The 54,744-nt window shown below is 73.9% G+C and carries 53 protein-coding genes (2 of these 53 cut by a window edge); 22 read left to right on the forward strand and 31 right to left on the reverse strand.

Annotated features, from left to right (window positions below):
* From ACIQVZ_RS11010 to ACIQVZ_RS11020, 3 genes are all read left to right on the forward strand, one after another.
* Window positions 1-369 carry the end of an SPFH domain-containing protein gene (locus ACIQVZ_RS11010; protein ID WP_402448825.1) on the forward strand. The gene continues 603 nt to the left of window position 1, outside the view, so the window shows 369 of its 972 coding nt (coding positions 604-972); its start codon lies beyond the left edge, outside the window; it ends in the stop codon at window positions 367-369.
* Between the two features lie 77 nt (window positions 370-446).
* Window positions 447-905: a CBS domain-containing protein gene (locus ACIQVZ_RS11015; RefSeq protein ID WP_350883599.1), complete on the forward strand. Its 459-nt coding sequence runs from the start codon at window positions 447-449 to the stop codon at window positions 903-905.
* Window positions 906-1,056: 151 nt separating this feature from the next.
* On the forward strand, window positions 1,057-1,563 hold the full coding sequence (locus ACIQVZ_RS11020; protein WP_402448828.1) for a hypothetical protein: 507 nt from the start codon (window positions 1,057-1,059) through the stop codon (window positions 1,561-1,563).
* Here ACIQVZ_RS11020 and ACIQVZ_RS11025 read toward each other — a convergent pair.
* The 4 genes from ACIQVZ_RS11025 to ACIQVZ_RS11040 all read right to left on the reverse strand — a co-directional run bounded on the left by ACIQVZ_RS11025 (window position 1,560) and on the right by ACIQVZ_RS11040 (window position 7,970).
* Window positions 1,560-4,481 (reverse strand): FAD-binding and (Fe-S)-binding domain-containing protein, encoded by a 2,922-nt coding sequence (locus ACIQVZ_RS11025; RefSeq protein ID WP_402448830.1) that lies wholly within the window; start codon window positions 4,479-4,481, stop codon window positions 1,560-1,562. The genes ACIQVZ_RS11020 and ACIQVZ_RS11025 overlap by 4 nt on opposite strands.
* A gap of 167 nt (window positions 4,482-4,648) precedes the next feature.
* Window positions 4,649-5,653 carry a glycosyltransferase family 2 protein gene (locus ACIQVZ_RS11030; protein WP_350883605.1) on the reverse strand — a complete coding sequence of 335 codons (1,005 nt, stop codon included), beginning with the start codon at window positions 5,651-5,653 and terminating at the stop codon, window positions 4,649-4,651.
* A gap of 203 nt (window positions 5,654-5,856) precedes the next feature.
* The gene (locus ACIQVZ_RS11035) at window positions 5,857-6,519 is read right to left on the reverse strand and encodes a lytic transglycosylase domain-containing protein (RefSeq protein ID WP_402448833.1); all 663 of its coding nucleotides are present in this window, start codon (window positions 6,517-6,519) and stop codon (window positions 5,857-5,859) included.
* Window positions 6,520-7,058: 539 nt separating this feature from the next.
* Window positions 7,059-7,970 (reverse strand): EI24 domain-containing protein, encoded by a 912-nt coding sequence (locus ACIQVZ_RS11040; protein WP_402448835.1) that lies wholly within the window; start codon window positions 7,968-7,970, stop codon window positions 7,059-7,061.
* A gap of 143 nt (window positions 7,971-8,113) precedes the next feature.
* Here ACIQVZ_RS11040 and ACIQVZ_RS11045 point away from each other — a divergent pair, with 143 nt between their 5' ends.
* Window positions 8,114-8,911, forward strand: coding sequence for a S1 family peptidase (locus ACIQVZ_RS11045; RefSeq protein WP_402448837.1), 798 nt, complete (start codon window positions 8,114-8,116; stop codon window positions 8,909-8,911).
* A gap of 143 nt (window positions 8,912-9,054) precedes the next feature.
* Here the strand turns inward: ACIQVZ_RS11045 and ACIQVZ_RS11050 are convergent, their stop codons facing one another.
* The 3 genes from ACIQVZ_RS11050 to ACIQVZ_RS11060 all read right to left on the reverse strand — a co-directional run bounded on the left by ACIQVZ_RS11050 (window position 9,055) and on the right by ACIQVZ_RS11060 (window position 12,328).
* Entirely contained in the window at window positions 9,055-10,245 is a 1,191-nt protein-coding gene (locus ACIQVZ_RS11050; RefSeq protein WP_402448839.1) for a helix-turn-helix domain-containing protein, read from the reverse strand.
* Window positions 10,246-10,410: 165 nt separating this feature from the next.
* The gene (locus tag ACIQVZ_RS11055; protein ID WP_350883615.1) at window positions 10,411-11,850 is read right to left on the reverse strand and encodes an amino acid permease; all 1,440 of its coding nucleotides are present in this window, start codon (window positions 11,848-11,850) and stop codon (window positions 10,411-10,413) included.
* A gap of 256 nt (window positions 11,851-12,106) precedes the next feature.
* Window positions 12,107-12,328: a hypothetical protein gene (locus ACIQVZ_RS11060; RefSeq protein ID WP_402448841.1), complete on the reverse strand. Its 222-nt coding sequence runs from the start codon at window positions 12,326-12,328 to the stop codon at window positions 12,107-12,109.
* A gap of 173 nt (window positions 12,329-12,501) precedes the next feature.
* On the opposite strand from ACIQVZ_RS11060, the gene ACIQVZ_RS11065 reads away from it, so the two are divergent.
* Window positions 12,502-13,497, forward strand: coding sequence for a Ku protein (locus tag ACIQVZ_RS11065; RefSeq protein WP_402448844.1), 996 nt, complete (start codon window positions 12,502-12,504; stop codon window positions 13,495-13,497).
* Window positions 13,498-13,541: 44 nt separating this feature from the next.
* Window positions 13,542-13,832 (forward strand): hypothetical protein, encoded by a 291-nt coding sequence (locus ACIQVZ_RS11070; RefSeq protein ID WP_350883621.1) that lies wholly within the window; start codon window positions 13,542-13,544, stop codon window positions 13,830-13,832.
* A 45-nt stretch (window positions 13,833-13,877) separates the two neighbouring features.
* Here the strand turns inward: ACIQVZ_RS11070 and ACIQVZ_RS11075 are convergent, their stop codons facing one another.
* Complete coding sequence (locus ACIQVZ_RS11075; RefSeq protein ID WP_402448846.1) at window positions 13,878-15,266, reverse strand: NADP-dependent succinic semialdehyde dehydrogenase; 1,389 nt, start codon at window positions 15,264-15,266, stop codon at window positions 13,878-13,880.
* Window positions 15,267-15,389: 123 nt separating this feature from the next.
* Window positions 15,390-15,671 (reverse strand): DUF6158 family protein, encoded by a 282-nt coding sequence (locus ACIQVZ_RS11080; protein ID WP_350883625.1) that lies wholly within the window; start codon window positions 15,669-15,671, stop codon window positions 15,390-15,392.
* A gap of 173 nt (window positions 15,672-15,844) precedes the next feature.
* Between ACIQVZ_RS11080 and ACIQVZ_RS11085 the strand changes: the two genes are divergently transcribed.
* Window positions 15,845-16,828, forward strand: coding sequence for an adenosine deaminase (locus ACIQVZ_RS11085; protein ID WP_402448848.1), 984 nt, complete (start codon window positions 15,845-15,847; stop codon window positions 16,826-16,828).
* Between the two features lie 63 nt (window positions 16,829-16,891).
* Here the strand turns inward: ACIQVZ_RS11085 and ACIQVZ_RS11090 are convergent, their stop codons facing one another.
* From ACIQVZ_RS11090 to ACIQVZ_RS11105, 4 genes are all read right to left on the reverse strand, one after another.
* A complete protein-coding gene (locus tag ACIQVZ_RS11090; RefSeq protein WP_350883629.1) occupies window positions 16,892-17,509 on the reverse strand; it encodes a vitamin K epoxide reductase family protein in 618 nt (205 codons plus the stop codon).
* Window positions 17,506-18,303 carry a thioredoxin domain-containing protein gene (locus ACIQVZ_RS11095; RefSeq protein WP_350883631.1) on the reverse strand — a complete coding sequence of 266 codons (798 nt, stop codon included), beginning with the start codon at window positions 18,301-18,303 and terminating at the stop codon, window positions 17,506-17,508. The genes ACIQVZ_RS11090 and ACIQVZ_RS11095 overlap by 4 nt, the downstream gene beginning before the upstream one ends.
* 98 nt (window positions 18,304-18,401) lie before the next feature.
* Complete coding sequence (locus ACIQVZ_RS11100; RefSeq protein ID WP_402448851.1) at window positions 18,402-19,061, reverse strand: hypothetical protein; 660 nt, start codon at window positions 19,059-19,061, stop codon at window positions 18,402-18,404.
* Window positions 19,062-19,205: 144 nt separating this feature from the next.
* Window positions 19,206-19,658: an SRPBCC family protein gene (locus ACIQVZ_RS11105; RefSeq protein WP_350883635.1), complete on the reverse strand. Its 453-nt coding sequence runs from the start codon at window positions 19,656-19,658 to the stop codon at window positions 19,206-19,208.
* Window positions 19,659-19,791: 133 nt separating this feature from the next.
* Between ACIQVZ_RS11105 and ACIQVZ_RS11110 the strand changes: the two genes are divergently transcribed.
* Window positions 19,792-20,661, forward strand: a complete 870-nt coding sequence (locus ACIQVZ_RS11110) for a DNA-formamidopyrimidine glycosylase family protein (RefSeq protein WP_350883637.1) — start codon at window positions 19,792-19,794, stop codon at window positions 20,659-20,661.
* Between the two features lie 100 nt (window positions 20,662-20,761).
* On the opposite strand, the gene ACIQVZ_RS11115 is transcribed toward ACIQVZ_RS11110, so the two are convergent.
* Window positions 20,762-21,622 carry an SAM-dependent methyltransferase gene (locus ACIQVZ_RS11115; RefSeq protein WP_350883639.1) on the reverse strand — a complete coding sequence of 287 codons (861 nt, stop codon included), beginning with the start codon at window positions 21,620-21,622 and terminating at the stop codon, window positions 20,762-20,764.
* A 198-nt stretch (window positions 21,623-21,820) separates the two neighbouring features.
* Here ACIQVZ_RS11115 and ACIQVZ_RS11120 point away from each other — a divergent pair, with 198 nt between their 5' ends.
* From ACIQVZ_RS11120 to ACIQVZ_RS11135, 4 genes are all read left to right on the forward strand, one after another.
* Complete coding sequence (locus ACIQVZ_RS11120) at window positions 21,821-22,717, forward strand: polysaccharide deacetylase family protein (RefSeq protein WP_402448856.1); 897 nt, start codon at window positions 21,821-21,823, stop codon at window positions 22,715-22,717.
* Between the two features lie 175 nt (window positions 22,718-22,892).
* Window positions 22,893-23,219, forward strand: coding sequence for a hypothetical protein (locus ACIQVZ_RS11125; RefSeq protein ID WP_402448859.1), 327 nt, complete (start codon window positions 22,893-22,895; stop codon window positions 23,217-23,219).
* Between the two features lie 139 nt (window positions 23,220-23,358).
* Complete coding sequence (locus ACIQVZ_RS11130; protein WP_350883645.1) at window positions 23,359-24,231, forward strand: sulfurtransferase; 873 nt, start codon at window positions 23,359-23,361, stop codon at window positions 24,229-24,231.
* 151 nt (window positions 24,232-24,382) lie between these two features.
* On the forward strand, window positions 24,383-25,900 hold the full coding sequence (locus ACIQVZ_RS11135; protein WP_402448861.1) for a M1 family metallopeptidase: 1,518 nt from the start codon (window positions 24,383-24,385) through the stop codon (window positions 25,898-25,900).
* 117 nt (window positions 25,901-26,017) lie between these two features.
* Here the strand turns inward: ACIQVZ_RS11135 and ACIQVZ_RS11140 are convergent, their stop codons facing one another.
* The 3 genes from ACIQVZ_RS11140 to ACIQVZ_RS11150 all read right to left on the reverse strand — a co-directional run bounded on the left by ACIQVZ_RS11140 (window position 26,018) and on the right by ACIQVZ_RS11150 (window position 29,462).
* On the reverse strand, window positions 26,018-26,890 hold the full coding sequence (locus ACIQVZ_RS11140) for an aminoglycoside N(3)-acetyltransferase (RefSeq protein WP_402448864.1): 873 nt from the start codon (window positions 26,888-26,890) through the stop codon (window positions 26,018-26,020).
* A gap of 142 nt (window positions 26,891-27,032) precedes the next feature.
* Window positions 27,033-28,007, reverse strand: a complete 975-nt coding sequence (locus tag ACIQVZ_RS11145; RefSeq protein ID WP_402448866.1) for an NAD-dependent epimerase/dehydratase family protein — start codon at window positions 28,005-28,007, stop codon at window positions 27,033-27,035.
* A 102-nt stretch (window positions 28,008-28,109) separates the two neighbouring features.
* Window positions 28,110-29,462 (reverse strand): condensation domain-containing protein, encoded by a 1,353-nt coding sequence (locus ACIQVZ_RS11150; protein WP_402448868.1) that lies wholly within the window; start codon window positions 29,460-29,462, stop codon window positions 28,110-28,112.
* Window positions 29,463-29,708: 246 nt separating this feature from the next.
* Here ACIQVZ_RS11150 and ACIQVZ_RS11155 point away from each other — a divergent pair, with 246 nt between their 5' ends.
* The gene (locus ACIQVZ_RS11155; protein WP_402448870.1) at window positions 29,709-30,983 is read left to right on the forward strand and encodes an MFS transporter; all 1,275 of its coding nucleotides are present in this window, start codon (window positions 29,709-29,711) and stop codon (window positions 30,981-30,983) included.
* A 105-nt stretch (window positions 30,984-31,088) separates the two neighbouring features.
* On the opposite strand, the gene ACIQVZ_RS11160 is transcribed toward ACIQVZ_RS11155, so the two are convergent.
* The 3 genes from ACIQVZ_RS11160 to ACIQVZ_RS11170 all read right to left on the reverse strand — a co-directional run bounded on the left by ACIQVZ_RS11160 (window position 31,089) and on the right by ACIQVZ_RS11170 (window position 34,587).
* Window positions 31,089-31,931, reverse strand: coding sequence for a class I SAM-dependent methyltransferase (locus ACIQVZ_RS11160; RefSeq protein WP_402448873.1), 843 nt, complete (start codon window positions 31,929-31,931; stop codon window positions 31,089-31,091).
* A 373-nt stretch (window positions 31,932-32,304) separates the two neighbouring features.
* Window positions 32,305-32,799: a hypothetical protein gene (locus ACIQVZ_RS11165; protein WP_402448875.1), complete on the reverse strand. Its 495-nt coding sequence runs from the start codon at window positions 32,797-32,799 to the stop codon at window positions 32,305-32,307.
* 183 nt (window positions 32,800-32,982) lie between these two features.
* A complete protein-coding gene (locus ACIQVZ_RS11170) occupies window positions 32,983-34,587 on the reverse strand; it encodes a CehA/McbA family metallohydrolase (protein ID WP_402448877.1) in 1,605 nt (534 codons plus the stop codon).
* Window positions 34,588-34,786: 199 nt separating this feature from the next.
* Here ACIQVZ_RS11170 and ACIQVZ_RS11175 point away from each other — a divergent pair, with 199 nt between their 5' ends.
* On the forward strand, window positions 34,787-35,692 hold the full coding sequence (locus ACIQVZ_RS11175; protein WP_402448880.1) for a polysaccharide deacetylase family protein: 906 nt from the start codon (window positions 34,787-34,789) through the stop codon (window positions 35,690-35,692).
* Window positions 35,693-35,741: 49 nt separating this feature from the next.
* On the opposite strand, the gene ACIQVZ_RS11180 is transcribed toward ACIQVZ_RS11175, so the two are convergent.
* Both ACIQVZ_RS11180 and ACIQVZ_RS11185 read right to left on the reverse strand, forming a co-directional pair.
* Window positions 35,742-36,125: a barstar family protein gene (locus ACIQVZ_RS11180; protein WP_063346419.1), complete on the reverse strand. Its 384-nt coding sequence runs from the start codon at window positions 36,123-36,125 to the stop codon at window positions 35,742-35,744.
* A gap of 41 nt (window positions 36,126-36,166) precedes the next feature.
* Window positions 36,167-36,820, reverse strand: a complete 654-nt coding sequence (locus tag ACIQVZ_RS11185) for a 4'-phosphopantetheinyl transferase (RefSeq protein WP_402448883.1) — start codon at window positions 36,818-36,820, stop codon at window positions 36,167-36,169.
* 339 nt (window positions 36,821-37,159) lie between these two features.
* On the opposite strand from ACIQVZ_RS11185, the gene ACIQVZ_RS11190 reads away from it, so the two are divergent.
* Both ACIQVZ_RS11190 and ACIQVZ_RS11195 read left to right on the forward strand, forming a co-directional pair.
* On the forward strand, window positions 37,160-37,348 hold the full coding sequence (locus ACIQVZ_RS11190) for an SDR family oxidoreductase (protein ID WP_402448885.1): 189 nt from the start codon (window positions 37,160-37,162) through the stop codon (window positions 37,346-37,348).
* 25 nt (window positions 37,349-37,373) lie between these two features.
* On the forward strand, window positions 37,374-38,183 hold the full coding sequence (locus tag ACIQVZ_RS11195) for an SMP-30/gluconolactonase/LRE family protein (protein WP_350880731.1): 810 nt from the start codon (window positions 37,374-37,376) through the stop codon (window positions 38,181-38,183).
* 43 nt (window positions 38,184-38,226) lie between these two features.
* Here ACIQVZ_RS11195 and ACIQVZ_RS11200 read toward each other — a convergent pair whose 3' ends face one another.
* Complete coding sequence (locus ACIQVZ_RS11200) at window positions 38,227-38,421, reverse strand: hypothetical protein (protein ID WP_350880733.1); 195 nt, start codon at window positions 38,419-38,421, stop codon at window positions 38,227-38,229.
* Between the two features lie 261 nt (window positions 38,422-38,682).
* Here ACIQVZ_RS11200 and ACIQVZ_RS11205 point away from each other — a divergent pair, with 261 nt between their 5' ends.
* On the forward strand, window positions 38,683-39,168 hold the full coding sequence (locus ACIQVZ_RS11205) for a cysteine/serine endopeptidase inhibitor (protein ID WP_350880735.1): 486 nt from the start codon (window positions 38,683-38,685) through the stop codon (window positions 39,166-39,168).
* 78 nt (window positions 39,169-39,246) lie between these two features.
* On the opposite strand, the gene ACIQVZ_RS11210 is transcribed toward ACIQVZ_RS11205, so the two are convergent.
* Entirely contained in the window at window positions 39,247-40,404 is a 1,158-nt protein-coding gene (locus tag ACIQVZ_RS11210; protein ID WP_402448888.1) for a serine hydrolase domain-containing protein, read from the reverse strand.
* Window positions 40,405-40,706: 302 nt separating this feature from the next.
* Between ACIQVZ_RS11210 and ACIQVZ_RS11215 the strand changes: the two genes are divergently transcribed.
* From ACIQVZ_RS11215 to ACIQVZ_RS11235, 5 genes are all read left to right on the forward strand, one after another.
* Window positions 40,707-42,098 carry an NAD(P)/FAD-dependent oxidoreductase gene (locus ACIQVZ_RS11215; protein ID WP_402449071.1) on the forward strand — a complete coding sequence of 464 codons (1,392 nt, stop codon included), beginning with the start codon at window positions 40,707-40,709 and terminating at the stop codon, window positions 42,096-42,098.
* A gap of 180 nt (window positions 42,099-42,278) precedes the next feature.
* Window positions 42,279-43,256: a DUF6528 family protein gene (locus ACIQVZ_RS11220; RefSeq protein WP_402448891.1), complete on the forward strand. Its 978-nt coding sequence runs from the start codon at window positions 42,279-42,281 to the stop codon at window positions 43,254-43,256.
* A gap of 253 nt (window positions 43,257-43,509) precedes the next feature.
* Window positions 43,510-43,845: a hypothetical protein gene (locus ACIQVZ_RS11225; RefSeq protein ID WP_363581794.1), complete on the forward strand. Its 336-nt coding sequence runs from the start codon at window positions 43,510-43,512 to the stop codon at window positions 43,843-43,845.
* On the forward strand, window positions 43,842-44,405 hold the full coding sequence (locus ACIQVZ_RS11230) for an acyl-CoA thioesterase (protein ID WP_402448893.1): 564 nt from the start codon (window positions 43,842-43,844) through the stop codon (window positions 44,403-44,405). The genes ACIQVZ_RS11225 and ACIQVZ_RS11230 overlap by 4 nt, the downstream gene beginning before the upstream one ends.
* Before the next feature lie 339 nt (window positions 44,406-44,744).
* On the forward strand, window positions 44,745-45,221 hold the full coding sequence (locus ACIQVZ_RS11235; RefSeq protein WP_350880743.1) for a DUF2267 domain-containing protein: 477 nt from the start codon (window positions 44,745-44,747) through the stop codon (window positions 45,219-45,221).
* Here ACIQVZ_RS11235 and manA read toward each other — a convergent pair.
* The 7 genes from manA to ACIQVZ_RS11270 form a co-directional block, all read right to left on the reverse strand.
* A complete protein-coding gene (gene manA, locus ACIQVZ_RS11240; protein WP_402448897.1) occupies window positions 45,104-46,363 on the reverse strand; it encodes a mannose-6-phosphate isomerase, class I in 1,260 nt (419 codons plus the stop codon). The genes ACIQVZ_RS11235 and manA overlap by 118 nt on opposite strands.
* Before the next feature lie 23 nt (window positions 46,364-46,386).
* A complete protein-coding gene (locus ACIQVZ_RS11245; RefSeq protein ID WP_350880747.1) occupies window positions 46,387-47,337 on the reverse strand; it encodes an ROK family protein in 951 nt (316 codons plus the stop codon).
* Between the two features lie 148 nt (window positions 47,338-47,485).
* A complete protein-coding gene (locus ACIQVZ_RS11250) occupies window positions 47,486-50,527 on the reverse strand; it encodes an alpha-mannosidase (RefSeq protein ID WP_402448900.1) in 3,042 nt (1,013 codons plus the stop codon).
* Window positions 50,528-50,576: 49 nt separating this feature from the next.
* Window positions 50,577-51,845: a glycosyl hydrolase gene (locus ACIQVZ_RS11255; protein WP_350880752.1), complete on the reverse strand. Its 1,269-nt coding sequence runs from the start codon at window positions 51,843-51,845 to the stop codon at window positions 50,577-50,579.
* A gap of 76 nt (window positions 51,846-51,921) precedes the next feature.
* Window positions 51,922-52,839 (reverse strand): carbohydrate ABC transporter permease, encoded by a 918-nt coding sequence (locus ACIQVZ_RS11260; RefSeq protein ID WP_402449074.1) that lies wholly within the window; start codon window positions 52,837-52,839, stop codon window positions 51,922-51,924.
* On the reverse strand, window positions 52,836-53,708 hold the full coding sequence (locus tag ACIQVZ_RS11265) for a sugar ABC transporter permease (RefSeq protein ID WP_350880756.1): 873 nt from the start codon (window positions 53,706-53,708) through the stop codon (window positions 52,836-52,838). The genes ACIQVZ_RS11260 and ACIQVZ_RS11265 overlap by 4 nt, the downstream gene beginning before the upstream one ends.
* 97 nt (window positions 53,709-53,805) lie before the next feature.
* Window positions 53,806-54,744: the 3' portion of an ABC transporter substrate-binding protein gene (locus tag ACIQVZ_RS11270; RefSeq protein ID WP_402448904.1), read on the reverse strand. It continues 351 nt past the right edge of the window; only the last 939 of its 1,290 coding nucleotides appear in the window; its start codon lies beyond the right edge, outside the window; the stop codon is at window positions 53,806-53,808.

Genomic DNA, 54,744 nt, shown 5'->3' on the forward strand with positions numbered 1-54,744 from the left:
GCCCGGTTGTCGGAGGCGGCGGCGGTGATGAGCGCGACCCCGGCGGCGCTCCAACTGCGGTTGCTGCAGACGGTGGTGGAGGTGGCGGCGGAGAAGAACTCGACGCTGGTGCTGCCCTTCCCGGTGGAGCTGCTGCGCTTCCTGGACAGCGCGACGGACAACCAGCAGCGGGCCGCGGTGAATGCCGCGGCGGCAGCGGCGAAGGCCGCCGAACGGGCCGCCGTGGAGCGGGAGGAGGCGGCGAAGGCGGAGGTCGAGCAGGACCGGTTGCAGCACGAACTCCCGCCGCTGGAGGAGGTGTTGGACCAGTCTCCGCTGTCAGGAGCGGACGCACCGGGCGGGCCCGCGGAGCCGGACCAGGCGGCCTGACCGGTGCCCGGTGGCGGCCTCCGCGGGCCCGGACCAGGATGGAACAGGGGGCGGAAGCCAGGCCAGGAGGCGGGATCATGACCAGAGCCAGCGACATCATGCACCCGGGCGCGGAGTGCATCCGCGAGCACGAGACGCTCGCCGCCGCCGCCCGGATCATGCGGGAACGACACGTCGGCGCGCTGCCCATCTGCGGGGAGGACGACAAGCTGCTGGGCATCGTGACCGACCGCGACATCGTGCTGCGCTGCGTCGCCGAGGGCCGGGACCCGGCCGGGGTGACGGCGGGCGAGCTGGCCCTGGGCCGGCCGATGACGGTGGAGGCGGACGAGGACGCGGAGCAGGTGCTACGGGTGATGGAGCAGTACCGGGTGCGTCGGCTGCCGGTGATCAACCACCCGGATCACAAGCTGGTCGGGATGATCAGCGAGGCGGACATCGCGCGCGGGCTGCCGCAGGCCCGGGTCGCGGAGTTCGTGTCGGCGGTCTGCGCGGAGGAGGCGCCCGCGGAGGAGGCGGCCAAGGCCGGGACCTGACCGCGCCGGAGCGTGACGACGCCGGGGTCTGACGACGGCGGCGGCTCAGGGGCGCGGCGAATGCTCAACGCCCGCGACCTGTTCGCGCCACCGATCGAATCCGGTGGTAACTTTGGTTGTCATGTGATGATTCGTTAACTATGGTTGTCGCATGACGGCGATCGAGATCACCCCCGAGGAACGGTCCGAACTGGCCAGGGCGCTCGGTGACGCCCTGAACCCCCTTGCCAGGGCTGTGCGTTCGCGCGAGACCGGACTGCCCGAGGATCGGATGTGGGGCGCGGACCCAGTCGATGCCACGCTCTCCGTCCTCGCTGCCTGGAAGGTGCTGGACACGGAGGTCAAGCGGCTGACCGCGATCGCGGCGGCGACCGCGGGCTCCTACGGCGCGAGCTACGAGCAACTGGGTGCGGCCTGGGGCATCACCCGGCAGGGCGCCCGGAAGAAGTGGCCGCAAGCCCGCCCGGTGGCGCCGCAGGGCACGCTCGAACTGTTCGGTGGCACCGCTGAGTTGGAGCAGGATGCGGAATCCGGCGGCTGGCGTTGGGCGGGTGTCGGCGCCGACGGCGCGCGCGGTGCGGCTGACCGTGGCTACCCGACGAAGGAGGAGGCCGCGGCCCGCGCCGGGGCCTTCCTCGGAGAGCACGCCGCGCCCTAATCGCGCTTCCGAAGCGCCCCGGCGATCAGTTCCGCCAGGTGCAGGGCCTGGCGGCCCTGGGCGAGTTGGGCGATCTGGGTGCGGCAGCTGAAACCGTCGGCCAGGACCACCGTGCCGGGGGCGGCGGCCCGGACCTCGGGGAGCAGGACGCGCTCGGCGATCGCCTCGGACACTTCGAAGTGGCCGCGCTCGAAGCCGAAGTTGCCGGCCAGGCCGCAGCAGCCGGAGTCCAGCACCCGGTTGTGCAGGCCGAGCCTGGCCTCGACCCGGCGGTCGGCGGCGCTGCCGAGGACGGCGTGCTGGTGGCAGTGGGTCTGGGTGACGGCGTCCAGCGGGACCTGGGGGAGCGGGGCGTCGGAGGCGTACTGGTCGAGGAACTCGGCGAAGGTGCGGGTGCGTTCGGCGAGCGGGCGGCCGTCCGGGCCGAGCAGTCGGGGCAGGTCCTCGCGCAGGGCGGCGGTGCAGCTCGGGTCCATCCCGACCACCGGGGTGTCGGCGGGCAGCCCGGCGTCGGCCAGCGTCCGCAGGCTGCGCCGCAACACCCGGCGGGCGGTGCCGAGTTGGCCGGTGGAGTACCAGGTCAGGCCGCAGCAGACCGGGCCGGCGGGCAGCCGCACGTCGAAGCCCAGGTGTTCCAGCACCTCGACGGCTGAGCGCAGCACGTTCGGCTGGAGGTGGTCGGAGAAGGTGTCCGGCCACAGCAGCACCGGCCGTGCCCCCGCCGGGGCCGGGTGCGCGGCGCGGTGGCGGCGGTACCAGCGGGTGAAGGTCTCGGGCGGGAGGACCGGCAGCACCCGGCGCCGGTCGATCCCGCCGAGCCGCTTGAGCGGCCCGGCGGCCGGGGAGCGGGCGAGGGTGTTGGCGGCGCCGGGGGCGAGGGCGGCGGCCCGCAGCCAGAGCGGGAGCCAGCCCATCGAGTAGTGGGCGAGCGGGCGCGGGCGGTGCCGGTAGTGCTGGTGCAGGAACTCGGCCTTGTAGGTCGCCATGTCGACATGGACCGGGCAGTCGCTCGCGCAGCCCTTGCAGCTGAGGCAGAGGTCCAGGGCCTCCCGGACCTCCGTCGAGCGCCAGCCGTCGGCGATCGCCGCGCCGCCCTGGCGGCCGGGAGGTGCGGCCATGCCGCGCAGCATCTCGGCCAGCAGCCGGGCCCGGCCCCGGGTGGAGTGCCGCTCCTCGCCGGTGGCCATGTAACTGGGGCACATCACCCCGGTGTTCGGGTCCACGCACTTGGCGACGCCGACGCAGCGGTGCACGGCCTTGGCCAGGCTGCCGCCGTCCTGCTCGTACGGGAGGGCGAGCGGCAGCGGGCGGCGCGGGGCGGTGACGAAGCGCAGGTCGGCGTCGAGTGGGCGCGGGTCGACCAGGGCCCCCGGGTTGAGCAGGTGCTCGGGATCCCAGATCCGTTTGAACTCGCCGAACAGGGCGATCACTTCGGGCGGGTACATCCGGGGCAGCAGCTCGCCGCGGGCCTGCCCGTCGCCGTGCTCGCCGGAGAGCGAACCGCCGTAGGAGACCACCAGGTCGGCGGCCTGCTCCAGGAACTCCCGGAAGACCAGCACCCCGGCGGGGTCGTCCAGCGGGAAGTCGATCCGCAGGTGCACGCAGCCGTCGCCGAAGTGCCCGTACGGCACGCCGTGCAGGCTGTGCCGGCGCAGCAGGGCGCGCAGGTCCCGCAGGTAGTCGCCGAGGCGCTCGGGCGGGACGGCGGAGTCCTCCCAGCCGGGCCAGGCCTCGCCGCCGCCGGGCAGCCGGGTGACGATGCCGGCGCCCGCCTCCCGGACGGCCCAGAGCTGGCGCTGCTCGGCCGGGTCGGTGATGAGGGCGACGGAGGCGGAGCGCTCGCGGCGCACCGCGTCGGCGAGCCGGCGGGCGGCCTGGTAGGCCTCGACCGGGGTGGCGCCGCCGGTCTCCAGGAAGAGCCAGCACTCGCCCGCGGGCAGCCGGTCCAGCGCGGGCGGGCGGGGGCCGGCGGCGAGCAGCGCGGCGATCAGGTCGGCGGACATGCCCTCGGCGGTGAGCGGTCCGAGCGGCAGCAGCGCGGGGACGGCGTCGGCGGCGGCGCCCTCGTCGGGGTAGCCGGCCACCACCAGGGCGCGCGCGGGCGGCTCCTCGACCAGCCGGACGGTCGCGCCGAGCAGCACCGCGCAGCTGCCCTCGGTGCCGGTGAGCGCGCGGGCCAGGTCGTGGCCGTGCTCGGGGAGCAGGGCGTCCAGCGGGTAGCCGGAGGTGCGGCGGGGCAGCGCGGGCAGGCCCTGGCGGATGGTGGAGAGGTTGCGGTCGGTGAACTCCTGGAGCTGCCGGTGGAGTTCGCCGGGCCGCCCGGGCAGGGCGCGGAGCGCGGCGCGCTCCTGCGGGGTGAGCCGGCCGCCCACGGTCAGCTCGGTGCCGTCCGCGAGCAGCAGCTCCAGCCGCTCGACGTTGTCCGAGGTGCGCCCCCAGGCGAGCGAGTGCGAGCCGCAGGAGTCGTTGCCGATCATGCCGCCGAGGGTGCAGCGGCTGTGCGTGGACGGGTCGGGGCCGAAGCGCAGCCCGTACGGCCGGGCGGCGCGCTGGAGGTCGTCCAGCACGGTGCCCGGCTGGACCCGGGCGGTGCGGGCCTGCGGGTCGACGTCCAGGACGGCGCCGAGGTGGCGGCGGAAGTCCAGCACCACCGCACCCGGGCCGATCGCCTGCCCGCCGATGCTGGTGCCCGCCCCGCGCGGCACCACCGGCACGCCGTACCGGCGGCAGAGCGCGAGGGTGGTGCGGACGTCGTCGAGGTCGGCGGGTTTGACCACGCCGAGCGGCAGCTGCCGGTAGTTGGACGCGTCGTGGCTGTAGACGGTCCGTTCGGCAGTGCCGAAGCGGACCTCCCCGCGCAGCACGGCGGACAGTTCGCGGGCCAGCTCGGCCCCGGGGGCTGCGGACGGACGGCTCACCAGGGACCTCCGGGCGGGTGCGGCGACGGCTCCGGCCGATCATGGCAGCCGCGCGCCCGCAGGGGTACCGGCCACGGCCGGGGTACCGCCGATGGGGTGTCGGCGGGCGGCCGCCCGGCTGGGCCCCGCCGCCCGCGGAGGCGGGGCCGCGCACGTCCGGAGTCCGGTCACCGCCGCCCGGTGAGCGTGCCGCGGGCGATGTGGGAGAGCTTGGCCATCTCGAACGCCGGGTAGGCGCCGCCGGCCAGCAGCGAGAACTTGATCCCCTCGCGGCCGCCGGGCCGCCGGTGGCCGGGCGGCTGGAAGCGCCGGTGGTGCTCGGCGGCCCGGTGGAAGAACTGCGGCCGCTCGGCGCGGGTGACGCACCCGGCCAGGTCGAAGACGAACAGGTAGTGCCGGATCATCCGGACGAACAGCGCGTCCCGCACCGCGTACAGGTGCGGTTGGTCCTCCAGCAGCGCGAAGCTGCGCTCGTACTGGTCGAAGAGGTCGAAGACGCCGCTGCCCGGGGAACCGGTGGGGTGGACGGTCTCCCGGCGGCGCAGCTGCACGCACTCGCGCGCCAGCACGGCGACCCGGCGGGCGCCGAGCAGCGCGGCGTGCACCACCGGGATCTCCTCGTACCGGCCGTCGGGGAAGGCCAGCCGCAGCTCTTCCCAGTGGCCGCGGCGGATCAGCCGGTCCCAGACCAGCGGCGGCGCGCCGAACAGCGCGGGCTGGTCGAAGGGCTCGAGCACCTCGGGGCCGGCCTCGGCGAGCAGCGACTGCGCCCCGCCCGGCCAGTCCCGGTCGTTGTGCCGGCGGGAGTGGCCGAACAGCAGCAGGTCCACCGGGCCGGTCTGCCCGAGCCGGTCGGCGAGGTTGCGCAGCGCGTCCTGGGGCAGCTGGTGGTCGGCGTCCAGGAACAGCAGGTACTCGCCGGCCGCCCGCGCCGCCCCCGCGTTCCGGCTCACCCCGACCCCGACCGCCGCGTTGAGGTGCAGGACCGACAGCCGCGGGTGCCGGGCCGCGTACGCGTCGGCGAGCTCGCCCGCGGTGTCGGGGGAGCGGTCGGCGACCACGATCACCTCGACGTCCTGGAGGGACTGCGCGAGCAGCGAGTCCAGGCAGTCCGCGAGCTGTTTGTGCTGGTCGTAGGCGGGGAGCACGACGCTGATGAGGGGTGAGGGCATGACGCCGGAGCGTAAGAGGACGCGCTGACGGTGGCAAAGCCCTGACGGTGCGTAATACCGAGCAATCCCCGCCAAATCGTACGACCGTACGCCATATCTTCACGTGGCCTGCCGGACGCGTCCACGACAGCCGGAACGCGCCGGGGCCCGCGACGCGTGGTGCGTCGCGGGCCCGGGGTGCGTCGAGGCTCGGCAGCCTCGGTCTAGTACCAGTGGTGGTTCTGCCAGAACGACCAGGCGGCGCAGGGGCTGCCGTAGCGGGAGTTCATGTAGTCCAGGCCCCACTTGATCTGGGTGGCCGGGTTGGTGCGCCAGTCGGAGCCGGCCGAGGCCATCTTGCTGCCGGGCAGCGCCTGCACCAGGCCGTACGCGCCGGAGGAGGCGTTGACGGCGAGGTGGTTCCAGCTGCTCTCGCGGGACACGATGTTGCTGAAGCACTGGAGCTGGCCGGCCGGGACGAGCTGCGCGGCGATCTGCTGCGGGCTGCCGGTGAGGGCCGGGGCGCTGGTGAGGTTCTGGCGCGCCTGGGAGCGGGAGGCGGCGGCGTCCGCGTCGGCCTTGGCCTTGGCGTCCGCCTGGGCCTTCGCGTCGGACTCGGCCTGCGCCTGGGCGGCGGACTCCGCCTCGGCCTGGGCCTGCGCCTGGGCTTCCTGGGCGGCCTGGTCGGCGGCGGCAGCGGCAGCGGTGTCAGCCTGGGCCTGGTCGGCGGCCGCCTTGTCGTCCACCGTGACGGCGGCCGCGGGGGCGGCGGCCTCGGTGGTGTTCCCGGCCTGCGGGAGGGCGAGGGCGGCGGTGGCGGCGCTCGCGACGACGAGGGTGGCGATGCCGGTGATCAGGGAGTTGCGGCGGGCATGGCTGAGCTGCATGAAGCGGACAATCCTTTTCCGTCGGGGGCCGTGCCGGTGGCACCGGGTGCGGGGCATCGCACGGGCGCCCGGGTGAGCGGGGCCCGCGCGGCCGTCCGGGACGGCCGTGGCGCCCCGGGGGAAGTGGCGGGGCGGGTCGGCTGCGCGGCGGACGGGGCCGGCTGCGCTGCCTGGCGACGGGCCATTCTTGGCAGGGCCGGGGACGGGTGGCAAAGGCGGCTGCCACTACGGCTGGTAGTAGGCGCAGGGTGGGCGTGACGGGCCGCGGCCTTGATTTTGTGATGTTTTGTCCGACTTGCGTGTTTGTAGGTCGGAGGTCGGCGGCGTCAGCCGATCGTGCGGGTGCGAGTCGTGGTGGCCTGCGTTCTTCAGGGTGTTCCCAGCGTCCGGGGGAGGGGCGGCAGCCCTCGCCGAACGGCCGGCCGACGGCCCGGCCGCGGCCATCCACTATCGGGGGCAGTAGACGGCGAACCGCGTGTGGGCGGCCTCACACGTCCGACCGGCCGGGATCGGCGCAGGGTGACCGGCCGGTCACCGCTTCAGGAGGTCGCGTGCGGGTTTCCGGTGGCGGGTCGGGAGTCCGGCTCCGCCGCCGATTCCTGCCCCTGCTCCTGCCCCTGCCCCTGCTCCTGCCCCTGCCCCTGCTCCTGCTCCTGGTCCTGGTCCTGGTCCTGCTCGTCCGCCAGGGCCGCCTCGCGGACCGGATCGAGGGCGAGGCCGCGGGCCAGGTCCCGGGCCAGCAGGGTGGCGCCCGCGACGGCCCCCGGCATGGCGAGCACCGTCACCAGCGGAACCAGGAACGCCAGGATCAGCGGCGTGCCGAAGCCCAGCGCCAGCCCGAGCCGGGCGCGCAGCAGCCGGATCCGCTCGCGCTGCGGCACCCCGCGCCGCTGGAGGGCGACGGCGACGAGCTCGACGGTCAGGAAGAAGCCGGACACCAGGAAGCCCAGCGCCGGCACCACCGTCTGCCCGACCACCGGGATGAAGCCGCAGGCGAACAGCACCACGCCGAACGCGGCCACCCGCACCAGGACATGGGCGCTGTCCCGTACCGCGATCGCCAGTTCGCGCCACAGCGGCGACTCCGGCGGGGCGGGCGCACCGCCCTCGGTCTCGTCGACCTTCGCGGACAGCGCCTCGTAGAAGGGCTGCCCGACCAGCAGGGTGACGGCGGTGAAGGTGAGCAGTGAGAGCAGCAGGCCGCCGCCGAAGGCGATCGCGGCGAGCGCGTCGCGCAGCAGGCCCTGCCAGGGCGAGCTCCAGTGGTCGGCGAACGGGGTGGCCCAGTCGGCGAGGTCCTTCGACCAGCCGCCGAGGAAGACGAGCGCGACGGCGTACCCGGCCAGGGTGAGCAGTGCGGGCAGCATGCCGAAGCCCCACCAGCGGCCGTGCCGGCCCACCCACTTCTGGCCCCCGACCAGGTACTTCATCCCCGCCACAAGATCTCGCATGGGCGATCACCCTAGGGGTTCCCCGTCCGGAACCCCGCATTGCCGTGTTCCTGCCAGTTTCGACCGGCAGGGCCGGGCCCCTCCTGCCGTGACGCGTGCGGGGCCACCCTCGGTGCTCCCCGACCTGTCGATGGAGGAACCTGATGAAGCGTCAATTCGGAAGATTCATCGTTCTGTTGCCCGCACTGGTGCTCGGCGCCGGCGCGCTGGTGCTGCCCGCCGCCGCCTCACCCGCCCCCTCGACGTCGTCGCCGGGCGTGGTCGGCGGCACGCGGGCGGCGCAGGGCGAGTTCCCGTTCGTGGTGCGGCTCTCGATGGGCTGCGGCGGTGCGCTCTACACCCCGCAGATCGTGCTCACCGCCGCCCACTGCGTCAACGGCACCGGCGCCGACACCGGCATCACCGCGACCGCCGGCGCGGTCGACCTGCGCAGCGGCAGCGCGGTCAAGGTCCGCTCGACGTACGTCTACCAGGCGCCCGGCTTCTCCGCCGCGGAGAGCGGCGACGACTGGGCGCTGATCAAGCTGGCCTCGCCGGTCGGCGGCAGCCAGGTGAGCACGCTGCCGACCACCGACTCCACCACCTACGACAACGGCACCTTCACCATCATGGGCTGGGGCGCCGCGACCGAGGGCGGCGCGCAGCAGCGCTACCTGCTCAAGGCCACCGTGCCGTTCGTCGACGACGCCTCCTGCGCCAACGCCTACCCGAGCCTGAACAGCGCGGCCTCGCTCTGCGCGGGCTACGTCGACCAGGGCGGCGTCGACACCTGCCAGGGCGACTCCGGCGGGCCGATGGTCCACCGGGACGCGGCCGGCCGCTGGGTCCAGGTCGGCATCGTGAGCTGGGGCAACGGCTGCGCCCGGCCCGGCTACCCGGGCGTCTACACCAAGGTCAGCACCTACGCGGCCGACATCGCCGCGGCGGCGGCCGGGCTCTGACGCCGACCGCCGGAGAGCCGGAGAGCCGGAGAGCTGGAGGGTCGGAGCGCCCGGGGGATCCCCGCCGGGCGCTCCGGCGCGTCAGTCGTCAGCCGCCCGCCGTCCGTGCCGGCCCCCGGCGGTCAGCGGTCAGCGGTCAGCGGTCAGCCGTCCGCCGGGGGCCGGTGCGCCGTCGAACCGCCCAGCCAGGCCCGGGCCCGGCGCCGCTCGTAGGCGATCCGGCCGGTGGCGTCCGGCGGCAGCCGGGAGAGGACGGCGGCCGCGGCCTCGTGGCGCCCGGCCCGGGCGTACGCCCCGGCGAGGCGGCCGGCGACCAGCGCGTGGTCGTGCGGGTGGGCGGCCTGGTCCAGGCGCCCCAGGGCGGCGCCCAGGTGGGCCACCGCCGCGTGCGCGTGGGCGGTGTGGCCGGTGCGGACTGCGAGGTCCCGGTGGCAGGTGCCGTGGGCGACGCCCAGCACCAGGGCGGCCCGGGAGGCCCCGGGCGCCGGCTCGCCGGCCCGCAGGGCGGCCTCGGTCAGCCGTTCGGCGTCCGCCAGCGCCCGCCACGTCTCGGGCGCCGCGCCGGCCAGCGCGTGGGCGTGCGCCTGGGCGAGGGCGGCCCAGGCGCGCAGGCCGGGCAGGGTGCGGGCGGTGGCGTGGGCGGCCTCGGCCAGGGCGAGCGCGGTGGCCGGGTCGCCGCTCCACCAGTGCAGGGTGCTCTGCCGGGCGAGCAAGGCGGCCGCGGTCGGCTGGTCGTCGGCGGCGCGGGCCCACTCCAGTCCGGCCGCGTACCAGCCGAGCGCGCGGGTGCGGCGGTCCCCCTCGAAGTGGGCCCAGCCCGCGAGTTCGGCGTAGCGGGCGGCGAGCGAGCGGACGGCGGGGGCGGTTTCGCGCGGAGCGGCGTGCTGCCAGGCGGCCAGGGTGCGGGCGTGGTGTTCGAGGACGGTGGCGAGCTGTTCGCCGCCGGTGTGGGTGGCGGCCGCGCGGTAGACGTCGAGCAGGTGGCCGAGCACGGCGAAGGTGGCGGCGTTGGGCCGGCTCGGCGGGGGCCCGGTGCCGCTCCCGCCGAGGGGTGGCAGGGCGGGGGCGGCGAGTTCGCCGAGGTGCTCCCGCTCCTGTCGGACGGGCTGCCAGAGGGCTGCCAACTCGCCGCCGGTGAGCAGGAGTTCGTCGGCCCGGGCGGGGAGGCCCGGGGGTGGCCAGCGGCGGGCGTTCTCCACTCGGCTGATCAGTGAGTTGTGGTAGCCGAGCAGGCGGCCGAGTTCGGCCTGGCTGAGTCCGCGGGCCTCGCGCCAGTGGCGCAGCCGGTGGCCGAAGCGCAGGCGCGCGGACGCGGGGGCGGGGAGGGGTGGCAAGGGGTCTCCCGGGGGGTGGGGGAGCGCTCGTGGGGGAGCGCCATGCCCAGGTATCCCCTTTGACGTGCCATTGTCAAGCCGTGGTTCGCATCCCCCGAACGGCACCGGGCCCGGGAGCCTCCGCAACGGCTCCCGGGCCCGGCACTGTCGCGCGGCGCGGACGGGTCAGGACTCCGCCGCCACCGCGGCCCGCCGCCGTCGGCCCACCACGGCCGAGGCCGCGAGCACGATCGCCGCGGCGACCAGCGACAGGTACATCTGCTTGCGCCCGTCGGCGTCGGTGAACATGTACGCCACCACGAACCCGATCATGCCGATGGCCGTCCAGGTCAGATAGGGGTACAGCCACATGCGGACGGTCAGCCGCTCGGGAGTCTCCCGCTCGATGATCCGGCGCATCCGCAGCTGGGAGAAGCAGATCACCAGCCAGACGAACAGCGCAACCGCGCCGGAGGAGTTGAGCAGGAACGCGAACACCGTGTCCGGCGAGGTGTAGTTGAAGAACACCGCGACGAAGCCGAAGACCACCGACGACAGGATGGCCACCCGCGGCACGCCCCGCTTGGTCACGGTCGCGAAGGCCTTGGGCGCGTCCCCGCGCTGGCCGAGCGAGAAGGCCATCCGGGAGGCCGTGTACATCCCGGAGTTGAGGCAGGACAGCACGGCCGTCAGCACGATCACGTTCATCACCTGGCCGGCGCCCGGGATGCCCACGTGCTCCAGCACCGCCACGTACGGGCTGCCCTTGACGGCGTCCGAGTCCCACGGCAGCAGGGTGACCACGAGCAGGATCGAGCCCAGGTAGAAGATCCCGATGCGCCAGATCACGCTGTTGGTGGCCTTGCTGACCGCGCGCTCCGGGTCCTCCGACTCGCCCGCGGCCAGGGTGACGATCTCGCTGCCCATGAAGGCGAAGACCACCGTGAGCATGCCGGTGAACACCGCGCCCACGCCGTGCGGCAGGAAGCCGCCGTGGCCGGTCAGATTGCTGGTGCCGACCGCGTGGGTGCCGGGCAGCAGGCCGAAGACGGCGAGCGTGGCGATCACCAGGAACGCGGCGATCGCCACCACCTTGATCCCGGCGAACCAGAACTCGAACTCGCCGTAGGAGGCCACCGAGAACAGGTTGGTGGCGGTGAGCACCGCCATCACGAGCAGTGCGAACGCCCACTGCGGCACGCCGGGCATCCAGGCGTTGAGGATCTTCGCGCCGGCGGTCGCCTCCACCGCGAGCACCACGACCCAGAAGAACCAGTACAGCCAGCCGATGGTGAACCCGGCCCAGCGGCCGAGCGCGCGGTCCGCGTACGCCGAGAACGAGCCGCTCTGCGGGTCGGCCGCCGCCATCTCGCCGAGCATCCGCATCACCAGCACGACCAGCACACCGGCCAGCGTGTAGGAGAGCAGGATGCCGGGCCCGGTGGTGGCGATGCCCGCGCCGGAGCCGACGAACAGGCCGGCGCCGATCACTCCGCCGATGGCGATCATGGACAGGTGGCGGTTCTTGAGCCCTGCCTTCAGGTGGCCCTCGCCGCCGTGCCCGGGCGGCCCGGCCTGCTGGGGGACCTGGGCGGCTGCCGCAGGCCTGGTGGTGTCCGCACTCATCAGATGAGCCCTGTGCCTTTCCCGCGCGCGGCGCGACCCTCGGCTCGTTGCGCCGGAGGGTGGGGGACGGACCCGCGCATTGCGGTGCAACCTAACTTCTACGGCCGAGTATCGGAACAGAGCATCCGTAAATGTTCGGTAACCGGACACAAAAAGCCAGGTCAGAGTGGGTGGAATAGTGGTGCGAAAAGCTCAAATCTGACGCACCGCCAATGAGTCAAAGGCCCTCGGGGCCCGGTTCGATCCCCGCCGTGGCTCACGGCCCGCGCAGTTCCAGCACGGTGATCCGGGCCGCGTCCGCGGGCCGACCGGTCAGCCGCGCCGCCAGGATCCGGGGGATGTCGTCCTCCTGCGAGTATCCGGGCACCACCTCGACCTCCGCCCGCCGGACACCGGCCTCGCCCCGGACCGCGTACACCACCCGGTACACGGTCCGCTCCGGCGGCGGTACGCCCTGCCCGCGCTTCCGGACGGTCATCGGTATCGACCTCCTCGGCTCATTGTCGGCCCGGTGTGGCCGATCGGGGCAAACCCGGGCACAGTGGGAGTCTCGGCACGTCCTGGGCACGTCCTGGGCGCGTCCTCGGCGCGAGGACGCCGGGCCGGGCGGGCACCTCCGGCAACGGGAAACTCCGGGAAGGAGCGACCCCCATGCAGACCACCTGGAAGGGGACGATCAGCTTCGGGCTGGTCAGCATCCCCGTCCACCTCTACTCGGCCACCCAGGAGCACGACGTCCCGCTGCACCAGGTGCACGCCAAGGACGGCGGACGGGTGCGGATGAAGCGGTACTGCGAGCGGGAGGAGAAGGAAGTCCCGTACGCGGAGATCGCCAAGGGCTACGAGTCCCCCGACGGCCGGACCGTCACGCTCACCGACGAGGACCTCGCCGACCTGCCGCTGCCCAGCAAGAAGGTCATCGACGTGCTGGCGTTCGTGGACGCCGGCGAGATCGACCCGCTGATGTTCTCCAAGGCCTACTACGTGGGCGTCGCCGACCAGGCCGCCGCCAAGCCGTACGCCCTGCTGCGCGACGCGCTCACCGCGTCCGGGCAGATCGCCGTCACCAAGATCGCGCTGCGCACCCGGGAATCCCCGGCGGTGCTGCGGGTGCACGACGGCACGCTGGTCCTGCAGACCTGCATCTGGCCCGACGAGGTCCGCCCCGCGGCCGGCATCGCGCCCGAGGGGGACGTCACCGTCCGGCCGCAGGAGCTCAGGATGGCGCGATCGCTGATGGACACCCTGTCCGAGGACTTCGACCTCGCCCAGTTGCACGACGACTACCAGCAGGCGCTGCAGCAGGTGATCACGGCCCGGTTGGAGGGCGTCGAGCTCCCGCACGAGGAGGAGCCGGGCGAGGCGCCCGACAACGTGATCGACCTGATGGAGGCGCTGCGCAGCAGCCTCAAGCGGGCCAAGGGCGGGCGGGGGCACACCGCCGGGCCCGACGAGGACGAACCGGAGGAGGAGCAGCCCGCGCCCCGCAAGCGCACCCCGGCGAAGAAGCCCGCCGCCGGGAAGGCCGCCCCGGCGAGGAGCGCTGCCCCGGCGAAGAAGACCTCGACCGCGAAGACCACGACCGCAAAGGCCGCGGCGGGAAAGACCGCGACCGGAAAGTCCACGGCTCCGCGCAAGGCCTCCTGAGCCCCGCGGATCCGGCAGCCCCCCGAGAACCGGAGGCGATCCCGATGGACCTGCTGACGTACAAGGAACTCGACACCGATCCCGACCCCGAGGCCCCGCCGCCGCACCGGAGCCCGGTGCAGCGGGCCTGGCACTGGCTGCTCGGCCTCAACCCGACCGCCGTCGTGTTCATGGTCGCGCTCTCGCTCGGCCTGGCCATGGTCGGCGCCCAGGTGAGCTGGCTGCCGATGCTGGTGCTGATGGCCATCGTCTGGGGAGCGACCGTCCTCGCCCTGGTCGGCGTGGTCGCCCGCTGGATGACGCCCGGCCGGGGCAGGCACCGCGTGGCGTCCTGACCCGGCCGCGTCCGCGCCCGGCTCGTGCCCGGCGGTCCGGGGTGCTCAGCCGATCCACACCGTGGTGATGTTGCAGAACTCCCGGATACCGTGCCCGGACAGCTCCCGGCCGAACCCGGAGCGCTTGACGCCGCCGAACGGCAGCGCCGGGTGCGAGGCGGTCATCCCGTTGAAGAACACCCCGCCGGCCTGGATGTCGCGGACGAAGCGCTCCTGCTCGCCCTCGTCCCGGGTCCAGACGTTGGAACTGAGCCCGAACGGCGTGTCGTTGGCGCGCGCCACCGCCTCGTCCAGGTCGGCGACCCGGTAGACCGTGGCGACCGGGCCGAAGGTCTCCTCCTGGTCGATCCGCATGGCCGGGGTGATGCCGGTCAGCACCGTCGGCTCGTAGAAGTAGCCGGTGTCCCAGCCCTCCGGGCGCCCGCCGCCGCACTCGACCCGGGCGCCGTGGGTGCGGGCGTCCTCGACCAGTTCCTCCAGGTCGTCCCGGCCCTGGCGGCTGGCCAGCGGGCCGACGTCGGTCGCCTCGTCCATCGGGTCGCCGACGCGCAGCGCCCGCATCGCGTCGGTGAAGGCGGCGGTGAAGCGGTCGTACACGTCGGTGTGCACGATGAACCGCTTGGCGGCGATGCAGGACTGCCCGTTGTTCTGCGCCCGGGCCCGGACGGCGGTGCGCACCGCCGCGTCCAGGTCCGCGCTGGGCAGCACCACGAAGGGGTCGCTGCCGCCCAGTTCCAGGACGGCCTTCTTCACCTCGTCGGCGGCGGTGGCGGCGACCGCCCGCCCGGCGGGCTCGCTGCCGGTGAGCGTCACCGCGGCCACCCGGCGGTCCCGGATCACGCCCTCGACCGCGCCCGAGCCGATCAGCAGGGTCTGGAAGCAGCCCTCCGGGAAGCCGGCCCGCCGGAACAGCTCCTCCAGCGCCAGCGCCGTCCGGGGCACGTTGGAGGCGTGCTTGAGCAGGCCGACGTTACCCGCCATCAGGGCCGGCGCGGCGAACCGGACCACCTGCCAGAACGGGAAGTTCCACGGCATCACGGCCAGCACCGCCCCGAGCGGGCGGTAGCGGACGTAGGCGCGGGCGGCGCCGGAGTCGGCGACGTCGGCCGGGGCCGGGTGTTCGTCGGCGAGCAGTTCCTCGGCGCGGTCGGCGTACCAGCGCATCGCCGTGGCGCACTTGGCGGCCTCGGCCCGGGAGGCGGTGAGCGGCTTGCCCATCTCCTCGGTCATCGTGCGGGCGATCGCCTCCCGGTCCTGGTCCAGCAGGTCGGCGGCCCGGCGCAGCAGGTCGGCGCGGGTGGCGAAGGGGGTGGTGCGGTAGCCGTGGAACGCGGCCTCGGCGCGGGCCAGCCGCTGTTCGATGCCGGCCGCGTCGAGCGGTTCGAAGGTCTCCAGGATCTCGCCGGTCGCGGGGTTGACGCTGGCGATGGGCATGCGGGGCTCCCAGGGGGGTCGGGGTCCGGTGCGTCTGCGCCTCTCACCCTCCCCGACGGCCCGCCCGGGGGCACGCCACCACCGCCCGGCGTGTCCCGCCGGGCGGTGGTGGCGCGGGCACGTCTACTCGGGCAGCGACTCCACCCTGGCCGCCGCCTCGCGGGCCCGGGCGCCGGCCCTGGTCCGCCCGGCCGTCACCAGCCGGCTGGGAAAGCGGTGCAGGTACTCGGCCTCCAGCTGCCCGGTGCGCAGGGTGTGCCGCTTGAGGGCCTCCTCCGAGCCGTACAGGAAGGTCTCGTGGCGCGTGCGGTGCAGCTGTTCCAGCTCGTGCAGGAGCGTGTCGTTGCCCAGGGCGTGCGGGGAGACGCCCGCAGGCCGGATGTGCGGATCCTCGACGTGCCGCATCTGGTACCTCCTCGGCGGAAGCCCCCTCCTCAAGGGTGCCCGCTGCCCCCGGCCGGTGCACCAGTTCGGGTGGCGGGGGGCGCGCCCGTCAGGCCGGTCGTGATCGAACGGATCGTAGGATGAATGCTTCTGGACTCTTCGCTCCCGCCCCCTACAGCTCGGACAGATCCCCCATGCCGCTCCCCAAGGCCGAACTCCACCTGCACATCGAAGGCACCCTGGAGCCCGAACTCGCCTTCGCCCTCGCCGACCGCAACGCGGTCACGCTGCCCTACGCCGACACCGAGGCGCTGCGGAAGGCGTACTCCTTCAGCGACCTGCAGTCCTTCCTGGACCTGTACTACGCGCTGATGGCCGTGCTGCGCACCGAGGAGGACTTCGCGGACCTCGCCGACGCCTACCTCACCCGGGCGGCCGAGGCGGGGGTCCGGCACGCGGAGATCTTCTTCGACCCGCAGGCGCACACCGCGCGCGGCGTGCCGCTCGGCGTGGTGGTCGACGGCCTGACCCGGGCGCTGGCGCGCAGCGAGGAGCGGCACGGGATCAGCACCCGGCTGATCATGTGCTTCCTGCGGGACGAGTCCGCCGAATCCGCGCTGGAGACCTTCGAGGCCGCCCGCCCGTACTTCGACCGGATCGCGGGCATCGGCCTCGACTCGGCCGAGGTCGGCCACCCGCCGGCCAAGTTCCGCGAGGTCTACCGGCGGGCCGCCGAGGCCGGGCTGCGCCGCGTCGCGCACGCGGGCGAGGAGGGCCCGGCGTCGTACATCACCGAGGCGCTGGACGTGCTCGGCGTCGAGCGGATCGACCACGGCCTGCGCTGCCTGGAGGACGGCGAGCTGGTCGCGCGGCTGGTCCGCGAGCAGATCCCGCTGACGCTCTGCCCGCTCTCCAACGTCCGCCTGCGGTGCATCGACACCCTCGCCGACCACCCGCTGCGCGAGATGCTGGAGGCCGGCCTGCTGGTCACCGTCAACTCGGACGACCCGGCGTACTTCGGCGGCTACGTCGACGACAACTTCCGGGCCGTGCGGCAGGCCCTCGCGCTCGACGAGGAGACGCTGCGCCGGCTCGCCGCCAACTCCTTCCGGGCCTCCTTCATCGACGACGAGCGCCGGGCCGAACTGCTGGCCGAGGTCGAGGAGTTCCGGTTCTGAGCGGCGTCTGACGGGCTGGTCGCCCGGCCCCGGAGCGGTAGGGCCCGGGGCCGGGCGGCGAGGTCAGAGCAGGGTGCTCCAGTAGTACCAGAACCGGTTGAGGACCAGCAGGGCGATCACCGCGTACCAGAGCGCCGGGACGACCCAGTGGTAGCGCGCCGCCTCGCGGACGACCGGGCGCAGGGCGCGGCCGGTGGGGATGATCCCGGAGCGCAGGTTGTGCAGGGTGGTGTACCAGAACAGCGGGATCATCGAGGCCCAGACCACCATGCAGTACGGGCAGAGCGCGCTGATCCGGTAGAGCGCCTGGTACATCAGCCAGGTCACGAAGCCGATGCCGAAGACCGTCCCGGCCTGGAGGCCGAGCCAGAACCAGCGCCGGTACGTCGCCCCGGCGAGCAGCCCGGCGCCGATCGCGATGACGACCCCGAAGCCGACCAGGCCGAGCAGCGAGTTGGGGAAGCCGAAGGCCTCGGCCTGGTCGCTGCGCATGATCGAGCCGCAGCTGATGATCGGGTTGATGTTGCAGGAGGGGACGTACGACGGGTCCTTCAGCAGCCGGATCTTGTCCAGGGTGAGGACCGAGGAGGCGAACAGGCCGACCGCGCCGCCGATCAGCAGCAGCCAGGCGAACGGGCGGCTGGCGCCGTACGTCCGCGCGGCGGGGGCGGCGGCCGTCATCCGGTCACCTGCTTGACCATCGCGGTGAACTGCTCGGGCGTGGCGGCCTTGCCGCCGGTGAGGACGTCCAGCTTCCTGCCGTCCAGCTTGACGGTCGGGGTGCCGGTGACGTCGCTCTTGTTGAACTCCTCGTTGACCTTGGCCGCCCACGGCGCGTAGGTGCCGTCCTGGACGGCCTTGACGAAGCCGTCGGTCTTCAGCCCGGGCACCTGGCCGGCCAGGTCGAGGAGGTGGTTGACGTCGGCGAAGCCGTCGGTGCGCTCGTCGGGCTGGTTGGCGTAGAGCACGTCGTGGAACTGCTTGAACTTGTCCGCGCCCTCGTTGAGCGCGGCGCCGGCGGCGGCCAGCGCGGTGCGTGAGCCCTTGCCGCCGAGGTTCTTGTCCAGGAACGTCGCCAGGTGGTACTCGATCTTGTACGTGCCGTCGTCGGCGAGCTGCTGGATGGCCTTGCCGGTGGTGGTCTCCAGCTGCTCGCAGAACGGGCAGCGGAAGTCCTCGTAGATCTCCAGGGTGTGCGGGGCGTCGGCCTTGCCGTAGGTGATCACGGTGCCGTCCTGGCCGCCCGTGTTGGCGGGGACGACCAGCGGGCCGCTCGCGGCCGCGTCGGCGGAGCCGGAGCCGGAGGAACCGCCGACGGCGAAGGCCACGCCCGCCACGAGGGCGAGCACGGCGGCGGAGGCGCCGCCGATCACGACCCGGCGGCGGATCCGGTCGGAGCGCTCGGCCTGGGCGCGGGCGGCGCGCATGCGGTCGGTGGCGTTGGTCTTGGCGGCGGCCTTGCGGGTGTTGCTCATGAGGTGTCGTCCTGTGCTCTCGGGCGTGCGGGGGTGCGGGCGCGCGGGGCGCGCGGCGAGAGGACCGGCCGGGAGCGGCGCCGAGCGGCGCGCGCCTGTCAGCAGGCCAGGGCGAGCGCCGGCGGACCGCGCCGGACGGTCGGGCGGACGACGACGTCCTCGGCCGGGACCAGGGTCCGGCTGGCCCGGGGGAACGGCAGCCGCGCCACCGGACGGGCCGGGACGGGCGCGGCGAGCAGCCGCAGCCATCGGGCGGCGGCCGGCAGGTGCCGGTGCAGGAAGTCGCCCAGCATCCGGACGGTGCGGGCGAGACCGGCCAGCGCGGCGTCCGCGCGGCGCAGCCAGAACGCGCCGGCCAGCGCGATCGCGGCGTGCAGCAGCAGGAGCAGCAGGACGCCGATCTGCTGGGAGACGCCGTGGCCGAGCAGGAACCCGCCCAGCGAGCCGCCGCCGCACAGCAGCGGCTGGAAGCCGCGCGCGGAGCCGGGCGGCAGGGACGGGCAGGCGGTCTGGGCGAAGTCGAACAGTGCGCTGACGCCCAGCTCCAGCGGCAGGAACACCGCCGCGACCGCCGGGTAGCCGCGCTCGCGGCCGGCCAGCGCGTACGCCACCGCGAACACGGCGGCGCAGGCCAGGGCCATCGGGCCGGCCGGCAGCGCGCGGCCGGTGACCAGGACCTGACCGAGCCCGGCGAGCAGCACGACCAGCGCGGCGAAGACCGCCGCGCGGAGCGTCCTGGTGACCGGGCCGATGTCCATGGCATCCGAGTCTGCCACAGGTTGAAAGCGAAACGGTCGGGCCGGTGGTCCGCTGTGAAGAGCCTCACCACCGGCGCTGAGCTGGGCTTATGCGGCCCTTACGCGGGCCCGCCCGCCATCCTCACCCGGGCCTGCCGACCGTGCTCAGCCGCGTCTGCCCGCCGCGCCGACCCGTTCCTCGACCAGTTCCCGGAAGTGCTCCAGGTCGTCCCGTACGGTCCGCTCGATCGCCCCGGCCAGGGCGAAACCGCGCGGCCCGCCGAACGCCTCGTGCATCGCCTCCGGGTCGTACTCCACCCGGATCTGCAGCCGGGTGTGCCGGGCGTCCAGCGGCAGCAGCGCGAACGCGCCGTGCAGCCGCGGTTCGTCGAGCGTGCGCCAGGACATCACCCGGCCACGGCCGCGGTCGGTGATCTCGGTGTCCACCGCCCGCTCGGCGCCGTCGACCTCCACCCCCAGGTGCGCCAGGTTCCGTCCGTGCGGGTGGGCGCTGCGGACGCCGTCGACGAACTGCGGGTACTCGTGCACCCGGTGCAGTTGCTCCCAGGCGGCGAGGACGGGGACGGCGAGGTCGATCTGTTCCTCAAGGATGCTCATCACGGTGCTCCGTGGCGGGGGCGCAGGGGGCGCTGGGTACGGCGCGTAGTTCCAGCCTGCGCCCCGCGAGGAGGCCGGGCAAAGGCACGCCACCGGGCGGGCGGGCGGCGCGGGGCTGCGGGAGACTGGGCGCATGCCGGAGCTGCCCGAGGTCGAGGCGCTGAGCGACTTCCTGTCCGAGCGGCTGACCGGGCGCGTCATCGCCCGGGTGCAGCCGGTCGCGATCAGCGCGCTGAAGACGTACGACCCGCCGGTCACCGCGCTGGAGGGGCGGACCGTCGGCCCGGTGACCCGGCGCGGCAAGTTCCTGGACATCGAGGCCGGCGGCCTGCACCTGGTGGTCCACCTGGCCCGGGCCGGCTGGCTGCGCTGGAAGGACGGCCTGCCCGCCGAACCGCCGCGCCCGAGCCCGAGGAACCCGCTGGCGCTGCGGCTGCGCCTGGCCGGGGACGCCGGCGACGGCTTCGACCTGACCGAGGCGGGGACGAAGAAGGGCCTCGCGGTCTACGTGGTGAAGGACCCGGCCGAGGTGCCCGGGGTGGCCCGGCTCGGCCCCGACCCGCTGGACCCGGCGTTCACCCTGGCGGACTTCGCCGCGCTGCTGAGCGGCGACCGGCGCCGGCTCAAGGGCGTGCTGCGGGACCAGGGCGTGCTGGCCGGGGTGGGCAACGCCTACTCGGACGAGGTGCTGCACGCGGCCCGGATGTCCCCGTACAAGCCGGCGTCCAGCCTGACCGAGGAGGAGGCGGCGCGGCTCTACGAGGCGCTCGGCGCCACGCTGCGCGATGCGGTGGAGCGCTCGCGGGGGCTGGCGGCGGGGGAGCTCAAGGCGGAGAAGAAGCTGGGGCTGCGGGTGCACGGCCGGACCGGCCTGCCCTGCCCGGTCTGCGGGGACACCGTGCGCGAGGTGTCCTTCGCGGACTCCTCGCTGCAGTACTGCCCGACCTGCCAGACCGGGGGGAAGCCGCTGGCGGACCGGCGGCTGTCGCGGCTGCTGAAGTGAGGGTGCGGGTTGAGGGCGCGGGTGGGGCGGGCCTGGTGCGGCCTGCCCCACCCGGGGCGGGTTCCCGCGGGGCTCCGGTGGGGGCGGGCCCGGCGCGGGTTCAGCGCTTGACGGCGACGCCGCCCCAGTAGTACGCGGCCTTCGGGTCGGCCGGCGGCTCGCCGTCCGGACGCCAGGCGAGGACGGGGGAGAGGCCCGGCTCGACCAGGTCCCAGCCGTCGAAGAAGCGCAGGACGTCGTCGTGGGTGCGCGGGACGAGGGTCATGCCGCCGGCCCGGGCGGCCTCGGTGACCTTGCCGACCGCCTCCGGGTCGAAGTCCTGGGTGGGGGTGGTGAGGGCGATGCAGCTGCCGGCGGGCAGGGCGTCGCGCAGGGCGGCGACCCGGCCCCACGGGTCGTCCTCGTCGGCGATGAGCATCAGCACGGCGATCATCAGCAGGCCGACCGGCTGGGTGAGGTCCAGCGTGGCGGTGAGCGCCGGGTCGGTGAACAGTTCCTCGGGCTTGCGCAGGTCGGCGTGGATGTAGGTGGTCCGGCTGGCCGGGCTGGACACCATCAGGGCGCGGGCGTGGGCGAGCACGATCGGGTCGTTGTCGACGTAGACCACCCGGGTGCCGGGGCTGACCGCCTCGGCGATCTCGTGGGTGTTGGGCGAGGTGGGGATGCCGGTGCCGAGGTCGAGGAACTGGCGGATGCCGTGTTCCCGGGCGAGGTGGCGGACGGCCCGGCCCTGGAAGGCGCGGTTCGCCTTGGCCATTTCCTTGACGCTCGGCACGGCCTCCTCGATGGCCTGCCCCATGGCCCGGTCCGGCGGGAAGTTGGTCTTGCCGCCCAGCCAGTAGTCGTACACGCGCGCCGAGTGGGGGGCGGTGGTGTCGACGCCGAACCGTTCCCACTGGCTCAGCTCGGCGGGGTCGTCGTCGGGCCGGCCCTGGTCCGGGATGTCCTGACTTGTCGTCATGGCCACGTCCTCTGATGGCAGATCATCACACTGGGGAAGGCACAGCGTAGCGGTCCGGAGGGGAGGCCGGTCGTCCGGTCGGGGAAGTGGCGGGGAAGCCGGGGGAGGGCGGGGTGTGCTTGCGCCGTCGGAGTGGTGATCGGGCCCGTCCGAGGTGCCATCGGGGAGCGGCGGCGTCACACGGGGGAAGCATTAAGAATGCTGTCAGATCATCAGATTTCCCCACGAACGCCCTCGCGGCGACTGCTGCTGGTCGCGGCCGGGATGTCCCTGCTCGGGGCGGCCGGTTGCGGCACCCCCTGGAACGACGCGGACGACGCCGGGGCGGGCGCCGCGGCGCGGCCTCCTGGTGCCGCGCCGGAGGCCTCCGGGCCAGGCTCCGGTCCGGAGGCGGCCCAGGCCGCCGCCCCCTCCGAGGCACCCCCGCAGGCCGCCACGGCCCCGCCGACACCCGCCGCCGCCCCGCCGCCGATGCCCGCCCGCCGGCGGCTCACGGAGGAGGAGGCCAAGCCGGTCAACCAACTCGATCCGAACCAACGGGTGGTGGGGCTCACCATCGACGACGGGCCGGACCCCCGGTACACGCCGGCCGTCCTGGCCCTGCTCCAGCAGTACGGGATCCGGGCGACCTTCTTCCTGGTCGGCGAGTGCGCCGTCGAGAACACCGGGCTGGTGCGGGAGATCGCGGACCACGGCCACTACATCGGCAACCACACCTGGACCCACCCCGACCTGCGGCACATGTCCGACGAGGCGGTGCGGGACGAGCTGGAGCGCACCTCCGACCTGCTGTACCGGACCACCGGGCGCCAGCCGTCCTGGTTCCGCGCGCCCGGCGGGGACTGGTCGCCGGTCGCGCTCAGGGTGACCACCGAGCTCGGGATGCGGCCGATGGGCTGGACGGTGGACCCGGAGGACTGGGCCACGCCCGGGACCTCGGTGATCACCGAGCGGATCCTCAAGAACGTCCGGCCCGGGTCGATCGTGCTCAACCACGACGGCGGTGGCGACCGGTCGCAGACGGTGGCGGCGCTGAAGGCGTACCTGCCGGTGCTGGTCGACCAGGGGTACTCCTTCTCGGCCCCGTCGAACTGAGCGGGCGCGCGCGGCGGGTGCGGGTGACGGTTTCCCGATGAAGGTCGCGGCTTTGCCGCTTAAACCACCCGAAAGAGTGGATTGGGAGAACCGTTTCTGCTGATTTTGGGCCTCTAGGGTGATCTCGCATCAATGCATCAGGTACCACCAGGTACCTCCTGAAAGGCCATCAATCATGCGTCTCCGCAACACCGCACTCGCCGTCGCCAGCGCCGTCGCCCTCGTCCTCGCGGTTCCGACCTCCGCCGGCGCTGCCACCGGCGACTTCCTCTACAAGGTCGGCCCCGGCGTGCCGGCCGGGCTCGCCGACCCGGAGAGCGGCCAGTGCATCGACCTGTTCGGGGCGACCGAGGCGGACCCGGCCTTCGCGCCGCAGAACCTCACCGCTTCGACGGCCACGGTCTTCCTGGACTTCGGCTGCAACGGCGACGTCTTCTACGTCATGAACCCCGGCAAGAGGCTCGGCGACCGCCTCAAGCTGCGTTCCGTGGTCTTCTCCTGAGCGGGGTGGCCCGGGCCGGGCGGTCGGCGTAGCGTCGAACTGTCCGGCCCGGTCGCCGGCGCCCCGCCGTGCCCGTGCGCGGCCTGCTGTGCCCCTGGTCGGGCGCCGAAAGCCTGGGCAGAGCGAAGGAGGGCCTGGGATGACCGGCAACGGCTACGCACACCCCGAGGCGCTGGTCCGCACCGAGTGGCTGGCCCACCACCTGGACGACGGGACGATCAGGGTCGTCGAGGTGGACGAGGACACCACCGCCTACGACCGGGACCACATCCCCGGCGCGATCGGCTGGAACTGGACCACCGACCTGCACAGCCGGGTCGGCCGCGACTACGCCGACCGGGAGGGCGTCCAGCACCTGCTGCGGGCGGCCGGGGTGGAGGACGACACCACCGTGGTGCTCTACGGCGGCAACAACAACTGGTTCGCCGCGTACGCCTACTGGCTGCTGCGGCTGCGCGGCTTCGGGCCCGTGCGGCTGCTGGACGGCGGGCGCAAGAAGTGGGAGCTGGAGGGGCGCGGGCTCACCGAAGAGGTGATGGACTACCAGCACACCGCCTACCGGCTGACCGGGCCCGAGCGCCCGGAGCTGCGGGCGCTGCGGGACGAAGTGCTCGGCAAGGCCGAGTTGTTCGCCAAGCCCGGCTCGGACGCGGTGCTGGTCGACGTCCGCTCGCCCGCCGAGTACCGGGGCGAGCTGATCGCCCCGCCGCACCTGCCGCAGGAGCAGGCGCAGGTGCCCGGGCACATCCCCGGCGCCGTGAACGTCCCCTGGTCGCAGGCGGCCAACGACGACGGGTCGTTCCGCTCGGCGGAGGAACTGCGGGCGCTGTACGCGGGGAAGGGCGTGGAACCGGAGCGTGAGGTGATTGCGTACTGCCGGATCGGCGAACGGTCGGCGCACACCTGGTTCGCGCTCACCGAGCTGCTGGGGTACCCGCACGTGAAGAACTACGACGGCTCGTGGACGGAGTACGGCTCGCTGGTGCGGGCGCCGGTGACGCTCGGCGGCTGAGGGGGGGCGGGGGCGGGGGGTGTGACGGTGCCGCAGCGGTGCCGTGTCGGCCTGTTTCTTTTCATGAACATCTCACAATAGGGGAGTGGACCGGGAGCCACCGGGACATGGATCGATCCGACCCATAGTCCCAGTGACCCTGGAGGACCACGTGCGCAAGAGGCTGATCGTCTCTGCTGCCAGCGCCCTGAGCCTGTTCCTGGCCGTCCCCGCCTCGGCGGCCGACTTCCAACCCGGCGCGGCCGGCATCGGAGACCCGTACTACCCGACCTACGGGAACGGCGGGTACCGCGTCTCACACTACGACATCCGGCTGAAATACCAGCCCGCCACCGACGAGCTGGAGGGCACCACCACCATCCTCGCCACGGCGACCGAGAACCTCTCCCGCTTCAACCTCGACTTCGCGCTGAACGTCCAGGAGGTCCGGGTCAACGGACGCCCGGCGACCTTCGCCACCAGCGGCGAGCAGGAGCTGGAGGTCACGCCCGCCCGGCCGCTCGCCAAGGGCAGCCAGGCGACCGTGGTGGTCCGCTACAAGGGCGTCCCCTCCACCGTGAAGAAGTACGGCTTCACCGCCTGGCTGCGCACGCCGGACGGCGCGGTGGCCGCCGGTGAGCCCGAGTCGGCGTGGTGGTGGTTCCCGAGCAACGACCACCCGAGCGACAAGGCGACCTTCGACGTCTCGGTCCAGGTGCCGGACGGCAACCAGGTGATCAGCAACGGCATCCTGACCAGCGCCGTCTCGCAGGCCGGCTGGACCCGCTACGGATGGCGTGAGAACAAGCCGCAGGCGACCTACCTGGCCACCCTCGCGGTCGGCAAGTTCGACGTCACGACCGACACCACACCGAGCGGGCTGCCCGTCTACAACGCGTACAGCAAGGACCTCGGCGAGGACGCCGACGCGGCCAAGGCCAGTGTCGAGCGCACCGGCGAGATCGTCGACTGGCTGAGCGGCTACTTCGGCGACTACCCGTTCAGCTCGGTCGGGGGCTACGTGCCCAACGTCAAGACCGGCTTCGCCCTGGAGACCCAGACCCGGGTCTTCTACAGCCCCCGGCAGTTCGCGCGCGGCTCCAACACCTCCGTCGTCGTCCACGAGCTGGCCCACCAGTGGTACGGCGACAGCGTCTCGGTCTCGCACTGGAGCGACATCTGGTTGAACGAGGGCTTCGCCCGGTACTCGCAGTTCCTCTGGTCCGAGCACGAGAACGAGGGCACGGCGCAGGAGCTCGCCGACTACGTCTACGCCTCACACCCGGCCGACGACCCCTTCTGGACCGTCAAGCCGGGCGACCCGGGCGCCGCCAACCAGTTCGCGAGCGCCGTCTACGACCGGGGCGCGGTGGCCATCCAGGCGCTGCGCAACGCCGTCGGGGACGACAAGTTCTTCCAGATCCTGAAGGGCTGGCCCGCCGAGCGCCGCTACGGCAACGCCTCCGTCCCGGAGTTCCAGGCGTACGCGGAGAAGGTCTCCGGGAAGAAGCTCGGGGACCTCTTCGCCACCTGGCTGTTCACCGCCTCGAAGCCGGCCACCGGGCCGGCGCCCGCCGCGGCGGCCTGGCTCGCGCCGGGTGCGGGTGCGGACGCCGGGCGGCTGCCGGTGGAGCCGAAGTCCTGGAAGCAGATCCAGGAGACCAACTCGCTGCACGACGAGGAGCGTTGAGTCCTGGGTGCGTCGAGCCCCCGGATGTGACCTGGTGACCTGGTGACCTGGTGATCCGGTGACCTGGTGACGGGTGTGGTCCGGTCGGCCGCCCGAGGAAACGGGCGGTCGATCGGGCTACGCCGCTCCGGGGCCGTCCGCCGCCAGCAGCTCGGTGAGACGGCGGACGGCGAAGGGTATGAGCTCCCGGACCGGGATCAGCCGGCAGGGCGCGTTGCCGACCAGCACCTCGCGGATGCCCGCCCGCTCCTCGAACTCCTTTCCCACGGCCGGGAAGTGGGTGTCGTTGTCGTCGCCCACGTCGGGTGCCTCGATCCAGACCCGCTCGCCCTGGATCGCCATCGGGAAGCGCCTGAGCCCCAGGCGGCGGTTGGGTGCGAAGGTCTCGGCGTAGTGCAGGAAGGTGTTGCGGTTGTGCCCGACACCGATCAGCAGCACGTACCCGCCGAGGTCGTGCAGCGCGCCGAAGGGCGACTCGCGGCCGACCGCGAAGCCCAGCGAGCGGCGGGCGGTGACCTCGCGGGCGTGCGCCCCGACCGCGGCGACCGAGGCCTGCGGATGCGTGCTGCGCAGGCTCTCCGGCAGCACGCGCAGCGCCTCCGGTACGGCGCCCATCGGGGAGGGGAGCCCGGGGTGGAACAGCGGGACGGCGGCGCGCCGTTCGGCGACCTCGGGGCTCGGCGGGCCGGTGTGCTCCGGTGCCGGATCCCGGACGACGGCGGTGGTGAAGGTGGGCACCGCGACGGTGCCGCCGGGCCCGACCGCCTCGCGCAGGCTGGCCACCACGGCCGCGGCGCCGCCGTCGACCAGGCCGAGGCTGGAGAGCGAGGAGTGCACGATCACGGCCATGCCCTCGCGGACGCCCACCCGCCGCCAGCCCTCGACGAGATCGGCGGTGCCGAGCGACGCGTCGCGCGGGGTGTCGAGGGACGCGTCGAGCGGGGTGGTGCGCGGGCCGGCGCTGTGCGCGGTGGTGCGGTGCGCGGTCATGGTGCCCCCTGGCGGTGCTGTGCAGGTGCTGGTGGGATCGTTCGGGGCCGACCATAGCGCGTGCCACTGACAACTGATCAGGACGGGGTGGCCGTCCGGCAGTCCGTCCTGCTCGGTCGTGCGGTGCGGGGCCGGCGGCCGTTCAGGGCCTCGACCCCGTCGCTTCGGCCAGCACCCGGGCCTCCTGCTCGGGCGTGAAGCCGTGGCCGAGGGGCGGTTCGCCACGCTCGCGGTCCCAGGCGAGCACGTCGGCGGCGGTGACCGCGAGCGGGGTCGCCGGCAGCCCGGCCGCCCTGGCCCGGGCGGCACTGCGCTGCTGTCCGGGCCAGAGCGGCGCGGCCCGGACCAGCGGGAAGAACGGCGGCGGCGCGCTCTCCGGCGGCACCGGGACGACCTCCACCTCGGTGCCCGCGACCTCGGCGCAGGTGGCGATCAGTCCGCCCAGCGTGGTCGGTTCGGCCGGGCCGACGGCGTGGAAGGCGCCCGCCCGGTCGTCCTGGAGCAGCCGGACGACCAGCCGGGCGAGGTCGCGCGCGTCGACCACCTGGACGGGCTGCTCCGGCCGCCCTGGCAGCGCGATCCGCCCGCCCCGGGCGGCCCGGCGCGCCCAGTAGGTGAGCCCGCGCTGCTCGTCGTGTGGGCCGGCGACCTTTCCGGGGCGCACGATCGTCGCCCCGCCCCCGTAGCGGGCGGTGACGTCGTCCTCGCAGGCGACCTTGAGCCGGCCGTACGTCTCCTCGGTGAGGTCCTCGGCGTCGCGCAGGGGCGCGCGGCGCGGGGCGGACTCGTCCGAGCCGGGGGCGAGGCCGGCGCGCTCGTACACCGCGTGGCTGGAGATGAACAGGTAGCGGCCGACCCGGTCGCCGAGCGCGTCCATGGCCTGGCCGACCTGGCGGGGGCGGTAGCCGCTGACGTCCACCACCGCGTCCCAGCGGCCGCCGTGCAGGGCGGTGTAGTCGCCGGTGTCGCGGTCGCCGACCAGGTGGGCGGCGGCGGGGAAGAGGCCGGGGTTGGTCCGGCCGCGGGTGAACAGGGCGACCTCGGCGCCACTGCGCAGGGCGTCGTCGGCGATCGCGCGGCCGACGAAGGAGGTGCCGCCGAGGATGAGGATCCGCATGGGTCCAGCGTAGCGGCGGGCCAACGGGCCCGGGGGGAGGGGCCGTTGGTGAGGGGGCGCCGGAGGGCGCCACGCATCATGCGGCGCCCTCCGGACAAGGGCCTAGGGTGCTTCGAGAGTGCGGGCCTCGGTGAGGATCAACTCCTCGATCCCGTACAGGAAGCGTTCCATCGCCGGGCGCGGGAGCACCGTCGGGTCGGCCGTCATGGCCAGGCTCAGTGCACCGGGGGACTGCAGCGCGTCCAGGGCGTAGGTCAGGCCGGGGCGGGGCTCGAACTCCACCGGCCAGGTCAGGGTGGTCGCGTCCTCGCCCGTCCCGGTGTCGGGGGAGGCGGTGACCAGCTCGCGGGTGTCGTTGAAGATGCAGGACCGGTCCGCGAGCGGGACGTCCTCGGCGGCGAGCCGCCCGATCTCGGCCTCCAGTCGGAGCTTGTCGTAGTAGGCGTGGCGGTAGGCGCCGATCGCGGCGGCGTTCGTGCGCCGGACGACGTCCCTGAACTCGGCGGTGGCGTCCGGGAGGTGGAACAGCCCGTCGCCCGCGACGACGCTCACCGCGTTGGTCAGCTCGGGCAGGAAGCGGTTGCTCACCACGACGTTCAGCACCGCGTCCGTCGAGCCCGACAGCCGGGCCGTCATCGCCGCCGTCGCCGCCAGCAGCACCGAGGAGGACGTCACCCGATGGGCGGCCGCCACCCGGTCCACCGCGCGGGGCAGCGCGGGCGAGCGCAGGACGGCGTTCGGGAACCTGGCGTCCGGTCCGGCCGGCTCGCCCGGCGGGGGGAACAGTCTGGCCGGGGCCAGCCGCAGCTTGCGCAGGAACTGCTTGCGGGCGCCCTCGTCCCGCCGCCGACCGCGCTCCGAGGCCTGGAACTCCGCCTCCTCCAGCGGTTGCTGGGCGGGCTCGCGGATCTCGGCCAGCTTCTCCGGCGAGGTGCCCTGGCAGAGCGCGGTCAGGTCGGCCACCAGGCGGTTCATCCCCGTGCCGTCGACCGCGGTGTGCGAGAGCACCAGGCTCACGTACCGGGCCGACCCGCCCACCTCCACCACGCCGACCCGGATCGGCGACTGGGCGGCGGTGTCGAACGGGAGCGCCGCCAGCTCCTCGTGCAGCCGCGCGCCCGCCTCGGCCGGATCGGCCGGCTCCGCGCAGTGCTCCACCTCCACCTCCAAACGGCCCTCGGGGTCGACTACTTGGCGCAGGCGGCCGGCCTCGCCCGGCACCAGTCGGGTGTGCAGCGAGTCGTGCAGGTGGAGCAGTTGCTCCAGGCCGGCGAGCAGGACGGGCAGCGGCAGCCCGGGGTCGAGCGGCGCCGCCGCGGCGATGTTGTAGCGCGGCGCGTCGGCCGGGGCGAGCCGGCTCACGGCGTCCCGGATGGCCTGTTGGCCCCAGGTGGCGGGACCGGACCCGGCTCGGCCGGACGAGAAGGCGATGTGCAGCAGTTGACGAGTGGTCACCGTGTGGCTCTCCGATGTGGCGGTGGATCGTGACGTCGTGCCGGTGCGTTGGGAGCGCGGATGCTGCTGGGGAGAGTGTGGCGCACCACCCGCCCGCCGTCGAGGTCCGGTGGCCCGGGCCCGGGCCCGGGGCGCGGCGGGCGGGCGCGGCCGGGGCTTCCACATCTATCTCGACGTGAAGTATCTTGATGTCGAGATTGATGCCGATCATGCAACGGGGGGCCTGCCATGCGGGGGAACGGACTGATGGCGCAGCTGCGGAAGCCGCCGGGCGGGCGGGACGCGCGGATCATGCTGCTGGCGCAGTGCGTCGACCGGACCGGGAGCGGGGTGTGGGCGGCGGCCTCGGTGCTGTACTTCACCTACGTGTGCGGCATGGACGCCCGGCAGCTCGGCGTGCTGCTGGGCGTGGGCGCGGCGGCGGGGATCGCCGGGTCCCCGCTCGCCGGGCGGGCGGCCGAACGGCTGCCGGTGCGGTGGCTGCTGATCGGGTGCCACCTGCTGCGGATCGGCACGATGGGCCTGCTGCTGGCCGTCGACGACTTCGCCACGCTGCTCCCCGCCGTCGCCCTGACCTGCCTGGCCGAACGGGCGGCCAAGACCCTGGAGATGCTGTTCGCCACCCGGATCGCGGGCGAGCGGCGCGGCACGTACCAGGCGCTGTTCCGCAGCGTGGCCAACGCCGGGTACGCGCTCGGCGCGGGCATCGCGGCGATCGGCCTGGCGATGGGCACCACGACCGCCTACCGCGCGCTGATCGTGGCCAACGCGCTCTCCTTCGCCCTCGCCGCCGTCCTGGTCTGGCGCACCCGGGAGCCGGCCGGGCGCGGCCTGGTCGCGGCGGCCTCCGAAGATGAGCCCGCCGCCCGCCCGGCGGCCGTGCCGAGCCCCTGGCGCGACCGGGGCTACCTGCTGTTCGTCGCGCTCGACATGCCGCTGAACCTGGACGACTCGATCCTCAACGTCGGCCTGCCGCTCTGGCTCGTCCACCACACCGGCGCACCGCACGCCGTCGTCCCGGCCTTCCTGATCCTCAACACGGTGCTCGTGGTGCTCCTGCAACTGCGCGTCTCGGCACGGGCGGAGGGTTCGCGCGGGGCGGCCGCGGCGGTGGGCTGGTACGGCCTGACGCTGCTCGGCTGCTGCCTGCTGACCGCGCTCGCCACCGGCGGCGGGCCGTGGACGGCCTCGCTCGCGCTGCTCGCCGCGGCGATGCTGGTCACGCTGGCGGAGCTGATGCGCTCGGTGAGCTCCTGGGAGCTGGCGGTCGTCCTGGCACCCCCGGGGGCCCAGGCCTCCTACCTGGGGGTGGCCGGGATGGCCCAGTCGGTGCAGAAGTCGGTGGGCCCGCTGCTGCTCACCGGCGTGGTGATGACGGCCGGTCCGGCCGGCTGGCTGGCCCTCGGCGCGGCGACGGTCGGCCTCGGCGCGCTCCAGCGCCGGGCCAGCCTGCGCCGGCTGGCGGCCCTGGCCGTCCCGGCGGCCGAGCCGTCGCCGCGGGTGGGCGCGGCGGTCGGCTGATCCGGCGCGTCGCGGCCGCCGGGCGCGGAGGGCGGGGGGAGTCGCCAGGGCCTCGTGACGGGACGGGCCTGTGCCAGGTCCGCCGCGCTGCCGCAGGGCGGTTCGTCAGATCGGCTGGCGGGCCGTTTCCGCCGGCCCCGGCCGGGTGGCGGTGACGACGTGGTAGTCGAGGAGGCCGCTGCGCCAGGCGGGGAGGAAGTTGCGGCTCCAGTGGCCGGGAGGGACTGCGTCGGTGAGGTAGCGGTCGAGGCCGGGCCAGACGGCGTCGCCGATGGACTCGGTGGTGACGGTGGTGAAGCCGGCTGCGGCGAGGTCGCTGGTGAAGGCGGCGAGGGGGTGGGGGACGTCGAGGCCGTCGGCGAAGCTGGCGAGGAGGATGTTCAGGCGCTCGGTGATGTCCGGTCCGGCGGAGGCGAAGAAGGTGGTCACGACGAGTCGGCCGCCCGGGCGTAGCACCCGGGCGGTCTCGCGGGCGAAGCCGGTGAGTTCGCGGAAGTGCTGGGCGGCCTCGACGGAGTAGACGCCGTCCAGGGAGGCGTCGGCGAAGGGGAGTTGGTTGGCCGATCCGAAGGTGTAGGCCAGCCGGTCGGGGTAGGTGGCCAGGGCTTTGGCGTTGACGGCGCGGGCGCGCTCGATCTGGTCCGGGTGGATGTCGACGCCGGTCACGCTCCCGAACCGGAACTCGCGCAGGGCGAGCGCCGCGCCGAGCCCGCGCCCGCAGCCGACCTCGGCCAGCCGCAGCCGCTCGCGTGGCTCCGCGAACTCCCGCAGGACCCGCCGGTAGAGCTGCTCCTGGCTGTGGACCCGGTCCTCGGTCGTCGGGGCGGTGAGGTCCATGTCCTGCCAGTAGCCGAAGTTGATGAATCCACCGGCGAAACTCGCGGCCCGGGACAGATCGCCCGCACCGTAGGTCCGGCGTACGGGGGCGGGGATGTGGTCGTGGCTCATGACGGTCGGTCTCCCGGTGTGTGATGTACCCGGTCTCGGCGGTGGAGTGACGACCCCGGACCGGGGGCGCTGAACGTGCTGTGTGACGGTGCGGCGGCGCTGTGACCGGCTCCGCGGTGCTCGGCACCCGTCGGGCGCGCCGAGGTACGTACCCAAACCGGTGCTGATCCGAACACGGTACGTGATGGACTGCGGTCCGGGGCGGGAAAGGGGCGCGGAGGTGGCCCGGGGGGCTCAGAACACCGCCGCACTACCCCGGGCGGCTACCGGGCGCGCGGGACGGCGACGCCGACTTCCCGCGGGAGGCGATCGACGGGGTGGCGGGGGCGCAGCCGTGCGGGCCGGGTGCCCGGGCCCCGGGCACCCGGCGCGGTCACCAGCCGAGGAGGTGGGTGCGGCGGGTGAGGGCGGCGAGGATGGACTCGGCGGCGTCGGCGGGGGTGAGGGAACTGGTGTCCAGGGTGTGCGGGCCGGGGACGGCGCCCGGGGTGGGCTGGAGGACCACGAGGTGGAGGGCGGCGCCGGTGGTGCGGCTCTCGCGGCGGAAGGTGTCCAGGGTGGGCGGGGCGGCCGGGCACTCGACGATGACCTGGTAGCCGCCGGTCGCGTAGGCGAAGGCGGCCTGCGCGGCGGCGGCGAGGGCGGTGGTGTTCTGCCGCTCGGCCTCGGGGAGGTGCGGGGGGAGCTGGCCGCGCCGGATGACCCGCAGGAAGTCGTGCGCACGCAGGTGGACGCTCGGGTGCAGCCCCTCCGCGAGCCGGCTCGCGACCGGGCTCTGGCCGGCCCCGGCCGGGTCGACGAGGACGAGGACGCCGCCGGCGCCCCGGCCGCCCCCGAGCTCCGGCCCACCTACGGTCGTACGGTTCACAGCTGCTGATCCCTTCGCGGGCCGGGGACGGACGGGTAGCCGGGGCGAGGCGGTCGGAGTGCGGACGGGCCGGCCGGCCCGGATACGGACAGCCGACCGCCTCGTCCCTACGACTGGTGCTTTCGGGGATCAACCTAGTCCACGCCGGTGCCCCGAGTCGTCCCCACTCCTGCTCCGGAGCGCTCAGCGGTCCTCGACGCGCAGCACGATCGGGTTGGTGAGGGCCGCCATCGGGCCCCAGGGGAGGTCCGGGCCCATCGCGTTGCCCTTGCCCGGCGACCCGTCCGGCTTCGGGTGGCGGACCTCGGCCCGGACGTAGGCGGCGAGCGAGGCCGTCGTGCGCCAGACCACCGTGCCGGAGCCGTCGGCGGGCAGTGACTCCTGGTGCAGCTGGCCCTCGTCGGTGAGCAGGCGGACCGTCCCGCCGGGGACGCCGGAGACGGTGAGCCGCACGTCCAGCGGGGCGTCCGCCGGGACGGCCAGCTCCTCGCCGATGCCGGCCCGGCGGCCGTGCCCGGTGACGGTGAACTCCAGCTGGACGGCGGCGGATTCGGCGAGCCAGCTGCGCCCGTCGCGCAGCCCGTCGAGGATCGCGTCCCGGGTGAGGTCCTCGGCCAGGACGACGTTGTGCGGGGCGCCGATCACCTGCGGGGCGCTGTGCGCGTCGCTGTTGCCCAGCGCGGGCAGCCAGGAACGGCCCTCGCGCAGGGCGACGGCGAGCCGGCCGTCCCAGGTGTCGACCGCGGACTCGTCGTCGTACGTCCAGGGCCCGTTCCACACCTCGACGCCGTCGGCCTGCTCGTAGCCGAACTTCCACTGGCAGGCGACGTACGGGCAGTACGGGTGCGCGGGCACCACCAGGCCGCCGGAGCGGCGGACCTGACGGACGAAGCGCGGGTACTCCTCGTCGCGGGAGCGGTAGCGCCAGTCGACGAACTGGCCCGCTTCGAGGCCGAGGGCCAGCCAGTGGCCGTTGCGGGTGGTGATCTCCTCGCCCGGGATGATCAGCAGGTCGGGGCCGGCCAGCGGGCCCCAGACCGCGTGCGAGGAACTGGTGTTGTGGTCGGTGGAGACGATGAAGTCGAGGCCGGCCGCGCGGGCTCCGGCGGCCACCTCCTCCGGGAGGCGCCGTCCGTCGGAGTGCACGGTGTGCAGGTGGCAGTCGCCCCGGTACCAGGCGCGGCCGCGGCCGCGGGCCCGCTCGGACGGGTAGTGCGGGGTGAACGCCGGCCCGGGGGCGCCGAACCGGAGGGTGACCTGGACGTGGTAGTCCAGCCCCTGCGGTGCGATCTGGTAGGGGCCGAGGGCGAGGTGCCAGGTGCCCGGGTTGATCGGGCCGGGGAGGTAGCCGGGGGTCGCGGTGTCGCGGGCGAGGCTGAACTCGGTGCGGAAACCGCCGGACCAGCCGCGGAAGCCGGGGCCGCCGAGGTCGGTGCCGCGTTCGTCGAAGATGCCGATGTCGCAGGAGTTGCCGGGGGTGCCGGCCGGGACCGGGGGTTTGTCGTAGCCGTAGCCGACGGCGATCTCGCGGACGCCGGCGGGGACTTCGACGGGGAGGTAGACGAAGTCGGGGGCGCCGGTGGGGAGGTGGCCGGTGAGGGTGAGGGTCCGCTCGGTGCCGGGGGTGCCGGGGGTGCCGGGGGTGTGCGGCGTGCCGGGGGCGCCGGGTGCGGAGGCGGCGGCGGGGGTGGTCGCGGCGAGGCCGAGGGCGGCGGCGGCTCCGGTGGTGAGGCCGGTGCGGAGGAGGTCGCGGCGGGCGGGGCGTGGGGTGTCGTGGTCGGCGGGCATCGGGTCCTCCGGGTCGGGGCGGGCGGGTCCGTTCGGCCCCTTACCCGTGGCGGTGAATCAGGGGTGAGCCGGGGCCCACGGGCGGGGGGCGGGTCGGTGAAGGGGGTCGCCGTCGGCCGGGTCGGCGAGTTGCGGGCGGTGACGAATAGTCCGTTCATATTCATAACGAGCGGATCGGATCATCGCGGAGGAGGCGGGTGTGGCACTGAGTCGGCGGGCGCTGCTGGCGGCGGTGGCCGGGAGCACGCTGGCGGGGTGCGGGCCCTCGGCGGGCGGCGGGGCGGCGGCCCCGGTGGCTTCCGCTTCGGTTTCGGAGGCCTCCGAGGCCTCGGCGATATCGGCGGCGACGCCGTCGGAGCCCCCGACGCCCACCCCGACCGCCGCGCCCGCGAGCCGGGAGCCGACCCGGGCCGAGCTGGTCGACCGGTACGGCGGCACCGCGCCGAAGCAGTGGGGGATGGAGGTCACCGGGGTGACCACCAAGCTGCCCGACGGCGAGAGCGCGACGGCGCTCACCTTCGACGCCTGCGGCGGCCCCGGCGGGAACGGGTACGACGCCGACCTGATCGACTTCCTGCGGAAACGTTCCGTCCGCGCCACGCTCTTCCTGAACGCCCGCTGGATCGACGCCAACCCGGACGTGTTCAAGCAGCTCGCCGCCGATCCGCTCTTCGAGATCGGCAACCACGGCACCGTCCACCGCCCGCTCTCGGTCACCGGCCGCTCCGCCTACGGCATCGCCGGCACCGGTGGCGTCGGCGAGGTGTACGACGAGGTCGCGGGCAACGCGCACAAGCTCGCCGGGCTGCTCGGCCACCCGGTGCGGTTCTTCCGCTCCGGTACCGCGCACTACGACGACGTCGCCGCCCGGGTGGTCGCCGACCTGGGGGAACGCGCCGCGGGCTTCACCGTGAACGGCGACGGCGGGGCGACGCTCAGCGCCGCCGAGGTGCGGCAGGAGATCGCGGCGGCCCCGCCGGGGGCGATCGTGATCTGCCACATGAACCACCCGGGCGGCGGCACCGCCCCCGGGGTGGCGGCGGCGGTGCCAGGGCTGCTGGCGCAGGGGCGGCGCTTCGTCCGGCTGTCGGAGGTGCTGCCGTGAGGTGCCGGGGCGGCGGGCTGCGGCGACGGGCGCGGACCGCGTTGCGGCGTTAGGCCAGTCGGAGGCCTCCCGGGTGCTCCTCCTCGATGATCCGGACCAGCCAGTCGAACACCGTCGGCCCCTTGCCGGCCCGGGCGGCGGCGAGGTCGGCGCGGACGTGCTCGCGGTTGGCGGGGTGGCAGTGGGCCAGCCGCAGTTCCAGCTGGCGGACCGTCTCCGGGTAGCCGAGGTTGCGCCGGGAGACCGCGTGGTCGCGCCACTCGATCAGGTAGTCGCCGTCCTCGGGGGTGCCGTAACCGCCGCGCAGGCAGTCGGCGAAGGCGTCGAGGTTCCGGCCGAAGTAGCCGTCGCTGCCGATGGTCTCACCGACCACGTCCCAGAAGTCGTCCAGCGTGTGGATCCGGGTGCCAGCTATCACATAGGTCACGGTCACGGGGTCGAGGATATGCCGAGTGCGGTCGCCGGTGCGCCGGACTACCGGGCGACCGCGATGGCGGTGGCGAGCAGCCCGTCACCGACGGCCCAGCGGCCCTCGAAGCCCTCGATGCGGCGGCCGTTGACGTTCGGGCCGGGGACGAGCAGGCGGGCGGTGAAGGAGCCGTCGGGGGAGAGGACCAGGTCGGCCTCGCTGAAGTCCAGGAACTGCTCGGTGAGCGGGAACCACGCCTTGTACACGGACTCCTTGGCGCTGAACAGGATGCGGTCCCACGGGGTGTCGGGGTGCTCGGCGAGCAGGTCGACGATCCGCTTCCCCTCCTCAGGCAGCGCGATGACGTCCAGGACGTCGTCCGGGAGCGGCAGGGCGGGCTCGGCGTCGATGCCGACCGAGGCGAGGTCGCCGGAGAGGGCGACGGCCGCCGCTCGGAAGCCCTCGCAGTGGGTGAGGCTGCCGACGACGCCGTCGGGCCAGCTCGGGGCGCCGCGCAGGCCGGGGACCAGCGGGCGGTAGGGGATGCCGAGGCGGGTGAGGGCGGTGCGGGCGCAGTGGCGGACGGTGGTGAACTCCCGGCGGCGCTTGGCCACCGCCTGGACGACGGCGGCCTCCTCGGCCGGTTCCAGCCGGGCCTCCGGCGGGTCGTCGTAGGACACCTCGGTCACGACGGCGTCCGGCAGCAGGTCCCCGATCACACGCTCCCCCTCGGTCGGTGCGCGGACGGCCGCCGCGCGGATCGAGCCTAACCGGGTGGGGGTGGTCCCGGCGGGCCTTCCGGGGAAGATCCACCCGGACCACCCGGACCACCCGGACCACCCGGACCACCCGGAGCACCGGGACCGCTGGGACCACTGGGACCACCGACACGCCGGGGCCACCGGCGCCCCGGGCCGTCACCCGAAGGCGGCCGCCGCCTCGCGCAGCGCCCGGGCGACGGTGGGACGGACGGACGGACGGTCGGAGAGCGAGCGAGCGGCGACAACAACGGCGGCGGTCGCTTTCGGCGCTCGTCCCGGTCGAGCGCAAACCGGCGCGTGCGGACGGATCCGCGGCCGAGCGCCGCGATGCTACGGTCGTCCCCACTGGGGCGGTTCGGCAGTGCGGCCGAGGTCGCGCGAATGGTCGGCTTCCCGGCGAGCGAGGAATCCTCGGTCGTCAGCGGTGCCCGCCTCGCCGTGGACGGTGGAACGACCGCGATGCCGCCCGAAGCCCTGTTGCGCTGACACCTTGTTCGAGGAGGGCCCCGCTGTGCGTGCCGAACCGGTCGCCGACACACCGTACCTGGAGCTGGGCGAGGGCCCGCTGTGGGACCAGTCCGCGCAACTGCTGCGCTGGATCGGTATCCCCGACCGGCGGGTGCTCACCCTGGACCCGGCCTCGGGGGCGATCAGTTCGGTCGAACTCGACGTCACCCCCGGCACCTTGATGCCGTACGGCGACGGCGGGCTGATGCTCGCCACCGAGCGCGGCTTCGAGCGGCTCGACCCGGCCACCGGCCGCACCGCGCTGGTCGCCGCCGTCGAGGCCGACCGCCCGGACCGCCGGATGAACGACGGCAAGACCGACCCGTACGGCCGGCCGGTCGCCGGCTCGATGGGGCGGGGGGAGCCGCGCGAGCCCGGATCGCTGTACCGGCTGGAGCGCGACGGCGGCGTCCGGGCGATCCTCGGCGGGCTCGACATCCCCAACGGCCTCGCCTGGCCGGAGCCCGACCGGCTCTGGCACATCGACACCACCACGCGCCGCATCGCCCTCTACCCCTACCCCGAGCACGGCCCCCTCGGCGAGCGGATCCGCACGCTCGACGTCTCCCACCTGCCGGGTTACCCGGACGGCATGACGCTCGACGCCGACGGAAACCTGTGGGTGGCGTTCTGGGACGGCTGGGCGGTGCACTGCCTCTCGCCCGAGGGCGAGGTGCTGGCGTCGGTCGAGCTGCCGGTGCCGCGCGTCACCAGTTGCGCCTTCGGCGGGCCGGACGGGCGGACGCTCTACATCACGTCCGCCCGGTCCGACCAGGAGCCGCTCTCCGGGGGCCTGTTCAGCGTCCGGCTGTGAGGGTGCCGGCTGTGAGGGTGCCGGATTCGAGGGGGCCGCGCCCCTACTGCCCGAGCAGGCGGGCGAAGTCCAGCCCGAGGCTGCCGAGCACCGGCAGCGCGCCGAGGTCGGTGACGCCGCCGACGGGGATGTTGTAGCCCTGGTTCACCGCGCGGGGCACGGGTGCGGCGTTGGCGGGTGCGGCGGCGGCCGGGATCAGGGCGGCGCCGAGGAGCAGGGCGGCGAGTGCGGTGCGCATGGGGCGGGGCCTCCGGGGGTGGGCGTGGTGGCCTGTCAACACCCTGCGGCGCGACGCGGTCACGTATCTTCGCCCCTTCGGCCGTATTGGTAAAGATTCCTGACTTGTGTTCATGTCAACATGGCGGCGGTCTGGACCACGCCACCGTCGAGCGCATACGTTCTCTTCACTCGGACGGGCATCGGGCGGTTTCGCTGAACCCTCGTGCGGCTTCGGCGACTTCTGCCTGTCATGCCCATGGCTAGAGAACCGGAGGGAACCATGCGCGCCATCAGCAAGAACCTCAGGATCCTCGCGGGCGCCCCGCTCGCGGCCGCCGCCCTCATCGCCCTCACCGCCGGCACCGCCAGCGCGGCGATACCGATCAACACGCCCATGGCCGGCAAGGCCACCTACTACAACGACGCCGGCTACGGCGCCTGCGGCACCCAGATCAACGCCTCCAACCAGATGCTCGTCGCGGTCTCCCACACCTGGTGGACCAGCGCCAACCCCAACAACGACCCCCTGTGTCAGGGCATTTCGGTCAAGGTCAGCTACCAGGGCAAGACCGTCACCGTCCCCGTCCGGGACAAGTGCCCCTCCTGCGACGCCAGCCACCTCGACCTCAGCCAGCCCGCGTTCGCCCAGCTGGCCCCGCTCGGCCAGGGCGTCATCAACGGCCTCACCTGGCAGTTCGTCAAGGCCGGCCTGAACGGCAAGACCGTCGAACTCTCCGAGCCCGTCACCGGCTCGACCATCGGCTGAGACGGCGGATGAGTGACCGTGCCCGCCCCGTGACGCGGGGGCGGGCACGGTCGTCGCCCGGGTTCCGCTCTCAGCGCCTCAGCGGCAGAGCGCGGCGTCGACGGCGTCGGCGACGCGCTGCTTGACATCGGCGGACGGCAGGGTGGTGACGGCGATGTCGGCGGCGCGGCCGTCCTCGGTGACACCACCGCGGGTCACGTAGCCCGGGAGCGTGCCGCCGTGGCCCCAGTACACACCCCCGCAGGACAGCGGACGGCTGGCGAGCCCCAGCCCGTAACGGCCGCCGGGGCCCATGTACTCGGCGGGGACGGTCACCTGCATCTGGGCGAGCTGGGCCGGGGCCAGCAACTCGCCGCCGAGCAGGGCGCGGAAGAAGCGGTTGAGGTCGCTGTTCGTGGACACCAGGGCGCCGGCCGTCCAGGCCCAGGACATGTCCTGCTCGGTGACGTCCAGCGGCTGGTCACCGGGCTCCTCGGTGTAGTAGCCGTGCGGGTGGCGCTCGTGCACCGTCATGTCGCCCTGGGCGGGGAAGTAGGTGTGCCGCAGGCCGATGCGGTCGATGACCCGCCGGGTGATCTCCTCGCCGACGGGCCGCCCGGTGACCTTCTGGATGATCAGACCGGCGATCAGGTAACCGGTGTTGCTGTACTTCCAGCCCTTGCCGGGCTCGAAGTCGGGCTTCTGGGCGAGCGCGAGGTCGAGCAGGTCGCGGGGCTCGTGGTACTGGGAGAGGCCCTGGTCGGGCAGGAAGTGGGTGTAGTCGGGAAGGCCGCTGGTGTGCTGGAGGATCTGGTGGACGGTGATCTTCCGCCCGTCGATGCGGCTGCCGTCGGCGCCGGTGCCGCGGACGAGGCCCGGCAGGTAGGTGTCGAGGGAGGCCTCCAGGTCGACCTTGCCCTCGGCGACGAGTTGCAGGACCACGACGGCCGTGAAGGACTTGGTGTTGCTGCCCGCCCGGACCTGCCCGTCCACCGGCACCGCCGCGCCGGTGGCCAGATCGCCCACCCCGGCCGTGTAGGTACGGGAGTGCCCGTTCCGGTCCCGCACGGTGGCCAGCGCGCCGGGCACACCGTCCTGCCGGACCAGCGCGTCGAGCCGCTGCTGCACGACGTCGGCCCGGGGGCCCGCCGCCTGGGCCGCGGGCGCGGCGGCCATGCCGAGCAGCAGGGCGCCCGCGGCGACGGCCGCTGCGCTGAGCCGGAGTGGTCGAGTCCTGTACGGCGTGGACGGGTTCACGGAGCGTCTCCTCTCGCCGGGCCGCGTGCCCGGGACTCCAGGGCACCACGCGGCACCGACGGCGGTCGTCCGCGCGCAGGAGGAGGCGGGGTCGGAGCCGTGGTCCTGATGGCCTACGACCTGCGGGGTATGAAAGCGGTTCAGCCGGCGCCGGTTCGCAGGGCGCGGCCTGCGGGTGCTGGAGCTGTTGGCGGACTGACAGGGTGGCTGGCCGGGCGGGGGGATCTTGGCAGTGTGGGGGTGTTCGGGCGTGGCCGGTGCGGCGTAGCGTCCGGGCAGGTCGGCGACGGGTGTGGGAGGTTCTGGTGGCGGTCAACGGCGAGGTGTCGTTCTGGTACGCGGCGAGCGGGCTGCCGGAGCCGGGGCCGGCGTTGCCCGGGAGCGCGGACGTCGACGTGTGCATCGTCGGCGGCGGGTACACCGGGCTGTGGACGGCGTACTACCTGAAGAAGGCGGAGCCGTCGCTGCGGATCGCGGTGCTGGAGCGCCGGTTCTGCGGCTACGGCGCCTCGGGGCGCAACGGCGGGTGGCTGTACAACGGGTTCGCGGGCCGGGGCGCGTTCGCGAAGCGGTACGGGCCGGGTGCGGCGGCGGCGATGCAGCGGGCGATGGACGAGGCGGTCGGGGAGGTCGTGGACGTCGCCGCCGCCGAGCGGATCGACGCGCACATCGTGCGTGGCGGCGTACTCGAAGTCGCCAGAAACAGAGCCCAGTTGGAGCGGCTCAAGGCTTTCGCCGCCGCCGAGCGGGCGTACGGTGAGGAGCGCGTCGAGCTGCTGGGCGCCAAGGAGGCCGCCGACCGGATCGCCGTCGCGGGCGCCCTCGGCGGCACCTGGACGCCGTACGGTGCGCGGATCCAACCAGCGGAGTTGGTGCGCGGGCTGGCGCGGGTGGTGCGGGACCTCGGGGTGGCGGTGCACGAGGGGACGGCGGTGACGGCGATCCTGCCGGGCACCGCGTACGCCCGGCCGCGCGCGGTGACGCCGCAGGGCACGGTGACCGCCGAGTACGTGCTGCGCGCCACCGAGGGGTTCACGGCGGGCCTTCGCGGCGAGCGGCGGACCTGGCTGCCGATGAACTCGGCGATGATCGCCACCGAGCCGCTGCCGCCCGCCTTCTGGGCGGAAGCGGGCTGGCAGGGCCGCGAGGTGCTGGGCGACTTCGCGCACGCCTACATGTACGCGCAGCGCACCGCGGACGACCGGATCGCGCTGGGCGGCCGGGGTGTGCCGTACCGGTTCGGCTCGCGGACGGACGCGGACGGCGGCACCCAGGTGGAGACCGTGCGCCAGCTCCGGCAGATCCTGAACCGCTTCTTCCCGGCGGCCGCGAGCGCCCGGATCGACCACGCCTGGGCGGGCGTGCTCGGCGTGCCCCGGGACTGGTGCGCCACGGTGGAGCTGGACCGGGCGAGTGGCCTCGGCTGGGCGGGCGGGTACGTCGGCAGCGGGGTGACCACGACGAACCTGGCGGGCCGGACCCTGCGCGACCTGGTCCTCGGGCGGGACACCGGGCTGACCGGGCTGCCCTGGGTGGGCCACACCGTGCGCCGCTGGGAGCCCGAGCCGCTGCGCTGGATCGGGGTGCACGCGATGTACGCGGCCTACCACGCGGCGGACCGCCAGGAGGCGGGCGGACGGGCCACCACCTCGCCGATCGCCCGCGTCGCGGACGTCGTCTCCGGGAGGTGGTGAACACGACCGCGCGGATCCGGGTGTGAGGGAGCGGGCCCGCGCGGATCCGGGCGCCACCGAGCACGGTGGGCGGTAGCGAGCACGGTGGCGGATCGCCACCTCGGATCCGCCACCGTGCCCGCCACGGCCGTTCGGACGCTCCGCCGTGCAAAGCGGCCCGGGAGCAAGCACGGTGGGGGCGTGCTGAGGAGAACGCTGGTGGCCCTGTGCGCGCTGTGTGCCGGGTGCGCCCTGCTGTTCTGCGCGCCGGCGACCGGCGCGCAGGCCAGGTCGCCCGGGTGGGCGGTCGTGGTGGTGGACCAGGAGTCGCGCAGCGTCCTGGTGCTGCAGAGCGCCGAGGAGCTGATGGCCTACCGGGGCCCGGGGCGGCTGCCGGTCGTGTGGGGCTGGAGCGCCGACCGGGCGGCCGGGCTCGCGGACCTGACGCCCGCGCGGAGCTGGACGAATCCGGACGAGGCGAAGAGCCGGGTCCGGCAGGGCCAGCGCTACCTGCTGACCACCGCCTCCGGCGGGTTGGCCGCCGTCGTGGACACCACCACCGGCGCGACCCACTGGGCGGCGGACCTGGGTGGGGCGGCCAATCCGCACAGCATCGAGCTGCTGCCGGACGGCAATGTCGCGGTCTCGGCGAGCGGCGGCGGGTGGGTGCGGCTGTACGCGGCTTCGCAGGGGCCGCGTGCCACCGCCCACGCCGGCTACCCGCTCCCGGGCGCGCACGGCGTGCACTGGGACGGCCGGACGGGCCTGCTCTGGGTGCTCGGCGACGACGTGCTGACCGCGCTGCGGGTGGGCGGCACCCCGGCGGCGCCCACCCTGACCGCCGTCCGGTCGACGCCGCTGCCCGACCACGGCGGGCACGACCTCGCGCCGGTGCTGGCCGAGCCAGGGCGGTTCTGGGTGAGCACGCAGGCCGGCCTGTGGCGGTACGACCCGGCGGCCGACCGCTTCACCGCCGTGCGGCTGGGCGGCCCCGCAGCGGTCCGGGACGTGAAGAGCGTCGGGGACGAGCCCGGCACCGGACGGTTGCTGACGGTGGCCCCCGACCACAGCGGGCCGTGCTCCTGGTGCACCTCGGTGATCACCCTGCACCGGCCGGACGGGACGCGGATGCTGCGCGGGACGCATCTCTACAAGGCGAGGTGGTGGGGAGGCTGGTAGCAGATCTTCGACGTGCAGGTGCCGGTTTCGGGGTTCGGGTCGCCGATGCCACCCGTTCTGCCGACGGCATTCGGATGATGGGGCATATTGTGTACCCCGGCAAACTACTCCAATAGAAGTGAGTTTCCCGTCGCCGTCCGTAAACCATCCGTCGACCGTGTCGGCTTGGGATAGCGTCGAAGGCGTCGGGGGGCCGACACCGATTCGGTGTATTCGAACACCAGTTACCGGGCCGTAATGGCCGGAATGAGTCATGGAGAAAAACGTGTCGAATCTGATGCCGGAAAACATGCCGGAGAAAATGCCGGACACCGTCGACGACCTGCAGCTCGCGGCGGAATCGCTGGCCGCTTTCCCGGCCCGGGGCGCGGCCGTCGGCGCCGATGTCACCGAACGTCTCGCGGCGGTCGCCGAACTCTGCCGGTCGGTCGACGCGGTGCTCGACAGCCTGGTCGTCCAGGTCGCCGCGGAGGCGGCCGAGGAGGGTTGGACGGCGGCCCGGATGGCGGCGGAACAGTCCGGTTACTACGCCAGGTTGCGCCGGGCGCTGCTCCCCGCCGCGACCGGTGCCGGGCTGACGCAGCAGTGAGCGCGCTGCACCCGGGCGTGCACGTGCTGTCCTGCCCCACCCGGTGGAGCGACGTCGACGAGAACGGGCACATCAACAACGCCCGACTGGTCGGCTACGTCCAGGAGGGGATTTACGACATGTTCTGCCACCACGAGACCGCCGTCCGGGACGCCCTGTTCCCGTCCGGATTCATTATCGCGCGACACGAGATCGATTTTCTGGAGCAGTTGTACCACCGGCCCGAGCCATTGTCGGTGCAGTTGACGGTTGAACGGATCGGGCGGAGTTCCACGCATATCGTGGTGGATGTCTGCCGTGACCCGCTCACCTTTATGCGGGCCAGGACCGTGGTGGTCGCACGGGACCGTGAATCCGGCCGCTCGCGCAAACTCAGTTCGAACGAGCGCAGTTTTCTCGAGGCGTTTATGCCGGACGCGGTGCGGGTCCCCGCCGCGCAGGCTGTGCCCGCCGCACCGGCCGCGCCGGTCACGGGGCCTCCGCCGCAGCGCGTGGCGGCCCGCTCGGGCGCCGCTCTGCCGCACCGCACCCGCAGACGGTGTCGGGCGTCGGTGGCCTGACACCCGGGCCCCTGGTGGCCCCGCGCCGGGCAGGGCGCGGGCCGGCGGCGTGATCGACAACGGCGTCGATCCGTCCGGCCGGTCTCCCTGCCGCCGTGCCGCCGCGCCGCAGTACGCTGAGCAGCACGGGTACCGGCGAACCCCAGGCGGTCACAGGCCGTGACGGCGCAGCCGACCGGACCTCGCCGCCACCAGCCGTCCGCCACGGGCCGTCCGCCACCAGCCGTCCGCCGCCACCGGGCCACCGGGCCAGGGACCGCCCGCGAGAGGGCCGGCGGCTCTCGGCCTCCGGCTTCCGGGCGGAGCGCAGCCGGTCCCGCCGACCGGAAGGAGGACGCGATGACCATCTCCCCGGAGGACTTCCGCGCCCGCGTCGTCGACTGCGGGGAGTACCCGAGCGAGGCGGAGGCGGAACACGCCATCCGGGTCGTGCTCGCACTGCTCGGTGAGCACCTGGTCGGGGCCGAACGGGCCGAGCTCGCCGAGGTGCTGCCCGAGGCGTACGCCCCGCTGCTGCGCGATGCCGGGCCCGCCGCCGAACCGCTGACCGCCGAGCGCTTCGTGCGCGGCGTGGTCGGCTGGATCGACGGCGCTACCGAGGCGACCGGGCCGTGGGACATCGGGGCCGTGCTCGGCACCCTCGCCGACCTGGCCCCGCAGGAGCTGGTCGACCGCGTGGTCGAGCAGCTCCCGGACGGCTACGACCTGCTGTTCGGCCACCCGGTGCCGGCCTGGGCCGGCGCGCCGGTGGTGGCCCGGAACAGCTCCGCACCCCGGCCGGTCAGCTCGACCGGCCCGGCGCCCGGGCGCAGGTAGACGGACGCGCCCCGGGGGAGGTCGAGGTCCGCGAAGCCAGGGGCGTGCAGTCGGGCGCGGCCCTCGACGCACAGCAGGATCTGCGGGGTGGGCAGCTCGGCGCGGACGGCGGCCGGGCCGGGGCGCAGCCGGGAGAGCCGGAACTCCTCGGCGGGGGAGGAGAATTCGTCCTCGAACCGGTCGCCCGGGAGCGCCGCGAGGACCTGCGGTTCACCGGTGCGGAAGGACGTGACCGCCAGCAGGCCGTCGACGTCGACGTGCTTGGGGGTGAGCCCGCAGCGCAGCACGTTGTCCGAGTTGGCCATCAACTCCACGCCCACGCCCCGGAGATAGGCGTGCGGCACCCCGGCGTCCAGGTAGAGGGCCTGGCCCGCCGTGAGCCGGACGTGGTTGAGCAGCAGGGCGGCGATCAGACCCGGGTCGCCGGGGTACTGCGCGGCGGCGCGGGCGTAGCCGGCGCAGGCCTCGGCGAACGGGCCGCCCTCGGCCGCGAGCCGGTGCAACGCCCTGGTCACGTCGGCGAGTTGGGGTCGGGTAGGTCGGTCCTCGGCCAGGACCCGGCGCAGCAGCGCGGGCAGGGCCTCGGCGGCGGGGCGCGCGCGGAGGTCGTCCGCCCAGGGGGCGAGCAGCGGGACGGCGAGCGCGTCCAGCAGCCGGGCCGCTTCAGGCGCCGGGCGGAAGCCGCACAGCGCTTCGAAGTCCCCGAGGGCGCAGATGAGTTCGGGCTTGTGCCCGGGGTCCTTGAAGACTCGTTCGGGTGCGTCGAGCGGGATCCCGCGGGCCTCCTCGGCCGCGTACCCGGCCGCCGCCTGGGTCCGGGTCGGGTGGACCTGGAGGGAGAGCGCCCGGTCGGCGGCCAGCACCTTGAACAGGAACGGCAGCGCCGGGCCGAACCGCCCCACGGTGTCCGGCCCGAGCATGGCGTTCGGGTACCGCTGGATGAGTTCGTCCAGCGGCTGCGGTCCGCCGGCGCCGTCCGGAGCCAGCAGCTCGGAGGGCGCCGACGGGTGTGCGCCCATCCACAGTTCGGCCTGCGGGGCTCCGGTCGGCGCGGTGCCGGTCAGCGCGGGGATGGCGGTGGGCGAGCCCCACGCGTACGGGCGGACCGGGTTGTGGAGCAGGGCGAAGGGCGGGAGCGACATGGCGCGGCCTCCGAGGGGTCGGGTCAGCGGCAGAGCGCGGCCGCGCCGATCAGCCCGGCATCGGTGCCGAGTTCGGCGCGGCGGACGTCGAGGCCGCGGATGTAGGACAGCGTGGCGTAGCGGTCGAGGTGGCGGGCGAGCGGTGCGAACAGGACGTCGCCGGCGGTGGCGACGCCGCCGCCGACCACCACCCGGTCGAGGTCGACCAGGGCCGCGGTGGCGGCGATCCCGGCGGCGAGGGCCTGGGCGGCGCGGTCGAAGGAGGCGAGCGCGACCGGGTCGCCCGCCTCGGCGTCGGCGGCGACGGCCCGGGCCGAGCGGTCCTCCCCGGCCGGGCGCCAGCCCTCGGCGAGGGCCCGGCGGGCGATGGCGGTGCCGCTGGCGAGGCCCTCCAGGCAGCCGCGCGAGCCGCACGGGCAGGGCTCGCCGTCCAGGTCGACGGTGATGTGGCCGAGGTGGCCGGCGTTGCCGCTCGGGCCGGGGCGGACGGCGCCGTCGAGCACCAGCCCGGCGCCGACCCCGGTCGACACCACCAGGCACAGCGCGTTGGCCGCGTCCCGGGCGGCGCCCTGCCAGTGCTCGGCGGCGGCCATCGCGACGCCGTCCCCGGCCAGGTGGACGGGCAGCCGCCGGGCGGCGACCGCCGGGTGCGCGGCGACCTCGGCGACCAGCGGGAAGTCGAGCCAGCCGGGGATGTTGACGGGGCTGACGGTGCCGGCGACGAGGTCGACCGGGCCGGCGCTGCCGATCCCGACGGCCGTCACGGCGGCCCAGTCGGCGGTGGCGGCGAGCCGGTCCAGCACCTCGTGCACGACGGCGAGCACGGCTGCGCCCGGCTCCCGGGCCGGGGTGGGCAGTTGGTGCCGGTGCCGCAGCTGCCCGTGGCCGTCGACCAGCGCACCGGCGATCTTGGTGCCGCCGATGTCCACGGCGGCGAACAGCGGGGTGGCGGCGGGCGGCGGGGCGAGGGTCATCGCGGCGGGCTCCAGGCGGGTTCGGGCGGGGGCGGCGCCCCGGCGGGCGGGCCGGGGCGCCGATCAGCGTAGTGCGGCAGGCGGGGCGCGGCATACGGCGTGCGGTGGCCCTGACAGCGGGGCCCCGCACGCCGTATGCCGGCGGTGCTCAGCCCGCCGCGCTCAGGCGCAGCGTGACCAGCTCGAACGGCCGCAGCGCCAGCCGCACCGCGCCGTCCTCCACGGTCACCTCGCCGCGGGTGCCGTCCCAGGGCCGCTCCAGCAGGTCGCAGGGGACGGCGCCGGCCAGCGGGTAGGAGGTGGTGAGCAGGCCCCGGGCGCGGCCGCCGCCCGCCTCGTAGACCCGGACGATCAGGTCGCCGCTGCGGTCGTCGGCGAGCTTGACCGCGCTGACCACCAGCGCGTCGTTGTCCAGCCGCACCAGCGGCGCGACCTGCTCGGCGCTGCCGGTGACGCGCCGCTCGGGCAGGCCGATCCGGTAGCCCTCGCGGACGGCGTCGCCGATCGCCGCGCCCGGGACGAGGGCGTGCCGGAAGCGGTGCAGGCCCTGGTCGGTCTTCGGGTCGGGGAAGCGGGGCGCGCGCAGCAGCGAGAAGCGGACCGTGGTGGTGGTGCCGCCGTCGGTGTCGCGCACGGCGCGGGTGACGTCGTGGCCGTAGGTGGAGGCGGTGACGAGGGCGACGCCCCAGCCGGGCTCGTCGAGGTGGACGAAGCGGTGGTTGCAGGCCTCGAACTTGGCGGCGTCCCAGCTGGTGTTGGTGTGGGTGGGCCGGTAGAGGTGGCCGAACTGGGTCTCGGCGGCGTAGCGCTCGGTGTGCACGTCCAGCGGGAACGCGGCCTTGAGGAACTTCTCGGTCTCGTGCCAGTCGACCTCGGTGTCGATGTCGAGCCGCTGCTCGCCCGCCCGCAGGGTGAGGGTCTGGACGACGGTGGACGAGCCGAAGGAGCGCGCCACCCGGACGGCGGCCTGGTCGGGGGCGGAGAGCGCCGTCAGCGCGTCCACGGCGGTCAGGTCGGTGACGGTGTTGCGGTAGAACTGGTCGACGTCCCAGGCGTCCCACATGTTGGGGAAGTCCGGGTGCAGCTGGAGCAGGTTGGCCCGGGTGCCGGGGGCGACGCTCTCCCGGCCGCTCGCCACCTCGACCACCGACGCCACCAGGCCGTCGGCGTCCACGACCACGTCCAGCAGCCCGTTGCGCAGCAGGAAGCCGCCCTCGGGCCGCTCGACGACCTCGCAGGCGCCCGCGCCGAACACGGCCGGTGCGGCCCCGCCGGCCGGGACGGCCGAGCGCGGGTGCGGCGCCGAGTTGAACACCAGCTCGCGCCCGCCGGCGGTGTCCCCGGCGAGGGCCTGCTGGGCGCCGTCGATCAGCGAGTCCAGTTCCGCGGCCAGCGCCGCGTACGTCGCCTCGGCCTCGCGGTGCACCCAGGCGATGGAGGAGCCGGGCAGGATGTCGTGGAACTGGTGCAGCAGGACGGTCTTCCAGATCCGGTCCAGTTGCTCGTACGGGTAGGCCGCACCGGTGCGCAACGAGGCGGTGGCGCACCAGAGTTCGGCCTCGCGCAGTAGGTTCTCGCTGTGCCGGTTGCCCTGCTTGGTCTTCGCCTGGCTGGTCAGGGTGGCCCGGTGCAGCTCCAGGTAGAGCTCGCCGACCCAGACCGGCGGGTTCGGGTACTCGGCCTCGGCCTTGGCGAAGAACTCGGCGGGCTTCTCCCAGCGGACGGTGGCCGAGCCCTCCAGGTCCTTCATCCGGCCCGCCTTGGCGACCATCTCGCGGGTGGTGCCGCCGCCGCCGTCGCCCCAGCCGGTCGGGGCGAGCGAGTGCCGGGCCACCCCCTTGTCCTTGAAGTTCTTCGCCGCGTGGGCGATCTCGCTGCCCTTCATGGAGCAGTTGTAGGTGTCCACGGGCGGGAAGTGGGTGAAGATCCTCGTCCCGTCGATGCCCTCCCAGAGGAAGGTGTGGTGCGGGAACTTGTTGATCTGGCTCCACGAGATCTTCTGCGTCAGCAGCCACTTGGAGCCCGCGTTGCGGATGATCTGCGGCAGGCCGCCGGTGAAGCCGAAGGTGTCGGGCAGCCACGCCTCGTGGTTCTCCACCCCGAACTCGTCCAGGAAGAACCGCTTGCCGTGCACGAACTGCCGGGCCATCGCCTCCGAGCTGGGCATGTTGGTGTCGGACTCGACCCACATGCCGCCGGCCGGGACGAACCGGCCCTCGGCCACGGCCTTTTGCACCCGGGCGTACACCTCGGGGCGGTGCTCCTTGATCCAGGCGAACTGCTGCGCCTGGGACATGGTGTAGAGGAAGTCCGGCTCGTCCTCCAGCAGCGCGGTCATGTTGGCGGTGGTGCGCGCCACCTTGCGGACGGTCTCGCGCAGCGGCCAGAGCCAGGCCGAGTCGATGTGCGCGTGGCCGATCGCACTGATCCGGTGCGCGGACGGCACGGCGGGCGCGGCCAGCACGTCGGCGAGCTCCGAACGGGCGGCGGCCGCCGTGCCGTTGACGTCCTGGAGGTCGATCGCGTCGAGCGCCCGCTCGACCGCGCGCAGGACGTCCCAGCGGCGGGCGCCGTCCACCGGCAGCTCGGCCATCAGCTCGCCGAGCACCTCCAGGTCGATCACCAGCTGCCAGACCGTCTCGTCGAAGACGGCGAGGTCCATCCGGGTCAGCTTGTACTGCGGCTGGTCGCCGGCGGTGTCCTTGTCGCCCAACTCGGTGGGCAGGAAGGGGTGGTAGTCCAGGATGACCGGGTTGGAGGCGGCCTCGACGTGCAGCAGCACCTGCTCGCCGCCGGCCGCGGGGGCGGCGACGCGCACCCACTGGTTCTGCGGGTTGAGGCCCTTCACCGGGGTGCCGTCCGGGCGGTAGACCAGGCCCTCGCACTGGAAGCCGGGCATGTTGGCGTCGAAGCCGAGGTCGATCAGCGCCTCGACCGTCCGCCCGGCCCAGGCCTGCGGCACGGTGCCGGTCACGGTGATCCAGCTGGTGCCCCACGGCGCGCCCCAGGCGTCGCCGACCGCGATCGGGGTGCGCGGCGCGGCCAGGCCCTCGGCGACCGGGACGGGCTCGCCGGGTGCCGTCCAGATGCCGACCTCCAGCGGGACGGACTCGGGGTAGACGGCCGGGCGGATGCGCTCGTCCAGGACGCGCTTGAGGCGGGACTCGACCAGCGTGCGGTCATCGTGCATGTCAGCGGGCTCCGTTGCGTGACTGAGGGGTAACGGCTGAGGCGAAGGGTCAGAGAGAAGGTACGTCGTCCGGGTGGACCACCTCGGTGATCCCGCGCGCGGCCAGGTGGGCCTGGTCCTCGGCGTGTTCGGCGAGGACGGTGGTCGGGCGGGCGCCCGCCTCGGCGAGGCGCATGAACGCCTCGTAGACGGCGCCGCCGGGCCCGCAGACCGAGCGCTTGGGCGCGGTCACCTCGTCCCCGGTGGCCACCACCACGGCGGTGGTGCGCGGCTCGGGCGGCTGCCAGGAGCGGCGCGCCTCGGCAGCGGCCTCGGCCAGCCGGGCGCCGGCCGGCTTGACCGCGCGGTCGGTGGTGAGCAGGCCGAGGCTGTACTCCAGCTCGGGGAAGTCGGCCAGCGAGCGGTCCACGTCGTGCGAGCACCACCAGGTGACGCCCCACACGTCCGGGCAGTCGAGTACGGCCTCGACGGTGGCGCCGGTGAACCGGGCGGCGTCCTCGGCGGTGATGTGCGGGGCGGGGGCGCCGACCTCCTGCAGCCAGACCGGGCGGGCCGGGTCGTCCGCCCAGGCCTTGGAGAGCTCGACCAGGTAGGCGGCGTGCTGCGCGGTGGCGGTGGAGTGGGCGCCGTAGCGCTGGGCGGTGCCGTTGAACACCCAGGAGTGCACGGCGGTGGCGGCGCCGATCCGGGCCGAGTGCCAGGGGGTGAACGGGTGTTCGTCCAGGTACCAGGCGGCGTCGTAGGAGGCGTGCAGGTGCATCCGGCCGGGCGCGCCCTGCTCGCAGGCGTCGAGCATCCGGCGCAGCCAGGCGTCGGCCTGCCCGGGGGTGATCCGGTCGGGGTCGGGGTGGGGTTCGCCGGAGAACTGGTTGATCTCGTTGCCGAGCGTCATGCCGAGGAAGTTGGGACGCTCGTGCAGCGCCTCGGCGAGGGTGCGCAGGTAGGCGGCCTGGCCGTCGAGGACCTCGGGGTCGGTGAAGATGTTCCGCCGGTGCCAGGTCTGCGTCCAGGAGGGCAGGAAGTCGAAGCTCGACAGGTGGCCCTGGAGGCCGTCCACCGCGACGTCCAGGCCGCGTTCGCCGGCCGCGTCCACCAGGGCCGCCAACTGCTCGACGGCGCGCGGGCGGATCAGGGTGCGGTTGGGCTGGAACAGCGGCCAGAGCGGGAAGACCCGGACGTGGTCCAGGCCGAGTGCGGCGATGGAGTCGAAGTCGGCGCGGACGGCGTCGAGGTCGAAGTCGAGCCAGTGGTGGAACCAGCCGGCGCTGGGCGTGTAGTTGACGCCGAAGCGGGGGCGCTGCGGTGCGGGGGTGCTCATGGGCGGGTGATTCCTCAACGGGTGTGGGGCGAACGGGCGGTGGGGTCGGGAATCGTCGGACACGGCCGGACGGGGCCTAACCCTTGACGGCTCCCTCCTCGACGCCCTTGAAGAAGAAGCGCTGGCAGACGCCGAACACCACGACGATCGGCAGGAAGGCGATCATGGTGCCGGCCGCGATCAGCCGCGGGTTCGCGGAGAAGGTGCCGTTGAGGTACTGGAGTCCGACGGTGAGGGTGTACTTCTGCGGGTCGTTGAGCACGATCAGGGGCCAGAGGAAGTCGTCCCAGGCGCCGATGAAGGTGAAGATGACGATCACGCTGAGCATGCCGCGCACGTTGGGCAGGCCGATGTGCCACAGGCGCTGCCACACGGTGGCGCCGTCGACCAGGGCGGCCTGGTCGAGTTCGAGCGGGACGGCGGCGAAGGCGGTGCGCATCAGCAGCACGTTGAGCATGGCGATCGCGCCGGGCAGGGCGACGCCGGTCAGGCTGTCGGCCAGACCGAGGCCGCGCACCAGCACGTACTGGGAGACGATGGTGACCTCGCCGGGGAGCACCAGGGTGGCGAGGAAGAGGCCGAGGACGAGCTTGGCGCCGCGGAAGCGCAGCCGGGCGAGCGCGTAGCCGGCCAGGGTGCAGCCGACCACGTTGCCGGTGATGCAGATGGCGGCGACGATCAGCGAGTTGAGGGCGTAGGTCCAGACCGGGATGGTCTCGGCGACCTTGCCGTAGTTGCCGAAGGTCAGCTGTTCGGGGATGAAGCTGGGGGTGCTGGTGTAGACGTCCTCGTTGGGACCCTTGAGGGAGGTGGAGAGCTGCCACAGGAACGGCCCGACCACCAGCAGCAGGACGAGCACCAGCAGCAGGTAGCGGCCGGCGGTCTGGGCGGGGGAGGGGGTGTTGAAACCCCGGGAGCCCCGGAATCCCTGGGAGCCCTGCGAGCTCCGGGCGCGGCGGGCGGCCTTCGAACGGGGGGAGGTCACGGTGTTCAGGCCGCCTTCCGGTTCAGGCGCATCAGCAGCAGCATCGGGCCGAGGGTGATGACGAACAGCATCAGGCTGAGCGCGGAGGCGTAGCCGAGGTGGCCGTTGAAGCCGCGGCTGTACATCTGGATCAGCATCACCACCGACATGTCCCGCCCGCCCGGGCCGCCCTGGCCGTGGGAGAGCACGTACAGCTCGGAGAAGACGCGCAGCGCGCTGACCGAGATGAGGACGGAGACCAGCATCATGGTCGGCCGCACCCCGGGCAGGGTGACGTGCCAGAACCGGCGGATCGGGCTGGCGCCGTCGACGGCCGCCGCCTCGTGCAGTTCGCGCGGGACGTTGGCGAGGGCGGACAGGTAGATGACCATGTAGTAGCCGAAGCCCTTCCAGACGGTCAGGGCGATCGCGCTGAACAGCAGCAGCCAGCGGTCGGTGAGGAAGGCGACCGGGGAGTCGGTCAGACCGGACTGCCGGAGCAGGCCGTTGACCAGGCCGCGGTCGTCCAGCACCCAGCCCCAGATCAGCGCCACCACGACGGCGGAGGCGATGACCGGGGTGTAGAAGGCGGTGCGGAAGAAGGTGATGCCGGGGATCTTGCGCTGGACGAGCAGGGCGAGCAGCAGCGGCAGGATGGTCAGCAGGGGCAGGCAGACCAGCATGAAGACGATGCTGTTGAGCAGGGCGTCGGCGAGCTGTTCGTCGTCGAGCAGGCGCCCGTAGTTCTCCAGGCCGGTGAACTGCCCGCCGCCCAGGGGCTTGGCGTTGGTGAAGGACAGGATCACCGTGTTGACGGCCGGCCAGAGGTTGAAGACGGCCAGCCAGAGTATCGCGGGCCCGGCGAGCAGCCAGGGGGTGAACCAACGCCGGTGGGTCATGCCGTTGCCTTCCTGGGGGTGGTGCGGGTCATTCCCGGGTGCGGCGGGCGGGGGTGGCCCGCCGCTTGACCGGTACGGTCGGGGTGGCGCCTGGCCGTCAGCCCTTGAGCAGCTTGTTGCACTGCTCGACGGCGGAGTCCAGCGCCTGCTTGGAGCTCGCGTCGCCGCTGATCGCCAGCGCGATCTGCTGGTTGATGATGGTGCTCATGGCGTCGTCGACCTGGACGGGCTGGATCAGCTTGGCCTTGGCGAGCGAGTCGAAGGCGACCACCTTGGCGTCGCCGGCGTTGGTGCCGTCGCTCTTGCTGAAGAACGGGTCGTTCGCGGAGGCCTTGGTGGACGGGAAGACGCTGGTCAGGTGGGAGAACGCGGCCTGGTTCTCGGCGCTGGTGACCCAGCGGGCGAGGGCGACGGCGGCGGCCGGGTTCTTGGTGTTCTTCGGGATGGCCAGGCCCTGCACGTACAGCGGCGGGACGCCCATCGTGGGGGAGGAGACCATCTTCGGGGCGATCGTCGGGTTGTCGGTGGCGAGGCTGGTGATGAAGTTGCCGCCGCCGGTGGTCCAGGCGGCCGTGCCCGCGTTGAAGAGCTTGGAGTTGCCGACGTAGGTGTTGGTCAGCACGTCCTTGGGCAGCAGGCCCTCCTTGAAGGCGTCGCGGTACTTGTCGAGCAGCGCGGCGGCCTCGGGGGTGTTGAAGGTGAAGGACTTGCCGTCGTCGGACATGAGCTTCACGCCGGCGTTGTAGAGGTCGCCGAGGCCCGGCTTGCGGCTCATCAGGTAGGTCTGGCCGCCGGACTTCTCCTTCATCGCCCGGGACTGGGCGATCAGGTCGTCCAGGCTGGCGGGGAGCTTCTTCGGGTCCAGTCCGTTCTTCGTCAGGAGTTCCGAATTCCAGTAGTTCACATCGGTGTTGAGGTACCACGGGTAGCCGAAGGTGCCGTTCAGGCCGGTGTAGCGGTAGGCCTCGACGCCGCCTGCGACGTACTCGTCGGCGAGCTTGGGGTCGGCCTTGAGGACGTCCAGCAGGACGTCCTT

Origin of the sequence: Kitasatospora sp. NPDC098663 (assembly GCF_044760075.1) — a bacterium.
In the GTDB taxonomy this organism is placed as follows: domain Bacteria; phylum Actinomycetota; class Actinomycetes; order Streptomycetales; family Streptomycetaceae; genus Kitasatospora.

Bases quoted from the DNA above. Each gene is read 5' to 3' on its own strand.
- ACIQVZ_RS11100 (WP_402448851.1), bottom strand. From the start codon at position 19,061: ATGGACATCGGCCCGGTCACCAGGACGCTCCGCGCGGCGGTCTTCGCC.
- ACIQVZ_RS11205 (WP_350880735.1), top strand. From the start codon at position 38,683: ATGCGCGCCATCAGCAAGAACCTCAGGATCCTCGCGGGCGCCCCGCTC.
- ACIQVZ_RS11065 (WP_402448844.1), top strand. From the start codon at position 12,502: ATGCAGACCACCTGGAAGGGGACGATCAGCTTCGGGCTGGTCAGCATC.
- ACIQVZ_RS11170 (WP_402448877.1), bottom strand. From the start codon at position 34,587: ATGCCCGCCGACCACGACACCCCACGCCCCGCCCGCCGCGACCTCCTC.
- ACIQVZ_RS11105 (WP_350883635.1), bottom strand. From the start codon at position 19,658: ATGAGCATCCTTGAGGAACAGATCGACCTCGCCGTCCCCGTCCTCGCC.
- ACIQVZ_RS11155 (WP_402448870.1), top strand. From the start codon at position 29,709: ATGGCGCAGCTGCGGAAGCCGCCGGGCGGGCGGGACGCGCGGATCATG.
- manA (WP_402448897.1), bottom strand. From the start codon at position 46,363: ATGTCGCTCCCGCCCTTCGCCCTGCTCCACAACCCGGTCCGCCCGTAC.
- ACIQVZ_RS11015 (WP_350883599.1), top strand. From the start codon at position 447: ATGACCAGAGCCAGCGACATCATGCACCCGGGCGCGGAGTGCATCCGC.
- ACIQVZ_RS11075 (WP_402448846.1), bottom strand. From the start codon at position 15,266: ATGCCCATCGCCAGCGTCAACCCCGCGACCGGCGAGATCCTGGAGACC.
- ACIQVZ_RS11095 (WP_350883631.1), bottom strand. From the start codon at position 18,303: ATGAGCAACACCCGCAAGGCCGCCGCCAAGACCAACGCCACCGACCGC.
- ACIQVZ_RS11145 (WP_402448866.1), bottom strand. From the start codon at position 28,007: ATGCGGATCCTCATCCTCGGCGGCACCTCCTTCGTCGGCCGCGCGATC.
- ACIQVZ_RS11120 (WP_402448856.1), top strand. From the start codon at position 21,821: ATGCTGTCAGATCATCAGATTTCCCCACGAACGCCCTCGCGGCGACTG.
- ACIQVZ_RS11080 (WP_350883625.1), bottom strand. From the start codon at position 15,671: ATGCGGCACGTCGAGGATCCGCACATCCGGCCTGCGGGCGTCTCCCCG.
- ACIQVZ_RS11060 (WP_402448841.1), bottom strand. From the start codon at position 12,328: ATGACCGTCCGGAAGCGCGGGCAGGGCGTACCGCCGCCGGAGCGGACC.
- ACIQVZ_RS11020 (WP_402448828.1), top strand. From the start codon at position 1,057: ATGACGGCGATCGAGATCACCCCCGAGGAACGGTCCGAACTGGCCAGG.
- ACIQVZ_RS11225 (WP_363581794.1), top strand. From the start codon at position 43,510: ATGGAGAAAAACGTGTCGAATCTGATGCCGGAAAACATGCCGGAGAAA.
- ACIQVZ_RS11110 (WP_350883637.1), top strand. From the start codon at position 19,792: ATGCCGGAGCTGCCCGAGGTCGAGGCGCTGAGCGACTTCCTGTCCGAG.
- ACIQVZ_RS11115 (WP_350883639.1), bottom strand. From the start codon at position 21,622: ATGACGACAAGTCAGGACATCCCGGACCAGGGCCGGCCCGACGACGAC.
- ACIQVZ_RS11160 (WP_402448873.1), bottom strand. From the start codon at position 31,931: ATGAGCCACGACCACATCCCCGCCCCCGTACGCCGGACCTACGGTGCG.
- ACIQVZ_RS11085 (WP_402448848.1), top strand. From the start codon at position 15,845: ATGCCGCTCCCCAAGGCCGAACTCCACCTGCACATCGAAGGCACCCTG.
- ACIQVZ_RS11070 (WP_350883621.1), top strand. From the start codon at position 13,542: ATGGACCTGCTGACGTACAAGGAACTCGACACCGATCCCGACCCCGAG.
- ACIQVZ_RS11045 (WP_402448837.1), top strand. From the start codon at position 8,114: ATGAAGCGTCAATTCGGAAGATTCATCGTTCTGTTGCCCGCACTGGTG.
- ACIQVZ_RS11250 (WP_402448900.1), bottom strand. From the start codon at position 50,527: ATGCACGATGACCGCACGCTGGTCGAGTCCCGCCTCAAGCGCGTCCTG.
- ACIQVZ_RS11090 (WP_350883629.1), bottom strand. From the start codon at position 17,509: ATGACGGCCGCCGCCCCCGCCGCGCGGACGTACGGCGCCAGCCGCCCG.
- ACIQVZ_RS11235 (WP_350880743.1), top strand. From the start codon at position 44,745: ATGACCATCTCCCCGGAGGACTTCCGCGCCCGCGTCGTCGACTGCGGG.
- ACIQVZ_RS11265 (WP_350880756.1), bottom strand. From the start codon at position 53,708: ATGACCCACCGGCGTTGGTTCACCCCCTGGCTGCTCGCCGGGCCCGCG.
- ACIQVZ_RS11200 (WP_350880733.1), bottom strand. From the start codon at position 38,421: ATGCGCACCGCACTCGCCGCCCTGCTCCTCGGCGCCGCCCTGATCCCG.
- ACIQVZ_RS11055 (WP_350883615.1), bottom strand. From the start codon at position 11,850: ATGAGTGCGGACACCACCAGGCCTGCGGCAGCCGCCCAGGTCCCCCAG.
- ACIQVZ_RS11140 (WP_402448864.1), bottom strand. From the start codon at position 26,890: ATGACCGCGCACCGCACCACCGCGCACAGCGCCGGCCCGCGCACCACC.
- ACIQVZ_RS11255 (WP_350880752.1), bottom strand. From the start codon at position 51,845: ATGAGCACCCCCGCACCGCAGCGCCCCCGCTTCGGCGTCAACTACACG.
- ACIQVZ_RS11125 (WP_402448859.1), top strand. From the start codon at position 22,893: ATGCGTCTCCGCAACACCGCACTCGCCGTCGCCAGCGCCGTCGCCCTC.
- ACIQVZ_RS11035 (WP_402448833.1), bottom strand. From the start codon at position 6,519: ATGCAGCTCAGCCATGCCCGCCGCAACTCCCTGATCACCGGCATCGCC.
- ACIQVZ_RS11130 (WP_350883645.1), top strand. From the start codon at position 23,359: ATGACCGGCAACGGCTACGCACACCCCGAGGCGCTGGTCCGCACCGAG.
- ACIQVZ_RS11030 (WP_350883605.1), bottom strand. From the start codon at position 5,653: ATGCCCTCACCCCTCATCAGCGTCGTGCTCCCCGCCTACGACCAGCAC.
- ACIQVZ_RS11040 (WP_402448835.1), bottom strand. From the start codon at position 7,970: ATGCGAGATCTTGTGGCGGGGATGAAGTACCTGGTCGGGGGCCAGAAG.
- ACIQVZ_RS11245 (WP_350880747.1), bottom strand. From the start codon at position 47,337: ATGACCCTCGCCCCGCCGCCCGCCGCCACCCCGCTGTTCGCCGCCGTG.